59 protein-coding genes (2 of these 59 running past the window's edge) are annotated in these 57671 nt (G+C 43.5%); 16 read left to right on the top strand and 43 right to left on the bottom strand.

The genetic code is table 11. From position 1 onward, the window contains the following. The 4 genes in view from ccoP to ccoN are tightly spaced (at most 11 nt apart) and all read right to left on the bottom strand, a layout consistent with a single transcriptional unit that may run on beyond the window. On the bottom strand, positions 1-701 hold the 5' portion of the coding sequence (gene ccoP, locus QWZ07_RS14235; protein WP_017112094.1) for a cytochrome-c oxidase, cbb3-type subunit III. Its footprint begins 274 nt before the window's first position; 701 of the gene's 975 nt are visible here — the first part of the coding sequence; its start codon is at positions 699-701; the stop codon falls past the left edge of the window. Continuing rightward, positions 701-877: a CcoQ/FixQ family Cbb3-type cytochrome c oxidase assembly chaperone gene (locus QWZ07_RS14240; RefSeq protein WP_017108018.1), complete on the bottom strand. Its 177-nt coding sequence runs from the start codon at positions 875-877 to the stop codon at positions 701-703. Before QWZ07_RS14240 ends, ccoP begins: the two co-directional genes overlap by 1 nt. 9 nt (positions 878-886) lie before the next feature. Then, on the bottom strand, positions 887-1507 hold the full coding sequence (gene ccoO / locus QWZ07_RS14245; RefSeq protein WP_016767204.1) for a cytochrome-c oxidase, cbb3-type subunit II: 621 nt from the start codon (positions 1505-1507) through the stop codon (positions 887-889). A gap of 11 nt (positions 1508-1518) precedes the next feature. Beyond that, positions 1519-2952, bottom strand: a complete 1434-nt coding sequence (gene ccoN, locus QWZ07_RS14250; protein WP_008221953.1) for a cytochrome-c oxidase, cbb3-type subunit I — start codon at positions 2950-2952, stop codon at positions 1519-1521. A 252-nt stretch (positions 2953-3204) separates the two neighbouring features. Between ccoN and QWZ07_RS14255 the strand changes: the two genes are divergently transcribed. The 7 genes from QWZ07_RS14255 (at position 3205) to QWZ07_RS14285 (ending at position 8315) form a co-directional block, all read left to right on the top strand. Then, positions 3205-3570: a hypothetical protein gene (locus QWZ07_RS14255; protein ID WP_192854317.1), complete on the top strand. Its 366-nt coding sequence runs from the start codon at positions 3205-3207 to the stop codon at positions 3568-3570. A gap of 115 nt (positions 3571-3685) precedes the next feature. Next, on the top strand, positions 3686-4870 hold the full coding sequence (locus QWZ07_RS14260) for an FIST signal transduction protein (protein ID WP_192854318.1): 1185 nt from the start codon (positions 3686-3688) through the stop codon (positions 4868-4870). Continuing rightward, positions 4870-6597, top strand: a complete 1728-nt coding sequence (locus QWZ07_RS14265) for an ATP-binding protein (RefSeq protein ID WP_192854319.1) — start codon at positions 4870-4872, stop codon at positions 6595-6597. Before QWZ07_RS14260 ends, QWZ07_RS14265 begins: the two co-directional genes overlap by 1 nt. A 446-nt stretch (positions 6598-7043) precedes the next feature. After that, positions 7044-7466 carry a phage protein gene (locus tag QWZ07_RS14270; protein ID WP_192854320.1) on the top strand — a complete coding sequence of 141 codons (423 nt, stop codon included), beginning with the start codon at positions 7044-7046 and terminating at the stop codon, positions 7464-7466. Between the two features lie 14 nt (positions 7467-7480). Further along, positions 7481-7657, top strand: a complete 177-nt coding sequence (locus QWZ07_RS14275; RefSeq protein WP_192854321.1) for a hypothetical protein — start codon at positions 7481-7483, stop codon at positions 7655-7657. Between the two features lie 113 nt (positions 7658-7770). Continuing rightward, entirely contained in the window at positions 7771-8013 is a 243-nt protein-coding gene (locus QWZ07_RS14280) for a type II toxin-antitoxin system ParD family antitoxin (protein WP_171342103.1), read from the top strand. Next, a complete protein-coding gene (locus QWZ07_RS14285; RefSeq protein ID WP_192854322.1) occupies positions 8010-8315 on the top strand; it encodes a type II toxin-antitoxin system RelE/ParE family toxin in 306 nt (101 codons plus the stop codon). The genes QWZ07_RS14280 and QWZ07_RS14285 overlap by 4 nt, the downstream gene beginning before the upstream one ends. A gap of 83 nt (positions 8316-8398) precedes the next feature. On the opposite strand, the gene QWZ07_RS14290 is transcribed toward QWZ07_RS14285, so the two are convergent. The 21 genes from QWZ07_RS14290 to QWZ07_RS14385 all read right to left on the bottom strand — a co-directional run bounded on the left by QWZ07_RS14290 (position 8399) and on the right by QWZ07_RS14385 (position 20920). Next, a complete protein-coding gene (locus QWZ07_RS14290; protein ID WP_192854323.1) occupies positions 8399-9358 on the bottom strand; it encodes a hypothetical protein in 960 nt (319 codons plus the stop codon). A gap of 153 nt (positions 9359-9511) precedes the next feature. Beyond that, a complete protein-coding gene (locus tag QWZ07_RS14295; protein WP_192854324.1) occupies positions 9512-10552 on the bottom strand; it encodes an AAA family ATPase in 1041 nt (346 codons plus the stop codon). Continuing rightward, positions 10549-10917 carry a hypothetical protein gene (locus tag QWZ07_RS14300; RefSeq protein WP_192854325.1) on the bottom strand — a complete coding sequence of 123 codons (369 nt, stop codon included), beginning with the start codon at positions 10915-10917 and terminating at the stop codon, positions 10549-10551. Before QWZ07_RS14300 ends, QWZ07_RS14295 begins: the two co-directional genes overlap by 4 nt. Before the next feature lie 192 nt (positions 10918-11109). Then, entirely contained in the window at positions 11110-11601 is a 492-nt protein-coding gene (locus QWZ07_RS14305) for a toll/interleukin-1 receptor domain-containing protein (RefSeq protein WP_261890930.1), read from the bottom strand. Between the two features lie 597 nt (positions 11602-12198). Next, positions 12199-12462 carry a hypothetical protein gene (locus QWZ07_RS14310; protein ID WP_192854327.1) on the bottom strand — a complete coding sequence of 88 codons (264 nt, stop codon included), beginning with the start codon at positions 12460-12462 and terminating at the stop codon, positions 12199-12201. 259 nt (positions 12463-12721) lie between these two features. Further along, positions 12722-12916, bottom strand: a complete 195-nt coding sequence (locus QWZ07_RS26400) for a hypothetical protein (protein ID WP_102421148.1) — start codon at positions 12914-12916, stop codon at positions 12722-12724. Then, complete coding sequence (locus QWZ07_RS14315) at positions 12916-13326, bottom strand: hypothetical protein (RefSeq protein ID WP_192854328.1); 411 nt, start codon at positions 13324-13326, stop codon at positions 12916-12918. The genes QWZ07_RS26400 and QWZ07_RS14315 overlap by 1 nt, the downstream gene beginning before the upstream one ends. Beyond that, the gene (locus tag QWZ07_RS14320) at positions 13323-13802 is read right to left on the bottom strand and encodes a M15 family metallopeptidase (protein WP_225998581.1); all 480 of its coding nucleotides are present in this window, start codon (positions 13800-13802) and stop codon (positions 13323-13325) included. The genes QWZ07_RS14315 and QWZ07_RS14320 overlap by 4 nt, the downstream gene beginning before the upstream one ends. After that, positions 13802-14239, bottom strand: coding sequence for a hypothetical protein (locus QWZ07_RS14325; RefSeq protein ID WP_192854329.1), 438 nt, complete (start codon positions 14237-14239; stop codon positions 13802-13804). The genes QWZ07_RS14320 and QWZ07_RS14325 overlap by 1 nt, the downstream gene beginning before the upstream one ends. Further along, positions 14236-15135, bottom strand: coding sequence for a hypothetical protein (locus QWZ07_RS14330; RefSeq protein ID WP_192854330.1), 900 nt, complete (start codon positions 15133-15135; stop codon positions 14236-14238). The genes QWZ07_RS14325 and QWZ07_RS14330 overlap by 4 nt, the downstream gene beginning before the upstream one ends. Beyond that, complete coding sequence (locus tag QWZ07_RS14335; protein ID WP_192854331.1) at positions 15132-16076, bottom strand: hypothetical protein; 945 nt, start codon at positions 16074-16076, stop codon at positions 15132-15134. The genes QWZ07_RS14330 and QWZ07_RS14335 overlap by 4 nt, the downstream gene beginning before the upstream one ends. Further along, positions 16057-16263: a hypothetical protein gene (locus QWZ07_RS14340; protein WP_016787082.1), complete on the bottom strand. Its 207-nt coding sequence runs from the start codon at positions 16261-16263 to the stop codon at positions 16057-16059. Before QWZ07_RS14340 ends, QWZ07_RS14335 begins: the two co-directional genes overlap by 20 nt. A 147-nt stretch (positions 16264-16410) precedes the next feature. Next, positions 16411-16680 carry a hypothetical protein gene (locus QWZ07_RS14345; protein ID WP_016787084.1) on the bottom strand — a complete coding sequence of 90 codons (270 nt, stop codon included), beginning with the start codon at positions 16678-16680 and terminating at the stop codon, positions 16411-16413. A gap of 9 nt (positions 16681-16689) precedes the next feature. After that, a complete protein-coding gene (locus tag QWZ07_RS14350; RefSeq protein WP_192854332.1) occupies positions 16690-17511 on the bottom strand; it encodes a major capsid protein P2 in 822 nt (273 codons plus the stop codon). Between the two features lie 11 nt (positions 17512-17522). Further along, complete coding sequence (locus QWZ07_RS14355) at positions 17523-17654, bottom strand: hypothetical protein (protein ID WP_016787086.1); 132 nt, start codon at positions 17652-17654, stop codon at positions 17523-17525. A 106-nt stretch (positions 17655-17760) separates the two neighbouring features. Beyond that, on the bottom strand, positions 17761-18480 hold the full coding sequence (locus QWZ07_RS14360; RefSeq protein WP_261890931.1) for a P-loop NTPase family protein: 720 nt from the start codon (positions 18478-18480) through the stop codon (positions 17761-17763). Continuing rightward, complete coding sequence (locus tag QWZ07_RS14365; RefSeq protein WP_192854333.1) at positions 18449-18937, bottom strand: hypothetical protein; 489 nt, start codon at positions 18935-18937, stop codon at positions 18449-18451. Before QWZ07_RS14365 ends, QWZ07_RS14360 begins: the two co-directional genes overlap by 32 nt. Continuing rightward, complete coding sequence (locus QWZ07_RS14370; protein WP_192854334.1) at positions 18927-19397, bottom strand: hypothetical protein; 471 nt, start codon at positions 19395-19397, stop codon at positions 18927-18929. Before QWZ07_RS14370 ends, QWZ07_RS14365 begins: the two co-directional genes overlap by 11 nt. Beyond that, on the bottom strand, positions 19387-19626 hold the full coding sequence (locus QWZ07_RS14375; RefSeq protein WP_192854335.1) for a hypothetical protein: 240 nt from the start codon (positions 19624-19626) through the stop codon (positions 19387-19389). The genes QWZ07_RS14370 and QWZ07_RS14375 overlap by 11 nt, the downstream gene beginning before the upstream one ends. Before the next feature lie 531 nt (positions 19627-20157). Further along, positions 20158-20754, bottom strand: coding sequence for a hypothetical protein (locus QWZ07_RS14380; RefSeq protein WP_192854336.1), 597 nt, complete (start codon positions 20752-20754; stop codon positions 20158-20160). Next, positions 20744-20920 (bottom strand): hypothetical protein, encoded by a 177-nt coding sequence (locus tag QWZ07_RS14385; protein ID WP_192854337.1) that lies wholly within the window; start codon positions 20918-20920, stop codon positions 20744-20746. Before QWZ07_RS14385 ends, QWZ07_RS14380 begins: the two co-directional genes overlap by 11 nt. A gap of 131 nt (positions 20921-21051) precedes the next feature. Here QWZ07_RS14385 and QWZ07_RS14390 point away from each other — a divergent pair, with 131 nt between their 5' ends. From QWZ07_RS14390 to QWZ07_RS14405, 4 genes are all read left to right on the top strand, one after another. Further along, a complete protein-coding gene (locus QWZ07_RS14390) occupies positions 21052-21333 on the top strand; it encodes a transcriptional regulator (protein ID WP_192854338.1) in 282 nt (93 codons plus the stop codon). A 140-nt stretch (positions 21334-21473) separates the two neighbouring features. Then, positions 21474-22820, top strand: coding sequence for an ISNCY family transposase (locus QWZ07_RS14395; protein WP_192854754.1), 1347 nt, complete (start codon positions 21474-21476; stop codon positions 22818-22820). A 681-nt stretch (positions 22821-23501) separates the two neighbouring features. Further along, positions 23502-23945, top strand: a complete 444-nt coding sequence (locus QWZ07_RS14400; protein ID WP_261890933.1) for a hypothetical protein — start codon at positions 23502-23504, stop codon at positions 23943-23945. 669 nt (positions 23946-24614) lie between these two features. After that, complete coding sequence (locus QWZ07_RS14405) at positions 24615-25217, top strand: DUF2971 domain-containing protein (protein ID WP_192854197.1); 603 nt, start codon at positions 24615-24617, stop codon at positions 25215-25217. 100 nt (positions 25218-25317) lie between these two features. Here the strand turns inward: QWZ07_RS14405 and QWZ07_RS14410 are convergent, their stop codons facing one another. From QWZ07_RS14410 to matP, 4 genes are all read right to left on the bottom strand, one after another. After that, positions 25318-26538, bottom strand: coding sequence for a hypothetical protein (locus tag QWZ07_RS14410; RefSeq protein ID WP_290255565.1), 1221 nt, complete (start codon positions 26536-26538; stop codon positions 25318-25320). A 176-nt stretch (positions 26539-26714) separates the two neighbouring features. Continuing rightward, positions 26715-27026 (bottom strand): hypothetical protein, encoded by a 312-nt coding sequence (locus QWZ07_RS14415; RefSeq protein ID WP_192854199.1) that lies wholly within the window; start codon positions 27024-27026, stop codon positions 26715-26717. A gap of 104 nt (positions 27027-27130) precedes the next feature. Beyond that, positions 27131-27439, bottom strand: coding sequence for a DUF3634 family protein (locus tag QWZ07_RS14420; RefSeq protein WP_076672107.1), 309 nt, complete (start codon positions 27437-27439; stop codon positions 27131-27133). A gap of 20 nt (positions 27440-27459) precedes the next feature. Further along, positions 27460-27915, bottom strand: coding sequence for a macrodomain Ter protein MatP (gene matP / locus QWZ07_RS14425; RefSeq protein WP_017106977.1), 456 nt, complete (start codon positions 27913-27915; stop codon positions 27460-27462). A 188-nt stretch (positions 27916-28103) separates the two neighbouring features. Between matP and QWZ07_RS14430 the strand changes: the two genes are divergently transcribed. Both QWZ07_RS14430 and fabA read left to right on the top strand, forming a co-directional pair. Then, positions 28104-29756 (top strand): AAA family ATPase, encoded by a 1653-nt coding sequence (locus QWZ07_RS14430; protein ID WP_192854200.1) that lies wholly within the window; start codon positions 28104-28106, stop codon positions 29754-29756. Between the two features lie 70 nt (positions 29757-29826). Then, a complete protein-coding gene (gene fabA / locus QWZ07_RS14435) occupies positions 29827-30342 on the top strand; it encodes a bifunctional 3-hydroxydecanoyl-ACP dehydratase/trans-2-decenoyl-ACP isomerase (RefSeq protein WP_192854201.1) in 516 nt (171 codons plus the stop codon). Between the two features lie 254 nt (positions 30343-30596). On the opposite strand, the gene rmf is transcribed toward fabA, so the two are convergent. The 14 genes from rmf to QWZ07_RS14505 all read right to left on the bottom strand — a co-directional run bounded on the left by rmf (position 30597) and on the right by QWZ07_RS14505 (position 52149). Beyond that, a complete protein-coding gene (gene rmf, locus QWZ07_RS14440) occupies positions 30597-30770 on the bottom strand; it encodes a ribosome modulation factor (RefSeq protein WP_017074275.1) in 174 nt (57 codons plus the stop codon). A 160-nt stretch (positions 30771-30930) separates the two neighbouring features. Continuing rightward, a complete protein-coding gene (locus tag QWZ07_RS14445; protein WP_192854202.1) occupies positions 30931-32649 on the bottom strand; it encodes a DUF3466 family protein in 1719 nt (572 codons plus the stop codon). 9 nt (positions 32650-32658) lie between these two features. Further along, on the bottom strand, positions 32659-34575 hold the full coding sequence (locus tag QWZ07_RS14450) for an ABC transporter ATP-binding protein (RefSeq protein ID WP_065104257.1): 1917 nt from the start codon (positions 34573-34575) through the stop codon (positions 32659-32661). After that, a complete protein-coding gene (locus QWZ07_RS14455; RefSeq protein WP_017106982.1) occupies positions 34553-34813 on the bottom strand; it encodes a glutaredoxin family protein in 261 nt (86 codons plus the stop codon). Before QWZ07_RS14455 ends, QWZ07_RS14450 begins: the two co-directional genes overlap by 23 nt. A 25-nt stretch (positions 34814-34838) precedes the next feature. Further along, positions 34839-36959, bottom strand: coding sequence for a bifunctional 23S rRNA (guanine(2069)-N(7))-methyltransferase RlmK/23S rRNA (guanine(2445)-N(2))-methyltransferase RlmL (rlmKL, locus tag QWZ07_RS14460; protein WP_192854203.1), 2121 nt, complete (start codon positions 36957-36959; stop codon positions 34839-34841). A gap of 540 nt (positions 36960-37499) precedes the next feature. Beyond that, positions 37500-38048: a cell division protein ZapC gene (locus tag QWZ07_RS14465; protein ID WP_017106984.1), complete on the bottom strand. Its 549-nt coding sequence runs from the start codon at positions 38046-38048 to the stop codon at positions 37500-37502. A gap of 239 nt (positions 38049-38287) precedes the next feature. Further along, positions 38288-39298, bottom strand: coding sequence for a quinone-dependent dihydroorotate dehydrogenase (gene pyrD / locus QWZ07_RS14470; RefSeq protein WP_017106985.1), 1011 nt, complete (start codon positions 39296-39298; stop codon positions 38288-38290). 334 nt (positions 39299-39632) lie between these two features. Then, the gene (locus tag QWZ07_RS14475; RefSeq protein WP_102299725.1) at positions 39633-44474 is read right to left on the bottom strand and encodes an NAD-glutamate dehydrogenase; all 4842 of its coding nucleotides are present in this window, start codon (positions 44472-44474) and stop codon (positions 39633-39635) included. A 228-nt stretch (positions 44475-44702) separates the two neighbouring features. Continuing rightward, positions 44703-44921 carry a DUF2835 domain-containing protein gene (locus QWZ07_RS14480; protein WP_004733645.1) on the bottom strand — a complete coding sequence of 73 codons (219 nt, stop codon included), beginning with the start codon at positions 44919-44921 and terminating at the stop codon, positions 44703-44705. 219 nt (positions 44922-45140) lie between these two features. After that, positions 45141-47747 carry an aminopeptidase N gene (pepN, locus tag QWZ07_RS14485; RefSeq protein ID WP_192854204.1) on the bottom strand — a complete coding sequence of 869 codons (2607 nt, stop codon included), beginning with the start codon at positions 47745-47747 and terminating at the stop codon, positions 45141-45143. 218 nt (positions 47748-47965) lie between these two features. After that, complete coding sequence (locus QWZ07_RS14490; protein WP_065104252.1) at positions 47966-48649, bottom strand: hypothetical protein; 684 nt, start codon at positions 48647-48649, stop codon at positions 47966-47968. Positions 48650-48924: 275 nt separating this feature from the next. Beyond that, entirely contained in the window at positions 48925-50919 is a 1995-nt protein-coding gene (gene prc / locus QWZ07_RS14495) for a carboxy terminal-processing peptidase (RefSeq protein WP_192854205.1), read from the bottom strand. 17 nt (positions 50920-50936) lie between these two features. Continuing rightward, positions 50937-51560, bottom strand: a complete 624-nt coding sequence (gene proQ, locus QWZ07_RS14500) for an RNA chaperone ProQ (protein WP_017106990.1) — start codon at positions 51558-51560, stop codon at positions 50937-50939. 97 nt (positions 51561-51657) lie between these two features. Further along, positions 51658-52149 (bottom strand): GAF domain-containing protein, encoded by a 492-nt coding sequence (locus tag QWZ07_RS14505; protein WP_065104250.1) that lies wholly within the window; start codon positions 52147-52149, stop codon positions 51658-51660. Between the two features lie 89 nt (positions 52150-52238). Between QWZ07_RS14505 and QWZ07_RS14510 the strand changes: the two genes are divergently transcribed. The 3 genes in view from QWZ07_RS14510 to QWZ07_RS14520 are tightly spaced (at most 54 nt apart) and all read left to right on the top strand, a layout consistent with a single transcriptional unit that may run on beyond the window. Then, positions 52239-54035: an ABC transporter ATP-binding protein gene (locus QWZ07_RS14510; RefSeq protein ID WP_192854206.1), complete on the top strand. Its 1797-nt coding sequence runs from the start codon at positions 52239-52241 to the stop codon at positions 54033-54035. A 54-nt stretch (positions 54036-54089) separates the two neighbouring features. Beyond that, the gene (locus QWZ07_RS14515; RefSeq protein ID WP_065104248.1) at positions 54090-55412 is read left to right on the top strand and encodes a paraquat-inducible protein A; all 1323 of its coding nucleotides are present in this window, start codon (positions 54090-54092) and stop codon (positions 55410-55412) included. Continuing rightward, positions 55399-57671: the 5' portion of an MlaD family protein gene (locus tag QWZ07_RS14520; protein WP_192854207.1), read on the top strand. It continues 385 nt past the right edge of the window; 2273 of the gene's 2658 nt are visible here — the first part of the coding sequence; it begins with the start codon at positions 55399-55401; its stop codon lies beyond the right edge, outside the window. The genes QWZ07_RS14515 and QWZ07_RS14520 overlap by 14 nt, the downstream gene beginning before the upstream one ends.

A 57671-nucleotide genomic window follows, 5' to 3' on the forward strand; every position in this document is an offset into this window, starting at 1 on the left:
CGACCAGAGAGGCTAAGAGTGTAGCTAACTACTTCTTTAACGCCTTGCTCGCCTAGTGCGTCTTTCCACGCTGGCATTTGACCGACACGACCATGCATGATGGTAGTAACGATAGCTTGTGGTTCACCGCCATATAGCCATGCATCGTCAGTCAAGTTAGGGAAGCCCTTTTGACCACGAGCATCAGAACCATGACACTGAGAACAGTTTTGTAGGAACAAACGTTGACCCACTTTGATTGCTTCAGCATCAGATGCGATGTCAGGAACAGAACGTAGACCGTTCTCATCATGAGCTAGCTTCTTGAATGCTTCACCAAAATAAGTGTTCGCGTCATCAAGTTCTTTTGCGTACTCATCTAACTGTTTGTTAGCTTGAGCTGCAGCGATTGCAGAGCGAGACTCTTCTACGCTACGAACCGTTTGGTTTGAACTCGTCCAACCTAATAGACCTTTAAAGTTGCCAAGGCCTGGGTATAGAGCAAGATAAACAGCTGCAAACACAATTGTGCTTACGAAAAGGTATGTCCACCATTTAGGTAGTGGGTTATTAAGCTCACGAATACCGTCGTATTCGTGGCCCATATCATGACCTGGTTCTACGCCTGTTTTATCTTTAAAACACCAACGAAGTAAGACCGCACAACCAATTAGGGTACCAATCGTAATCGCACTAACCCAGATACTCCAGAATGTACTCATTACTTTGTCACTCCTTGATTTTTAGAACTTGTTGCCGGCTCGTCGTCTGCAAACACTAGGTTCGCATCTTCGTCGAAACGTGTTTTACGATTCTTGCCGTATGCCCACCAAACGATGCCGATGAAACAAGCAAAAACAGTAACAGTCCAAACACTTTGAAATGTAATAATGTCCATAATTATTCCTTATTTCATTGCGTGGCCAAGCGATTGAAGGTAAGCGATGATTGCATCCATCTCTGTTTTTCCTTCAACATCTTGTTTAGCGTTAGCAATTTGTTCGTCTGTGTAAGGAACACCAAATTGATTACGGAAGAGTTCAAGCTTCTGCTTAGTCAATTTGCCATCAAGTACATTCTCAGCAAGCCATGGGAAACCTGGCATGTTTGATTCAGGAACAAGTTCGCGTGGGTCTAGAAGGTGAACACGGTGCCACTCATCAGAGTAACGATCACCAACACGCGCTAGATCTGGACCAGTACGCTTAGAACCCCATAGGAATGGATGTTCCCAAACACTTTCGCCCGCTACAGAGTAGTGGCCGTAACGTTCAGTTTCAGAGCGGAAAGGACGAATCATTTGGCTGTGACATACGTTACAACCTTCACGAATGTAAATATCACGACCTTCCATTTCCAGAGCAGAGTAAACGCGTAGGTTTTCTACAGGTTCAGTCGTCTGCTTTTGGAAAATAAGCGGGGTGATCTCTACTAAAGCACCAAAGCTGATTGCGATAACGATTAAGATCGCTAATAGACCAACGTTTTTCTCGACCAACTCATGGCGATTATTTGAATTTGAGCTCATTCTAAATCTCCTTAAGCCGGTTGAGGGATAGCTTTAAGGCTATCTTTAGGTGCAGAAACAGTTTTGTACGTGTTGTATGCCAGTAAGAACATACCTGATAGGAAGATGAAACCACCTAAGAAACGTACAAAGTAGAACGGGTAAGAAGCTTCTACAGATTCTACGAAGCTGTAAGTCAATGTACCGTCAGAGTTAACTGCACGCCACATCAGACCTTGCATCACACCAGAGATCCACATTGCAACAATGTAGAAAACTGTACCAATCGTTGCTAACCAGAAGTGAACATTGATTAGAGATACAGAGTACATACGCTCTTGACCAAATAGTTTAGGAACTAAGTGGTAAACCGAACCGATTGAAACCATTGCAACCCAACCTAACGCACCAGAGTGAACGTGACCGATAGTCCAGTCCGTGTAGTGAGATAGTGCATTAACCGTTTTGATTGCCATCATTGGGCCTTCGAAAGTCGACATGCCGTAGAATGATAGAGAAACGATTAGGAAACGTAGGATTGGGTCGTAGCGAAGCTTATGCCACGCGCCAGATAGAGTCATAATACCGTTGATCATGCCACCCCAAGAAGGAGCAAACAGAACCAAAGACATAACCATACCTAGAGACTGAGTCCAGTCTGGAAGTGCAGTGTAGTGTAGGTGGTGAGGACCAGCCCATATATACAGAGACACAAGAGCCCAGAAGTGGACAATTGACAAACGGTAAGAGTAAACAGGGCGACCAGCTTGTTTAGGAACGAAGTAATACATCATACCTAGGAAACCAGCTGTCAATAGGAAGCCTACCGCATTGTGTCCGTACCACCATTGCACCATTGCATCGATCGCTCCGGAATAAATCGAGTAAGACTTAAACGCAGATACAGGAACAGCCAGGCTGTTAACGATGTGCAACACGGCAACCGTGATGATGAAGGCTCCGAAGAACCAGTTAGCTACATAAATGTGCGATGTCTTACGCTTAATCATAGTTCCGAAGAACACGACCGCATAAGCTACCCACACAAGAGTAATAGCAATATCGATTGGCCATTCAAGTTCTGCGTATTCTTTACCAGAGGTTAAACCTAACGGTAAAGTAATTGCAGCGGACAGGATAATCGCTTGCCAACCCCAAAAGGTAAAGGCTACGAGAGGGCCACCAAAGAGACGCGTCTGACAGGTACGTTGCACAACATAATATGATGTTGCAAACAGCGCACTTGTACCGAACGCAAAAATAACCGCATTAGTATGCAGGGGACGTAAACGACTGTACGTCAGCCACGGCGTATCAAAGTTTAGCTGTGGCCAAACTAATTGAGCGGCAATCAAAACACCAACGCCCATACCGACAATACCCCACAAAATTGTAACAAGGGTAAATTGACGGACGACCGTATAGTTGTAGTTTTGTTCAAGCTGCTTTTCTTGGCTCATTTGCATGCTTCCAATTTCTTATTTACTACACTTTACTTCCAACACGACTCACGTCGTAATGCCACCCAAATTAGAAAAGGAAATTCAGCCTATTCAGGGCTTTATTTCCACTTGCTGATTTTGAAAAAAAGTGGCATTTTCAACGCGACACTATACTTGAATTAACAAATCAATGACAGAGTAGTAACCTTACGCTTGGTCTGGAATTGGATTTTTATTTAAAAACTTTGAACTTTGTAACAAGGAGTAAAGATTATAATGGCGGCACAAAAGCTAACAAAAGGCAGGCTTGTTCAAATTATCGTCATGTTGGTTATTTTAATAGCGGCATTTACTTGGAGAACAGTGACATACGACCAAAACGAGACGATAAACTGTATAGTTTCAAAACCTTGTCAAATTACTATTGATAAACATAATGTTTTAATTTCGGACAATAACCTAGGCTATTTAATCGAAACATCTAAAACTGGCAAATTTATCATTAGCTATGATGAGAACGGAATTCTTGAGGAAAATAAAGCCTTAAATTGGGCGTTAAAAACGACCGATAAAGCCTCATCAATAACCATCACATTTCCACAACAGAGTGGCACATATTTGGTCAACATTTCCAAAGAATAACAGGGCGTGTAAATCACTCTTACCGCAGTTTGTTGATAGAAATATGTACTAAATCAGTAAAACTTAGTGCATAAAAGTGTTATAAATAGATTATTCATAAAGTATTCAGAAATCTATGAAATTTCTATCAAAAGTCTCTTATTCCTTAGACGATAAAATTGCGGTAGATGAGTTACTCTCTGGAGTTGAGACCCCAGAACAAATAGCTTGTCTCATTTGCTACTGTACAGAAGAGTATTCCACACTCGCTGTTCAGCGATATTTGGTAGACGCTCTTCCGAATACTCCTATCCACGGATGCACCACTTGCCACGGCATCATGACAGAAACTGGATTCCATTCAGGCCCCGTCATTGGCGTTCTTATCATCTATGATTCAGGGATCAATGCCTACGGAACCGGCATTGAGCACTTTTCTGACTCTATAGAAGCAAGTACCTTTCGAGCTATCGACAAAGCACTTAGAAATGCAAATAGAGAAGGTGAGATACCTGACTTGATCTTACTTCATTCCACTCCTGGTAATGAAGAGAAAGTAATGGCGGCTATCGATACGAAATTTGGCACAGAAGTGCCTATTGTTGGTGGTAGCGCGGCAGACAATCAGGTTTCAGGAAATTGGAGCATATTCAACGAAGAATCACTCTCTATTAATGGCGTATCGTTAACCGTCATATTTGCATCGCAATCAATATATTCATCGCTAAGCTCAGGGCATACGCCGACTCAATTTTCAGGTACCGTCACCAAAGTAAGAAATCGAATATTGTTAGAGATCGACCATAGGCCTGCGACCACCGTTTATAATGAATGGACTAATTTTCATTTAGGTGGCAGTGATGATGGGTATATTTTTGAAAAGTCGACAGTTTATCCATTAGGCCGAAAGGTCGGCTCTTCTTACGACTACCCATATTTCAAGCTATCGCATTCGATCAGAGAAACTGAGTGTAACGGTATCGAATTGTTCACTGATATAAATGAAGGTGACACCATCTATTTGATGCAAGGCTCTAAGCAACAACTGATCAGTCGTGCCGCTAACATCATTCCTTCTTCTTATTATAATGACATGGACCTTGAAGAAAAATTAGGGGCTATCAACATATTCTGTGCAGGACCAATGCTGCACCTAAAACAAGATATGGATGAGGTATGTAACCAGATAAATCAGGCGCTTAACGGCCTCCCATACATATGTCCTTTTACTTTTGGCGAGCAAGGAAGGCTCTCTGGTGGGGAAAACGCGCACGGAAATTTGATGGTATCCTCAGCAACGTTTTATAGGTTAAAAAAGTAATGAGTTCCGAAGGTCAAGAAGCGCTGCAAGAAGCTCGCATTGAACTACAAAAACTAAAACTCCGTGAACGAAAACTCGCTGAAGAGAATAGGGTGATCTTGTCAACTATCTCTGCGATCAGTAAAGCGGGTAACATTTCCGAGATATTCTCTAGCTTGGAGTATGTCCTCAAAAAATACATCAAATTCGATGACTTTATTGTGGTTTCAAGGGTAGGGAACGACGGTGCTTTCAAAACCCTGCTAACCAATAACAAAGTCTTTGAACAAATGAACTGGAACGATTGTGGCAAGCTTTCGCGTGTCATCAATGGAGAATGCGCCATCCTTTTTGAACCCAAATCTCTGGGTGAATTCAACTCTTTGCATCCCATTGTTCTCGACCAAATTAACTCTGTTCTGATCACCGGTCTAGATAGTGGACTGACCCAATCCGTCATTATCTTTATCCATTCCAACACCAAGCACTTCAGCATTGAAACCAAAGCAACCTTAAATCGTTTCCGTCCTCTTATTGAACGAGCAGTTTTCGATATTGAGAACAAAGAAAAGCTTGAAGCAACGGTAAGAGAGCGAACCGCAGAGCTAGTAAACGCGAGAAAGGAAGCAGAAGAAGCTAACAAAGCGAAGTCTGAGTTTCTAGCTATGATGAGTCATGAACTCAGAACACCGTTGAACGCCATTATTGGACTTATTGACACGCTAAAATCCACCGAGCTAACTGAAGAACAGCAATCTATACTGCTTAATATGAGTACATCGTCTGAACTTTTGTTGGCAATTATCAGTGACGTGTTGGATTTCTCTAAGATTGAATCTGGATGTTTCTCATTAGCTCCTCAGTGGAATAACGTAAGAGACACTGTAACTTTTGTTTTATCGGAACAAAGAAAAGCCGCAGACAGCAAGGGATTAGCCTTAACAGTGACAACCGATATCCCTGAAGATGAGCTTCATTATATCGACCAGAGCCGCTTAGCGCAGATCCTCTTTAATTTGATTGGCAATGCCATCAAGTTTACCGAGCGTGGACACGTACATGTATCGATCAAGTATCAGCAAAGCTCGTTCAATATAACAGTAGAAGATTCTGGAATTGGAATCAGCGCCCAACAGCTTTCGTCATTATTCAGTCCGTTTGTTCAAGCTGATAGTACGATTACCAGAAGGTTTGGTGGCACAGGTTTAGGATTAGCGATCACCAAACGTCTTGTTGAATTAATGCGAGGTCGAATCTTTGTAAACAGCGAACTAGGACAAGGCTCTAAATTCGAAGTGCAATTACCAGTTTCAACAAGAGTCGTCTGTGACAAGACAAACAGACAAAATGAACTGCAGATTCAAGAAGAACCAAGAAGTCGATACTCAGTATTGGTTGTAGAAGACAATCCAACCAATCAAATGGTCATAAAGTTAATCTTAACGCGACAAGGGCATGACGTATTTATCGCGAGTAATGGAGCAGAAGCCATTGGCTTTATTGAACAAGGCAGCGATGCAATCGACATTATCTTAATGGATGTGTCGATGCCGGTAATGGATGGATTGACCACAACCAAATACATGAGAGATGCAAACATCCAAACACCAATTGTCGCACTAACGGCACACACATCAGTAGAAGATAGATTTTCTTGCTTAGATGTTGGCATGAATGATTTCGTGACCAAGCCAATAAGAACCAAAGAAATTACAGAAGCAATTGATAGGCTCATGCTTGAAGTCTAATAAACATATTCTGAATCGAAGATTAGGATATATGTTTATTAGGTATTTTATGGTAAATAGCCTTACTGTTAAATAGAACACCGGAAAAGCACTAAAAAGAGAGGCAGGGCATCAAATAAAGATACCTGCCTTACAAATACCGAACTTCATTTAACATAATATACATAATACGCACTAATATAGTAATAAATTATAATCTTTTCAAGTTGTTATCTATGGTCGTTTTTTGCTTATCTAGGCGCCTAACTGCATTGTTTTCCTTAATCTTTACCCTGAAATTATCCTATTAATTACTTTTTTGGACGCTCGGCTTCGCTATAGTGTTCCAAATACAATATTTAATTTTCAAGAAAACCCTGCGCCTTGATAGTCACTGACTATCAAAGCGCTAAAGTAAAATAGGAATAAACTATCATTAATCACTAATATTTTATGAGGTCGATCACATGAGAACCCCGCCATTTGCTGAGTTAGTGAACCAACATTTTGATTCTTTGCACGACGCTGCGGCGTTTTTTCATGTGACGGTACCGACCATTCGGCGTTGGTTGTCGGGCCAATACTCGATCAATCCCATCGCCGAGAAGTTGATGAATGTGCATGCGCGTGGCTATTTGCCCTTAGATCACCGTTGGGACGGTTTTAAAATTAACGTCGACCGTGCCACCTTGATCACACCCGAAAGACGCGAATTCAACCCTAAAGAATTGCTCAGTTTTGCCTACTGGCGTGATGAGCATCGTCAACTGGTTGAGCGCCACGGCAAGATTGATTCACCGAAATATTACCCACCTAAGGAGCATCCATTGCCGTTTCGTGGCGGTCGTCGAATGCCTGCCAAACCTTGGGTACCCAGCAAATTCAAATAAAGAAAGGATTAGCGATGAAAGTGAGTGTCTATATCGATCAAGTGCTGTTCAACCAAGCGCTCAAAGCCGCCAAAGGCTCTGGACTGACGCCGTCCCAAAAAATCGCCCACTGGGCAGAAATGGGTCAATTCATGGAAACCAAATCCCTTGGCTCACTAAGGCTCATACAAAGTGGTCGTAAAAAGACGTGACTCACCTACCCACTTTCATCGATTTGGCGCTTGTACGGAGACAAACGTCACGCTTGCGCCAATGGTTATCTGATACCATAATTAGGTATTATTTGGTATTTGGAGAAAAAGTCATGGCGAGAAATACAAGCATTACCTTGGGTGAACACTTTGATGGGTTTATTGCGAGCCAGATCCAAAGCGGTCGTTATGGCTCAGCCAGCGAGGTGATCCGATCGGCGCTGCGTTTACTCGAAACCCAAGAGACGAAAATGAATACGTTACGACAGCTGCTCGTGGAAGGTGAAAACAGTGGGATCGCGGATTACGACCTCGATACTTTCATTAATGAACTCGACAGTGAAGAAAGAAAATGACGCCTTTTCAGCTCACGAACAAGGCAAAGGCCGATCTTAGAGACATTGCCTTGTTTACTGAGCGTCGTTGGGGTCGCAAGCAACGAAATGTCTATATCAGACAGTTCGATACCACATTTGGCCGCTTAGCGGAGAATCCGGAGCTTGGAAAAACCTGTGATGAAATCAGGCCAGGTTACCGAAAATTCCCACAGGCCAGTCATGTCATTTTCTACCAGAAAACGAACAACCAACCTCTCCTAATCATACGAATCTTACACAAAAGTATGGATGTACTTCCCATCTTTGGCGCACAAACTTGAGGGGGTAAACTAAGTTAACACTCTCTTTCTTTGAGCTTAAATGGCCAGTATTTAAAGCGCACTAAATCTAGAGTTATACTGATTTATACAAACAATTTCAAAACAATTGATATAAAAAACACTAAGCTAACGAAGAAAACTATAACTGTCGATTTAACTGTTTCTGTCAATGGTGAGCTTTGATAAGGCTGTCCACTATAACTTTCCCAAACCCAATCAGGAGCCTTGTAGGGTTGATTTTTATATGACTCCAACATTTTTATAACGTCATTATGCTCAATGTCAATGAGAATAGAATCTATATGTTGGTTAAAGCTAGCAGCATAGTTTTTCTTCCATTGTTGCAAGCGTATAAACTCGTATGGCGTATTCCAGACCAAACTCAATATAATACCAATCAAAGAATAAATGGATATAGAAGCAATCAGGTCTGTTGGTACTTCTAGCCAATTTGGAATTTCAAATCGAGGTTTCTTCTTTTTGACTATATAAAAATTATCTGAATTATCAGTTATGACTACAGTGCCATTTATTAGACTTTTAGATTTAGCCTCTAATGTCGGTTCTACATCTTGGGAACTCAATTGTTCCAAGTACATAGTCAGAGTTGCACTTTCGGTCTCAGACCATTGCTCAAACGTTATCTCAACCTCATTGTTATCACTTAGTTTAGGGACAATCCCAACATTGTCAGATTCTGAGCTAATATCTATAACCTTAAATTGCTCATTCATTACAATAGGAATAGAGTCATAAAGTAAGTCACTTTTTAATCCAACTCCAATTAAATTACGATCACTACTATTCGTTAGTCTAACTTTTATCTTCCAGAGCCCTAATACGTCCCTGCCGTCATAGGTAAAGTTGGCTTTAACTCCAGGTACCATTTCAACGTCTGTAACTTTTTCACTCGAAAGTATAGCCATTGAAACAGAGATCGACTCTGATTTAGTCTGATTCCACAAGGTAAAACCACTAACTATTGTTGCTACAATACCAGCAATGATACTTAGCCTTTCCCAAAAGTGCTTCTTGTCAAACATTTATCTTCCAATTTGGTTATTAAACATCACGCCCTGCTTGAGGTATGACACAAAGAACCGCCAGCCCCAAATTATTGCAACTTAAAAACTCAAAACCCAACACGAGAACAAAAATGTCAAGTGTTGGGAATTATCACTAAGTGCTTTATATTCCTATCGTTTTCGTTTAAGTAATAAGTACATAGAAGAAAACACCCCTGAGATGCCGATAACTAATGCAAGGCTTTGGCTTGTACCAAATTCATTCCAAAATAATGACAACCCTTTTGCTCCGAAGATACCATAAGACAAACCAATTACTGTAATTAGTAAGCTATATACGAATATGACTCTATCTTTCAAACTGATAAATTGGAGTCTTTCTTCCAGCCTTTCACTACCGATAAGATTAATTCTATTTTCAGTTACTGGTTTATTAAGTTGAAGTTTGGAAGATAGGTTGTTCCATGCTCGAGCTAAAGCTGACTTGTATAATGTTCGGCTGATATCATCCCAAAAATAGGCCGTACCGAAACTCTCCATTACATCCATATCGAATGGAACTTTACCCAAATAATCAATTCCTCTAGATGAAAGTTCATGTTCAGACTTTATCCCGCGAGCTTTATTTGTGAGTCTAAATATAGGTACATTAGCATCCTGTTCTAGTTGCTTTACCAAGTTATCGGATGTTATTTTTGATATATCATCCTCCTCTTCAACACACAAAGTAATGTCAGATAGAAAATGGGTTGCAGATATCAATTCATCATAGCCAGCACGACTGTCGAATATAATAAAATCATACCCTTTATCGAGGCGTTTTAGCATTGACGATATGATTTTTCTAGCCTCCTTCTTGTCATCTGGCATGATGTCTTTAAAGTTCAGGACCTCATCGACTCGGGTAACTGATGGAATAACGTCAAAGGAACGATAACGCTCATTCGAAAACTTAGACTTGCCTGAAACCTCTACATCACCCTTATCAATAAAATACTCAGCTACCGACATTTTGTCTTCTTGAGTTAACTGAATGGTCTCTTTCCTATGAAAATATAATAGTGATGTTAAACCACGAACAAAAACATCCAGATCAACAACCAAGACAGAGTAGCCTTCATTTCCAAGGATATCAGCCAGTACAGCTGTAAGAAGCGTTTTGCCCGTACCACCTTTACCACTAACTACGTTAATGACTTTTGCACTACTCATGCGCTAACACTCCTCTTTCTATATATAAAAATACCAAAAAAACCAGCTTGAAGAAAAAGACCAATCATAATTACGGATGGCACTATCGCCATGAGCTTCGCATACTCAATACTTATCGAGCCATACTCAAGTACATAAAGTGGAAGTGCGACTACAGCATATAAGAGTGCACCAAGGGAGATTTTACCCAATACGGTATTTAGATAAGTTTCTGTTGCATCTTGGTCACTAAAATAAGTGAAAATCATAAAAAATATGAGATGCCCACTCACGCCACATAACACTGTTAAACCGAAGAGGACTGGGCTCTCTAAGAGATAACTAAACCCCTGTTGAACTAGCTCGTCCGGCACTTCAATATTCAATCTAGGCACCTTTCATTAAAAAAAGTTAATTTTATCATGTAATTGACGGTATGCAACACGAGATACCACCGTCCCATGAGGTACGAACAACGACCTATAAACCCTTTGACTATAAACACGAAACCCAACCCACGACTTAAATGACAAAGGTTGAGAATCAATCATCAAATACTCTTTTTGATCACATTTAAACTAGAACTCAATTTTAACTAGTTCTGCAATTTTTTCGGCTACAACAACCATTGAATCTTCAGACGTATCTAAGCCACTTCTAGAAGCGAGTAATGGACTTATATTACGAAGTTCTTCATATGTAGTGTCATGTATTACAGGAATAAGTTGGTTACCAGCCAATAGAGCAGAGAGCTCCTTGTCAGCGACCCCTTCTTTAGGAAGACGTGCCAACATTGCTGGAGTTACAAGAACAAGTCCAATACGTGAATTAGCTAAACCTTTGTCGATCGCACGCATCATCGGAACACCAAGAGCAAGATCTTTTTCGCTAAACCATACATTCACTCCAGACTCTTCGAGAAGGTCATGCAGCTCTTTAGCTACTGTTTTACGATCATCCCAAGCGTGACATAGGAAAATGTCACGAAGGTCCGGTTGTTCAGTAGCTCTCTTTTCGACAGTTTCTCGAATTGGTGTGAGTGATTGTATCTGGCTCGCGGTATAAGACACTGATGAACCAGGTTTTGACCAACTAGGCCTTTTACTACTTGTACCACTACTGCTGCCTCCAGTATTGCTTCCGTATGATGAAAATGACGGAGGCGAATATGAGGAATAACTCCCATAGTTGCGACTGCGACCACTACAAGCAGGGCATGCCGCTGCTCCACTAGCTGTGCGGTGTCCATTTCTTGGTGCTGTGCATCTTGCCATATTGCAATTATCCTTTTAATAAAGATTATTAGATTTAAAAGGAGCATAACTATTATTGGTATTGATAACAGTGATTTAAATCATCAGATGTGCAACTAGGCTCTAAAAAATCAAGCTCTTAAAAAGAAAGTATAAAAAAGCCTCATCCATCGGAAAACTGCTCTTTTTAGTAGAATGAATTACCGGCGTATCTTGTAACGTTTTCGAATGGGGTTCGCCCTAACCGCGCGCCCATTTTTGAACGTATAACCTTTATGAAACTCCGCTTATCAGTAGTGCAATCAGCAACATGCTTACAAATTTTATCATTTTCCGTTCCATCGCGAGACATACAACTCGACGAGATAACACACTCTGACCAGCTAGTGGAGCGTTACATATGATTCACCCTCGCTAATCTTGCGGAGAGCCAAAAAGGTAATGAGTAGCTTCTATGAGGATGATTTCATTAAAATGAACAGATATCTCAGTATCATTTAACAAGATAAACAAAAGCACATCCCCTTCAGACATGTCGTTCATCAGATACCAGTCAATATCCTCGGTTGCACAGCTCTTTACAGCTTCATATATGAGGGTAAAAAGCTCACGTACGCAGTCATCACAATCAACCAGTGCGCCTATTATAAGTTTCAAAAGTGTATTTTTAGTATTCATGAAATTAGTTTAAGGAAAGACTGAAAAATTAAAGTATGAATAATGGATGAGATTTTACGGCCTTCAACATCCTTTACAAATTGCCCCTCAGCTGAAACACCATAAAAAACTAGCCGAGACGCTTATAACTAAAATTTAAAAGAGCCACTTTCCCTAGAAAATGGCTCTTTTGATTGGTAAGATTCATCGGCGTTTTTTGTAGCGTCTCCGGGTGGTGTTTGCTCTTACCACGCGCCCGTTCTTGAGCGTGTAACCTTTCTTAAGTTGGCCGTTTGGTCGGCGGCCTTTGCACTTGTGTCCTTTCATTCGGTATCTCCAGTTTTCGTATTCGTTGCTCTTGGTCTTGCTGTACTCGCTTTATCCAATTGATGTCCGTTTTCAAAGCCGCAATCGTGCCCAGGCTTGAGACTCCGCCGGTCATGAATGCAATAATCAGAGTATCGAGAAAGCCCATTACTTGCCCTTCCATCGCGAGACGTAAAACTCGAGTAAATAGCGCACCATGGCGCGCATCCCGAGTGTGTCGACGACGACAGCACCCACCACAAACCAATACGGATTGGGGATACGCTGCAGCGCGTCAAAGCCTTGCTCAACATAAGGCGCGTAGTTGGGGATAAACGATAAGATGAGCGGCACAAACACCACTAAGAGGATGAACTCGTCTTTGAGTCCCCGCTCTCGAATGCTGACTTCATCGAGGCTACTGGCCTGCTCTTCACCATTCTGCAGTCGACGCACCCTCGCCTGATGCTTCTCGCTCTCGAGTTCGTCTTTGCGCTTAAGCGCTTCGGCGCGGTTTTGGTTATGCTGCTTGTACGCAGCCACGCCACCGGTCACGAGATTCAGGAGCGCGCCCATCATGTGTACACCCGACGACTTAATTCGATATGCGGACCGTCTTTGAGGCTCTTCCAATCGCCACCCCAAACAATCGCGACATTCAGCTCTCGAGCGGCTTGTTTAAATGCTTTGCTGATGGCAGCGTAATACTTAAAGTCCCACGTGACTTTGTTGTTTTCATCGTACGCTACGAAATCGATCGCATGGCCGGATTGGTGCCGACTGAGACGCTTAACCCCATCAAGCTGGCTCAAGCCCTCCTGATAGAGCTGATATTGGCGTTTCGCCGTGCGTAGGCCTTCCGTGATACCAAAATCATACGGTGACAGCTCTATCGCTCGGCGCACGACTTTCTTTAAGTCGCCATGTACGCCCAACATGCGGGCTTCACTACGGGCAGAGAGCACAAAGTCGCTGACAGTCTCATCAATGGTTCGCTTATTCATAAGGTACACTCCGGCCAGTAAGCCACTGGCGAGTAACATTAGCCATCTCATTAGCCCTCCGATTTCATAAGGAGTCTCGAATGCAGCGTAACACTAGCGTCAACGTTGGAGACGGTGATCTCAAGCTTGGTCGCGACTTTCGGTTTGATAAGAAACAATGGATAGCCATAGAGGGAATTCGAGGCAAAATACAGATACAAGAGACGGGACGACACTGACGTGTTGTTGGCCCTAAGAAATCTAATATAGACGATGCCAGGGTTCGCCAAAATTGAAGAGGCGCTACTGCTCTGATTGTGCGGCGTTGCTTGCGATTGCTTAAAGCGCCTAAGGGTCAAATCGAGCATTTCGACATGGTTGGAAAGTGGGAACGTCGCCTTTCGACGCGAGCCGAAAATGAATTTCATCTGATTGTCGTGTTTTGCTTCCACGTTCAGCAAACCATCATTAGCGCTGGCAAGCTCAGGATTGGTTAATGACAGCATCATAGCGCTTCTCCTACTTTAAGGCGGTCGCTCGCGGTGCCTTTCACGCTTACGGCTTGATTGGTGTTGAGCATCAAATGCCCGCCCGGACGTAACTCCAAGAATCCTTGCACGATGACCGTGCCTTCATTGGTGGCCAGAGCTTGTAAGATGAGCGCCTTTCTCGCGCTTTTCTCTCGAATACTTTGATAGCCTCCCGTCATTAGCAAGGTACCATTGCCAATTCGGGCGAACGTCACGCGCTCTGGATCCGACGTCACTTTCAATTCGGTGTTGGTGATGGTCGCTTGCACGTCCAGTGACGCGTTCCCCACCTCGACATTCACCGGTTGTTGGATCCGCTCAATGGTTAACGGCTGTGTGATCTGGTCGACCGTCACCGGCTCGGCCACTCGTTTAACATTAACCGGCGTTTGAACCTCACTAATCGTGGTAGGTGTTTGTATTTCTGATATTTTAACTGGCGTGACAATGTCACTAACCTTGACGGGGTCACGCACTTTTTGAACCGATACCGGCGTTTCAATCTGCGCCACACTCACTGGCGCTTGCACTTCACTCACCTGCACGGGATCCTGCACTTTTCTCACGTTCACCGGCTTTTCAATTTCACTGACCAACAGCGCGTTATTCACGCTGATTTTCTGCGCCTTGGTCATGATCAATAAATCCGACACTTGATACTCAAAGGTCACCGCCACTGACTGATGATTGTTCAGCTCGAGCTTGTCAAAGGCGGACACATCGACAGTGTCACCACCAAAGATCTCAACGGGACGCATGGTATCGCCCTGCAGCAGTAACGAGTGCGTGGTATCACGCAAGATGAGGTACTTACCGGATTGACCGGCGTTAAACGTCAGCGTGTGATTGGGCTCGAGTGTGTGGGTCTGTTTCATGATGCGCGCCTTGTCATGACCACCCCAATGGTGACCATCGTGCCGATAATCCCAAGGATGAGAGATAATTTTTTCAACGTAGAGTTGTCGGATTCATTCGTGCCCGTTTGCTCTCGCGCTTTCGCGTTGTTGGCTAAGGCAATCGCCGCTTTGGTGGTTTCGGTTTGTTGACCGGCCATCGATTTGATCGAATCAATGGCGTATTGACTGACTTCGGATTGCTCTTCTAGGGCTGACGTCCCAAAGCCAAAGGCTTCATCGACGGTATTATCGACCACACGCAACGAGTTATCGACCATGTTCAAGGAATCTCCGACCACCGATTCATTGACTCTTAACGCTTGGGTACCAAAATCAAACGCTTCTTCCGCGGTACGTCCCGCAATGGCCATCGCGCCATGATCGGTCATGGTCAAATTGATGTCCGAGTCACTGACGCCTGACAGCATTACACCGGTATTGTCGCCACCGACCGCCGCACTGCTGCTGGTGTTTGTAGTCGTCGTAGTGTTGCTTTGACGACTTTTCGAAGAACTTCTTCCACCCATATCCGCTAACCTTATTTGTAAAACCCTTTCATCGCCGTGGCGTTCAATTTCCTGAACCGGTAACTTCAATCGTCTTGCAATGAATCGCTTGGCACCCTCACGATAAAAATGCGCTCGCACCGAATCAAAGCCATGCTGTTTCGCATGCTCGACGGCGGCCAATGTGCCGGTGGCCATGTCGCCCGCTAACCCCACCACAACCAACTCTTTGGTGTTGTTTTTCAGCCTTTCACCACGCAACAACATGACAGTGTCACTTATTTGATACGTTGCCTCTAAGCCTTGTGTGACTTGGGTTTGTGCGTGTTGGTAATAGTCTCTCAGTGCCGGTTTTAGCCGTTGACGGACGTGCGCCCACTTTGCTGGCTGTAAGCTATCGTTTGGATAACGCATACAAGGCAAACAGCGCCATCAACACAATGAACCACCACGGCATGCCGCGTTGCTCACCGAGGCTGATGTGCCCACCTTCAAATCCACTGTTGTTGGTGGTGTTGCCGGAGGTGCCGGACGTAGCGGGTCCTGCTGCGCCGCCTTGAAGGCCACCGCCACCGGTTAATGATGTCAATGATCCGAGCATCAGCGCCCTCCTTTGAGCCACATCAGTGACGCGACAAACAGCACCACAAGCAACACTTTATTGAGTCCTTTGCCAGCGCTAAGCCCAAACAGGCTGCCGACCCCAAATCCACCCAATCCCCAAAACAGTAACGGCATCACCGTCTCCTTATCGTCGAAACGCCAGCGCGCCCAATATCAAGACCAGCAGCACACCAACCCCACCCCCGACGTACAGCATCGTGTTGTCTTTCTGAGGTTGAGCTTGCGGTGTGGTCACCGTATTCCCCTTGTTATCCACTTGAGGATGATTGGGTTGCTGCGTCTTATCCGGGTTCGTGGATTGGTCATTAGTGGGAAACAGCCAGTCGGCGTTTTCCCCGACCGAATCCAATGCGCCCGCGCCAAATTCCAACAGATCATCAAAAAAGCTTTTCATTGGCGCTCCTTAGGCCGCGCCACTCTGCAACATTTCCGGTCGCGTGACTTTCACCGACTCCACCAAGATCGGGATTGAGCCTGGGACATCGGTGGTAGTCACGGAGAATTTCAAGTTGGAGCTGTGCTGTGTCGGAAACAGTTCATCAATGGAGAACCCACGAACGATCGGGTCAAAATGGAAATACCCGTCTTGTGGCGTACGTTCATTGCGTTTGGCATTGGCTTCAGAAATGAAGGTGTTGGCTTCGTACTCTTTGACAAAGTCGCGCTCAATTTCCAATTTGCTGATCTTGTCGTGCATGAAATGCATGCGACGAATGCTGATGAGCGGACTCGCCACCAAGTTGGTGAACTCGTTCTCGCCTTGTGCATTGGCCGGCATGGTTTCGCGTTTGATCATCGGCACCAAGACCCGCATCGCTTGAGAGTTACTTACCCACGCATGCACTTGGATAGACAGTGGCGTCGCGTTGGCCGCCTTGCCTTTGAATTGGATATCGAGGTGGATATTGTCGCCCAACTCAGTGACCAAACCGGTGTAACGCACCCCATTTTTGGTGCGTGCCACGATGTCACTGAACGGGATCACAAAATGCCCCGCGGTGGTGTCTCGTTGCTTGTAACGCTCGAGCATCAACAGCTCTTCACCGGTTAAGACGTAGATCTCTTCGGCGTTCAGCGTAATGGCAATGCGCTGCATGTCTACAGCGCTGGCGTTGGTTTCCAGTACCAACTCGTGGTACGTCGGGCCATTAGGGATAGGCAATGTGCCTTTTTGTCCCCACGACGCGCCAACCATCGAATTCAGTTTGATTGGTTTGACTGACATCGTATTCCCCTTTAAAACCAGCCAGAGCGACCCAGCAACTTATCGAGGCCGCCGACTTTATTGTTCACAGCAAAGACGATCGCACCCGTCGTGACCGCCGCAATTCCGGCGACAATCGCCACATTTTTCACGTTCAATCTCATGGGAGTTCCTTTAGAGTGATTGATTCTGATAACGTGGTGTATAGAGAGGAAAATGACCAGAGCCTTGAACCTGTTAGGTTAAGAGATAAACCTATTAGGTTACCCGTCATCGCTTGGGGTAGATTTTTCCCTGCGCCCACTTGCCCAAACCCGGTGATTTGAGAATGTAATCGGCGAACTTTTTACGCCCTAGATGCTCCCTATCGACGCAGCTTTGCAGCCCCAAAATGGCCTCGATGGGAATATCAAAATAGTCCGCAATGTACTTAGCATTACGCCGTGAGCTGACCGCACCGACGTACACATATTTGGATTCATCGAGCACCGTCTTCGGCACTTCTTGCCCGCGCTGAAACGTCGCATGCATCACCAAGCCAAAACCGCGACCACCCGTCCAGAGTTCACCGGCTAACCCATCAAGTTTTGACGGGGTATTGGTGAACTTGGCGAGCTCTTCAATCACACAGTGGAGCTTTTTCGGATGCTGGCCATCGCCCAATGACCAGACCATATTGGCAAACAACTCGAGGTTTTCGCGGGTACGCTCTTGCTCGACTAGGGCCAACCGAAACGCGGCCTTTTTCTTTCGGGCAAACCACGCCTTATGGTAGAACTCATCAAAGCTGGTGCACGCTTGCACGCGGCCACCTTTGAGCGGCGCCTCGATGTGTTCACTGTACGGATCGAACATCACCACTTGAGACTGACGCTCAATGAAATTGAGCTGACGAATGGCGGTGGTTTTGCAGCTGCCCGTAGTGCCCATGTAACAAACGTGCTCGGCGTTATGAGCGTTATTCTTGTTCACTGGATTCGGGAGCTTCACTGTCCACCTCCTGCGGTGTCTCGGGCTCTTTCGTCTCTTGAGCTTGTTTGAGTTGGCGCACTTGTTTGGCGCAGCCGCCAATCAAGGTCATCGAGGCCATGGCAAACACAAACTCACCTTGGTATTGGCCGAACCATTTCAAACCGGCGGGACCGTACTTCTGCAGCATCGGTGATGCGGCGTCTAACCACTGGTTACCGGCTCGGGTGTCGATTTCAAACGGTACATCAAACACGGTGCCGACGGTCATCTCCACCACACCTAAGCCGTAAGAAAGCATCATGCGCGCGTCTTCTTCCCCGAAACCCAAGGTTTCCGGTGCCGCTTCTTGGGTTTCGCCGGTGTCGGCTTCGTCTTGCTCTCGAGCTTCACGTAAGGTTTCTACCGCTTCAACGGCTTGTTGATCACGTTCATCCAGTTCGTTCTCTACGGGCGTGAATGGGGCTTCATTGCTCATGAGTGACTCCTTTCTTGGTCTTTGTTAAGCCAAACCACAACAAGGCGCAGGTGCTTAACAGCAACAACAATGACCAACCTAATCGGTTAGTAACCGACTCGGGTTGGTTATCGTTGGGTTGGTCGGGGTTGCTTGAGCCCTTATCGAGCTTGGTTTCGTTCGGTTTTGGGGACTTAGTTGGGTCAGGCTTCTTATTGGCACTGGTTTTATAACCAGTACTAGCTTTGTCTGGACTCGAGACCATGTGGTTGTGTAACCAATCTTGAAACGGTTTACCCGCGCTTTGGTTGGTTTTGCAACTGGGGCAAATGGTATAGAGCTGACCGAGACGGCGCTTGTTCTTGGGCGGCTCACCGCCCTCGATGAGCTTATGCTCGCCCACGGCGTGCACGGTGCAGATCTCATCACAGCCATGCGTTGGGCAAGCAATGTAACCTTTAATTGGATTCTTACTGGCCATGCGTCGCCTCCAGTTCGCACAAGCGAAGATGGAAATTGTTCATGAGGGATTTCAGCAAGTGGATGGTCGTCGCCACCTGTTGGCTGGCTTCTTCGGCCGCTTGGATCGCGACAAGGGGTTTCTTGAGGGTGGGCACCGTGCTCCAGTCCGGAGCCGCTTGGGTCAGCGTTTGTTCAACGAGCTCCAGCTCGCTGACCAATTGTTGGTAGCTCTGTTGATGCATTGTCATTGTGTTGTCCTCTGTCTCACGACGTTGGTGTGTCCCTGTCTCTCGACGTTAACCAATAGATTATAACAATTAAAACATAAAACTTAATAGGTTTAAGTAATCAAACTGTGTGCTTCGATTTCGCCTTTGCTTTCCTAATAGACCGTCGCGCAGCGACTCCATGGCCGTTGCAGCACACGCGCATGCCGTGCTTATCGCCATGCTATCGAACGTCTCGCGTCATAAGGCTCCAGCTCGCTGGCGAGCTCGAAGAGCCGCTTCCTTTATCAAGTTATCCCCCGTTTTTCACGGGGTAACAGTAACTGTCCCTTACATCTATCTTTAGATAGATCATTAGTCTTTAGACTATGCGTTGTGATCTCAAAGACTGAGCTCATGGAGTAGTTAAAGCGCTAAAACACCGGTTAGCGAGCGGGTTATCCACAACGGCATAACCACCGCTTTCAATCGATGAAATTTGAGAGGAATAGAGACGAAAAACCCCGATAAATCGGGGTTCAGACGGATCGAGGTACAGTTTGGGCTTTGATCTTAAGGCACAGTGCTGTCATGACGTTGAGTATTACGACGTGCAAACTTACGCAGTAACGTGATCGGTGTGAGTAGATAACGGATGTGTACACCGGTTGAGGCGGCCATTTTCTTGAGGTTCTTAGTCGCGGCTTGTTTGGCGTTCTCGTAGGCCAAGTTCAAACCGAGATCGCGAAAATATTTGTCGGTGATGCGCTTGATGGATGCCAAGCCGTACCAATCGCCATTGATGTTCTCTCTAGGCTGCTTGGACGTGATCCACCCTCGGTCTTTCGCGTAACTCACGCACTGTTTAACGCGCCATTCCGGTAAACCAGTACCTTTGGCTACATTCGCCCAAGTTCTTAGCAAGAAACCTTTCGCTGTCACTACCCCCACTTTACAAGTCCGAAACTCCAACTCACTCACCAAGTAATCCATCACTCGGCCAATATCCGTTAAGTATTGGCGTTGCGTGGACTTGCCCGAATGGGACAACAGGTAGTCATATTGTGAGGGGTTCTCGAGTAACTTTCTCCAGCGATCACGATTAAGTGCAGCCAAAGGGCGTGCACTTCTTTTATAACGGACGTTTGATAATGGAGCCCTAGCACTCATGATTGTTTTTTTTCTCTTTCAGAGTTCGTTTTACTTTGGCGGGCTTAGCCATCAATTTGCGAAGTGACACGATCACTAGTCGTAAGCTATTCGAATACTCACCAGACTTTGCTTCTTTCTCTGCCTCATCAAGTATTCCACCAATTGACGATGTTGAATTCTTCATATGACCTCAACAAACCCGCTACACCACGATAGAGGTCAACTTAATACAATTTTTTTCGTAGTTGCAAATTTGGGAACCGATGATTTTTTATAGAAACCGCCCTAGTATGAACTCAGTTAGGAGGCTGCAGGATGGAAGATTTCACTTACACAAATGCAATATTGAATCGTGTCAAAGCTAAGTACGCTCTGACTAGCGAGTACCAACTTGCGAAAAAACTATCGATTTCTTGTGGAAGTTTGTGTTCGATGAGAAAAGGGAAACGTATGTTAGACTGGTCTACAGCCTTCCTATGCGCTGATCTTTTGGAAGAATCGGATCAAAATGTTGTCCTTGGCCTTTTAATAGACAAGAGTAAAAAACCAAGAATTATCAATGCATTAAGAGAATCTTGGCCTGAGACGAAAGACTAGATTTTGATTTACCCGCATATACATAATACGCAGTGGGATTGTTAGAGCAATTTAGTAATGTCCGGTTTGAGCCATTTTAAAATGTCCTCCTAAGCTTACCTATATTGGTCTGCTTAGGAGTTATCCGGATGCTTATTACTATGAGTGAAAAAGATATTCAGCGATTCAAGGTGCTTACTGACGTACGTGAAAAACGACTACGCCAAGTTGACGCTGCTATCATTTTGAATCTGTCTGCGCGTCATATCCGACGTTTGGTAAACAAACTTGTCTCTCTTGGCGCTCAAAGTCTTACACACGCAGCGCGTGGACGCCCAAGTAATCGACGCTACTCAGAACATTTCAGAATTGAAATACTGAAACTTATCCGTGAGCATTACTCTGACTTCTCACCAACGTTCGCTCTGGAAAAACTGACTGAACGACACAATCTATCCGTCTCTAAAGAAACACTCCGTCAATGGATGATCGCCGACGGACTGTGGCTTCCACATTCACAACGCAAACCTCGAGTCTATCAGCCTCGTTACCGTCGTGATTGCTTGGGCGAACTTATCCAAATTGACGGCTCCCATCATGACTGGTTTGAAGGCCGCAGCGACAAATGTTGCCTATTGGTGTTCATTGATGATGCGACTGGCCGTTTGATGAACCTAAGATTCAGCGAGACAGAATCCGCATTTGACTACATGTTGACCACGCGTGAATACCTCAATGAGCACGGTAAACCCATCGCGTTTTACAGTGACAAGCACTCAATTTTTCGAGTGAATCAGGAGAAACACAAACAAGTTGGCCAAACTCAATACGGGCGTGTGCTGAAAGAACTGGCCATAGAACTCATCTGTGCCAACAGCTCCCAAGCCAAAGGCCGCGTTGAGCGAGCCAACCTCACGCTGCAAGACCGGCTGGTTAAAGAGATGCGCTTACAAGGTATCGACACCATCGAACAAGCCAACGCCTGGCTTCCCTACTTCACCGCCGATTTTAACCATCGCTTTGCTAAGCCCGCTCAATACCCAAAAGACATGCATCGTCCGGTTCGAGAGTCCAAGCAAGAACTCGACGATATTTTCAGTTGGCAAGAAACCCGCAAGCTCTCAAAGTCGCTGACATTTCAATACGATAAAGTGATTTATCTCATTGAACCTACTGAAGAAAACAGCCGACTAGCGCACGAACACGTCAAGATACTCGACTACCCAAACGGTGAAATCGCCATCCAATACGGGCATCGAAAACTCGAATTCAAAACCTTCGACAAACTCGAGCATGTTCAACAAACCCAAATCGTCGACAACAAACGCCTCGGCCAAGTTTTAAAGTTTGCTCAGCAACAACAAGAAGAATTCGAACAACAACAGCAACGAACCCGCAGTAAGAAAGCCCCCAAACGCCGCGCGCAACAAAGAGCCCTTCAAACTGCCCCTCGAACCATCAACCCAGTGCTCACCGAACCATTCAAAGCCTCCAGTCGAAAGACCTAACAACGGGACATTTCTATTTGGGACAAATGAGGACATTTTAAAATGGGATTGACAGGTTGTACGTGAAATCTGAGGAGTTTCAGTGCCTTAGTCCTTGCGGATTTTGCACACCACGCCGGATTAAATCCTTAATGTTGTTGGTTTTATGGATTTTGTCTGCACGTTGAGTTTGATATTGTTGGCTATACTTGGTTTTCGTGTCTCTGTTTGTTGCGCTCACGTGTCGCCGCTTCCAGAGACTGTCTACTACAAACACACTTTATGAGGAGGAAAAAAATTTGCACGCTTGTCTTAATTTTTGAAGGAGATCACCTGCTCACGCCACACTTTGCGGATCTCGTGCATCATCACTTTGATGGTATCCACGACGCCGCAGCCTTTTGTCACGTTCAACCAATCACGGTCCAACGTTGGAGTTGGTATTGGCGTTTGTTCTTAAGTAGTAAAGAACGCGTTCAACTTACCTGAAAGGAAATGTTTGGGGATAGAGTGGTATCATCAGTCACACAGCAAAGTTGAAAAATTACGAACCGAACCCTATCAAAAACACGGTTTATCGATTCAATAAACCAATCAATACCACCAATTAGGCAGTCAAAATAACCATTTTAAATCAATGATATAAAAGTAGTTGCAAGTTTCATCTATACTCCGCCGCTGTATTAAATCGGAGCCAAAATTTTGCAAACAAACAATGACCAAAAGCAAGCAATTATCTTATGCGCACTACTAATCATTGGATCTACTTTCTTTAATGTTGACCTAATGGTGGCGAGTACTGGTGAGCAAGTCATCTCCTTTGTTTCTTCGCTTATCACATACGTTGTCATTACTTGTTTGTTCTTACGATTCACTAATGTGGACGTTATCAGTTCTAATTATCGAATCTTGATCGGTGTTAGTTTTGTTGGCATGACGATCTTAGAGAATGTTTACCCGGTCATCCTGTACAGTGACCAAATATTTATTACTGAGTACTACGTTATCTTTTGCATCGAACTCGTTCTAAGTATCTACGTTACGAACGTCATAATTAATGTATCCAATATATTCGGCATTTGGGGAAGGCTCTCTCTACTCGATTCATTGCAGGCGAAGATAAAAAAGACGAGATTCAAAAGCTGAAGCAACTCGGGTATATAAAAAGCTCTATCCAGTATTGGAGCTCCTTCTTGATCAAGGCTATAGTTTTGATTCACTGGAAGTTAAAGGTATTGTTAAAGTGTTAGGCGACTTGCCAGCATTAGGAAAAAAGCGAAAGAACTTCGCTAAATCTTATCTCAGAGATGAATTCACATTACGTAAGTTACCGCGTGATCCTTCACACTTAGAAGGGCAAACGCTGTGGCATTAATATCTTTAGATAAAACACTGACACCTAAATCAAGTGCCCGTTAGCGCACTTCGGCATTGCATCAACAGACGTGTCAGACCAATCGACTTACGTCGTCGCTAAACAAAACGTTAAACACACTATCGCACTCTCATTGGTAAGGCCGTATGTCATCAATTTTTGGCCTTTCTGGGCTGTAGCTAGTTTCAGACTCAAGAAGGAGTTGGAGTTGTTAAAACTTCCGAGTAATCCACAAGTTACGTTGTCTCTTTCAATTGCAACTATTTTCCTGTCGAATTAACAAACCTCTTAAACAGACTGCTATTTCGTGTTTAAATTTTGATCTATCAAACAGTTATCTGAACAAACAAGGTGACTAAGCAATCAAATGCAGTGCATTCATGCCTGCTTTGTATAGTTAAATGCTAGTATCTGGCAATGTTGTAAACTAGGTGTTTGATATGTTGCCTAAACTTTATAAGTTCAGAACGCTTCATGATAGAAACATACAATCTATCTCTGAGTGTTCATTGTGGTTTGATTACGCTAAAACCTTTAACAATCCTTTTGAATCGAACCACATATTTGACCCAACCCTTCAGAACGAATTCAAGGTGATGTGCTTTTCCCAATCGAGCGACCACCCTATACTTTGGTCTCAGTACGGCGATAGCTTCAAAGGCATGTGTATTGAATACGACCTCAATCATTATGATGGAGAAACAAACCTCAACTGTTTTAAAGTGCAATATGAAGATGACCCGACTCGATTTACTTTGCCGTCTGCTCAGGATTTACAAGGATCGGATTTGGGCACTGCACTATTCAAAATTAAGCATTCGAATTGGCGGTATGAAGAAGAATATCGGTGGGTTTTACATGATGACGAGCTCATTGGGAATAAGCTGTACCTAAATAAAGAGTGCTTAAGTGCTGTTATCCTTTCAGAACACGCTCCTCCAGATCGCAAACTCAAAGTCCTTATGATATGTCAGAGCCTTGGAATACCGGTCAAACACGCAATTGCGAGGCAGAATTCCTGCACTTTTGAAGTAGTCAATTAAATCAGATAGATAGCTAACGTACTGTTTAACAAACTGAAACATCATCACGAGTTACATTGTAACTAAAAAGAGGAGCCGTATTAGATTGTGGCTCCTCTTTTTACATGTTTGTGGTCAACTTACCGGGTATTCTGGTCTGCATTTGCTCCATAGTCGCTACAGACATCTGAACCGTTGAAAACCAATAAGGTCGATGTTTAATATTAAATAATTCGCTATTCTCTAGGGCTTCAAAAATAGAGAACTTTCTGCCCTGCGAAAGCGCTGCACCGTACACGCTTCGTTCAAGGACTGGGATATCGTGAACTTCTTCGAGGATCGCACGTTTAATCAACTGGTTATTTGGGCTCCAATCTATGTAATCGACTAGTTTTTTCAGTAGCTTAGTATCTAAGATTTCTATCATAGATTCGAGAAACTGTGTGTTCGGGATAACCTCTGTACACGCATAGTATTCGTCGTGCTTGTCACTTGCATCCCGATAACCAAGCATAGTTTTTACGAGTGCATCTTCAAACGTCGCTGAAAAATGATTACAAATGACGAATAATGGAAGCGTTCTTAACACTCCAAGCAGAATACCAGCGTCTGGCTCTTTTACTGATGTTTCTTGTAGTCTCATTCTGGTCGAGTTTGCTGTCACGACGAGGTGTTGCCAGACCTTAGGAACAATAGGCTTGATGTTATCATCAGACCATTTAATAAGTTGCTGACTCATAAGTAGTGGAAAAAGTAATTTACAATTTTCTATTCCAATTTGTCTCGCTGCTACTTTTGGATCCAGCACCACTTTCGATTTTTTACCGTATTTTTCTGTAAATTCCGGATTCGACACAAACTCAATAAGACTTGAACTTAGCAGCCTACTTTCAGCTGAAATTTGATGTAACTTGGAAAAGTTCAAAGATGACGAATAAGCGACATTAGCGAAATGGTTAAAATCCGGAAGTTCAGAAAAAAGAGAGCTCATCAATGTTTGTTCAAGCTTCTCTATCATCAACTCGGAAGCTGTATTACACACATCATCTATGACGTAACGTAATGTCTTTTGCTTTGCGACGACTTTTTCACGACGAGCACTGACTCTGTCTTGTTCACATCGCAACAGAATTCGTTGATTGTGAGATATTCGATCATTTTCATCGAAAATAACGCTATCACAATAGCGATTTTCCAAACTTAACAGTGTGTCTACTGTCGTTTGTTTGAGTTTAAACTTTGGAGAGACTAACCACTTATTGAAGTGTTTTTCTACGTTAATTGAAACTTTTCTCGATATTTCAATAACTTCAGGAGTGTAATTTTTGTTTGCTAACAACAACCGTGACTTTCCTTGACCTAATCCTAGCTATTCATCGTATTATATCCCAGCTACATATAATTAAGTCAATATTAATAGATATTTAAGATGTGCTAAGAACCGAGGACATATAATTTATCCTTAAACATTTAGTTATAGTGCACTGAGAATGCATATCGGAAGATCAAGATCGTTGACTAACTTTCAATGTGTAAACGAATGTACTTTTCAGGGAAGCTGTATTTAAACTTTCGATTATCAAGCAAGTGTTTTCGCGCTTGTTTACACACTCGGCTATCACCAGAAGTCCTAACCTTTTTAATTCGGGCATAGCCTTTTGAGTGTCGCATTTCGATCATTAGGTCGCAGTACCCTTCGAGTTCGATCGAACTTTTATCCATCCCTTTGAGGATTGAAGATTTGATTTTCTTCGCAACTGGGTTAATTAATGCATCATCGGCGAGTAAGCTTTGCGACGTAAAGCACAACAAAAATACGAGATATTTCATACTGTTCTCAACTATGTGACGTTGAAAACAGTATGCATATTATTGGAAGAAGTATGAGGTTAAATTAGTACTAGAGATTGGTAAGCAAACCATAGTTTCAAAAGTTATGCCTTCTTTGAGCCTTTAGATTTGAAGCCATTGTGAGGAAATACGTTTCGAATACGTTGTTGAATATTCTTAGGAATATCTTTGGTGAACTTCAGGTTATAACCTGAACGCTTTGCGTAAACCTTAAGCTCTCCTTGAAATGCATTGTTGTGACCGATTTCTTGAAGGTTGTGCTTAAAGCTAGGCGGTAAATGCCCTTTTACTTGTTCAATCGCACCTTCTTTGAACTTTATCTTCAGTACCGGTCTATCAATTGCGACGAGCCAAAAAACCAATACGGCTCCGATTAAGATTACATACATCATAATGCCACCACTATTACTGCTTATTTGTCGTCGGAAAGAAGTTTACTCAAATCTTCTTTGAGACTGGTTACTGTTTTGCTGGCCTGCTCACTTCGAGACGCTTCACTAACCAAATACTCTATCGCGTCAGATAACGTACAACCGAGCTCGTTTGCTCTTTGAGATAGCTTTTCCCAAACGCGATAATCAAGGTCGATAGACTTCTTCTTAGTATGAACTTGTTCGGCGTTGAAGTGACGTTTGCGCTTGGCTCTGATTGCTTGTTTAAGCTTGTTATCAAGCTCTGGCGACATGTTATTTGAGATCCACTCAAGAACGCCTGTAGGTTGGTGTTCTAGCTTCAATAAAGCTTGCACGGCAACATCAGCTTCACTTGAATCAATATGGCAGGTGATCGAATCACCTTCTTTCCATTTTTTTACCAGGTAGTTCCATTTCCAACCACATTCTAAATTTTCAAGCTGCTGATATTTCATGTCTAATCTCGAGAGTTAACCTAGTGACAGCGTAACCCATAATGGGTTATTTAACAATTATTGTCTTGAAAGAATAGACCAAGATCATACTTATATTAGCTTAGTGTTTAGTAACTACAACATAGACCTATATGACTCCCCGCTTTTTCTATATACTCCCTACCTTATTATCATAATCAGACATTTAAATGACTCAAGTAGATTGGCGACATGTAACGCCTCAGTACGATGAATATAGCGCTCAACTAGAGCAATTCCCTGACATCTCTCCTTTCACATTCTCAGATATTCAACATAGATTTAGAGATGCGCTAACCCGTTTTGTACGCCTATCCAATCTTTCACGAATTCTACTTGTTAATGCGCCTGACAATTCGATCTATCGTCAACTCATCGTTGAATCTTTAACGACGGAGTTAAACAACGAAGCTCAGCCTGTTTTAAAAACCGAATCTTTAAATGCAGCCACTTTGTTTGACCAAGTGCAGTCTAAAAATGGTGACATTGTAGCAACAAAGCCAGGCCTACTTTCTAGAGCAAACAATGGCTATCTGGTCGTTTCTGCCAATCTGATCCTGGCAAACCCAGGAAGCTGGCTATTATTGAAATCAGCGCTTCTCGGTGAAGCTGTTGAGCCAATTAGCAGTTTTCCTGAGCATCTAAATCAGGCACCTATCGAAGCACTGACATACAACATTAAGTTGATTGTTGTCGGAGACCGCGCTCAACTTGGTGATCTGGATTATCTAGATGGCGATATTCAAACAGGGTTTTGTCTATTCAGTGAAATAGAACAAGATATTAAGCTCTCCAATGAAAGCCTAATGCAATACCTTGGCTATCTTAAGTGGTTGCAACGTCGCTATAACCTTCCAACGATAACTCAAGAAGCTTTGGTAGGAATCCTAACGGCAGGCGCTAGAGAAACGGAAGATCAGAGCTACATACCGCTATGTCCGATTTGGCATAACGCGCTGTTGAATGAAGCGCTTATCGAAGCAAATGGTGGTCACATTGATATTCACCATATTCAGCAAGCTCAACAACACAAATACAACCGCGAGTCTTACCTTCCTGAACGTGCTCTCGATGATATTCGAGATGGCCAAGTCATCATCGAAACTGAGGGTGAGCAAGTCGGCCAAGTTAACGGTCTGACGGTTATCGACGTTCCTGGACACCCTATTTCTTATGGTGAACCGGCTCGTATTTCCTGTGTTATTCATTTTGGCGATGGTGACATTACCGATGTAGAAAGAAAAGCAGAGCTTGGTGGCAACCTTCACGCTAAAGGCATGATGATCATGCAAGCGTTCGTAAGCAGCGCTCTAAACCTTGAAGATCCGTTGCCATATGCTGCTTCTGTTGTGTTTGAGCAATCATACTGCGAAGTTGATGGCGATAGCGCTTCCCTTGCAGAGCTTTGCTCTCTGGTAAGTGCTTTGTCGGAATACCCTATCAATCAACAAATAGCGGTAACCGGTGCTGTCGACCAATTCGGTCGTGTACAAGCCGTTGGTGGGCTAAACGAGAAAATCGAAGGCTTCTACCATGTGTGTAAACACAACGGGCTAACTGGCGAACAAGGTGTGATCCTTCCAAGATCTAACTTAAGACACCTTGCTCTGAAGCCAGACCTAATTGAAAGCATCAAAAACAAAGAATTCCATATTTGGTCTGTCTCTAATGTAGATGAAGCGATTCCTCTTATTATGAACGCACCATTTAGGGACGAAGAACAAGAAAGCGTTCTGAGTAAAATCGCGGAACGTATTGAAAACTTTGAAAGACATGAACACCCAATTGGAATTGTTGGACGCATTAAAAACTGGTTTGTCTAGTACTGATCGGACTTGTTTAGCGTACACCTGTTCACTAATATGCACCTATCAAAAATCGGAGTAATTGATAATGCAAAACAAACGTGATTCTTACACTCGCGAAGAGCTTCTAGCATCAAGCCAAGGCGAACTATGGCCTGAAGGCCCTCAACTTCCAGCACCAAACATGCTAATGATGGATCGCATCACTAAAATGTCTGAAACTGAAGGTGATTTCGGTAAAGGTTTGATTCTTGCTGAGCTGGATATTACTCCTGACCTATGGTTCTTCGATTGCCACTTCCCTGGTGACCCAGTAATGCCAGGTTGTCTTGGCCTAGATGCAATGTGGCAGCTTGTTGGCTTCTACCTTGGTTGGGTTGGTGGTAAAGGCAAAGGTCGTGCTCTAGGTGTTGGTGAAGTTAAATTCACTGGCCAAATCCTACCTACAGCTCAAAAAGTGACTTACGAAATTCACATGAAACGTGTTGTTAACCGTCGCCTAGTAATGGGCCTTGCAGACGGTCGCGTTCTTGTCGATGGTAAAGAAATCTATGTGGCTAAAGATTTGAAAGTTGGTCTTTTCCAAGATACATCAGCATTCTAGTCTAATAGTTAGATTTTTAATAAAGCAGCCAATGGCTGCTTTATTTTCATTTCAATATATTTAGTTATAGTGCATTAAGGTACAGCTAAGTAACTTTCATCAATGATATGTCCACCAGCGAAACGATCTTAAATCACTTTATAGAGCTGTGAGTTCACGGTTTATAAGGTATTGTATGGCTCTCAGAAACTAACAAGGCTCCAGTTGTTATAATCACAACATGGAGCCTTGACCTTTGAATATGTTCGCCCTATCTACTTATAGAGACCTGAATGCTTATCATCTTTGGCATCACGCCAACCACCTAACCAATACGATTTAGAATCCATTTGGCTATATGGGCAAGCTTCTTGTGACCTGCCATTTAAACCAGCTTTGTAACCTTGAGATTGTGCTCGTTCTAGGCGATCACGCTTTTGTCTCTTCATAGTGCAGTCCTCATACGGGTGTTCGTTTACTAACATACAATGATTACAACTTCGTGGAGTTTTGTTAACTCCAACTTTAAGAGTCGACCACTTTTGAACTTTTCTCAAGGCGAAAAAAAGCCCGAGTTCAGAATTGTGAACTCGGGCTCAAGAGATAAAATTATTTAAATTTTCTACGGAACCCTAACAGACCAAGTACAGTCAAAGCTAACCAACCTAGGCTACCGCCTTGGCGATCGATTTTTTCACTGTCAATACCTCGAGTTTGAATGCTACGTGTATTCTTGTCACTAATTGGAATTAGCTTAACTGCAACAATTTCTTCAGTAGCACCATCTCCCGCATTGCCACAATATGAATTGTGAGAGGTCGTATCATAGGGTTGTGGTACCCCATTGACTGTACACCTAATAGCAGTCCCAGAGATAACCCCTGCATCATTAATGTCTGTAGCATCAATAACTCGGAATTTATTGTTATTACCATCAGCATTACCATCGTTCGTTAGATCATCTAACCACCATGCTTTACTTTCAAACAACTCTATTCGGGAATCTTCAGTGCCCGTTGCTTGGTATGGGTAAATGAATCCTCTATGACGACGCTCACGACCATTACTTTCTCGGATTGTCTCAGAGTCTATCTGACCGACAATTTCGTTGTAATTATTAATCGCTCCAGCTTTACCGCCTGCGCCTTTAAAGAAAATAGACTGAGAGCTATCATTTAGATATTGAGCGCCACTCCAAGTATCATTCCCGTTTCCATCTCCAGTATAAGTCGCTACAAATATCTTGTCAGGGAAAGCTCCGTTATCAGGTACAGCATTATTATAGTGCTTCGCTTCCCCTAAAATGTTTAAGTGACTGTTTATTGAAGTAGCTTTAGAGTTAGCATGGATGTCATCACCACTAATCTCTACTTGCGCCCCTTGAATAACCGCACTTGACCATGTAGTAGGAAGAGTGCCTCCTGATGAATGAAAAACCGTCGCATTCATATGCTGCTCGTCATATGTGTTGAAACCAACAGCATATATTTTTGATGGCGTAACTGTTAAATCTCGAATGCTACCCTGCGCAAGCAACTCATCCTCTTCGTCTTTCGCATTTGTATCCCAATTTAAAAGTTGGGTTTGTGTACCATCCCAAATCGCTCCTTTAGTCGTGTAAGTACTAAAGGGAACTGTACTGTCGTTATCATTGGTATAGCTAGTAGAAACACTTCCGACTATAAATGTTCCTTCACTAGCCCATGCTCTTGATTGAACCGGTGTACTTGATACATCGCCGCCTATAGTGACAGCAGGGAAAGCTTGATTTCGCTGAACAACCGACGTGCTTGTATTTCCTATTGCTTGACCGCTAGAGTCTAGCGAGTTAATTACAGTATTCAGATTAGAAGCTTCAATTTGACCAGCTCCCTCAACAAATGACTTATAGTTAGACTCTCCATTCCGCTCTCTTTGGTAAGCGTTCCAATACTGATCTCCCCAACCACCATCAGTGTCGCAATTGTCAAAACCAAGGTAAGAGCTACAATAGCGACGTAAGTAATCTGAAGAATCATCTATTTGTGCATAGAAAAAACTATTGTCTGAGCCAAATGGAACTTCTTCTCTATGGCTGATTCCTTCAACACCATTTAAAGACTCTCCAGCAAGTAAGTATCCTTCGCACTCAGACGCTGTCGCATTCTCATCAAAGCAACCTAGTGTACCGAGAGTGCTATTGCTAGAACCTTCAATCGCAACACCATGCACTTCATTACCTGATACAGGGCTGTCCACTTCAACAATCGTATAAAGCGCAGCATTCGCATTAGTTGCAGCAAAAACTAATGCTGCAACTGTAGTTAATTTAAATTTAGTACAAGTCATTATTACTTCTTAACTTTCCTGTTGTAGTGCCTCGAGCTCTTCCCAGCGCTCAAAAGCAACTTCAAGCTCCTGCTCTACTGCAGATAGCTTATCTAAAACTGGTTGTGTCTGCTCTACAGATTTTGAGAAGAAGTCTGGATCATTAACTTCTTGCTGCAGAGTTTCAATCTCGGTTTCCAATTCTTCCAAACGCAAAGGTAACGTTTCTAGTTCTCGTTGTAGCTTATACGATAACTTCTTAGGTTTAGCTTTAACTGGCGCAGTTTTGGGAGTTTCCTCAACAACTTTCTCCGCCTTTGCTGGCTTTTCAGCCTGACGGTACTCCAGAGCTTGTGCTCTTTGTTTCTGAGCATCGTGGTAACCACCAACAAACTCTTCAACTACACCGTTACCTTCAAATATCCAACTCGTCATTACCGTGTTATCAACGAACTGACGGTCGTGGCTCACAAGAAGCAACGTACCCTCATAGTTGGCAAGCAAATCTTCTAAAAGTTCCAATGTTTCGATATCTAAATCATTGGTAGGCTCATCGAGAATCAACAAGTTATTCGATTTAAGGAAAATACGAGCCAATAACAAGCGGTTTTTCTCACCACCAGACAGCGCTTTAACCGGTGTACGAGCACGTTTAGGAGAGAACAAGAAATCTTGCAAGTAGCTCAGTGCATGACGCTCACGTCCGCCTACAGTTACTTCTTGTTTACCATCAGCCAGGTTATCAATCACCGACTTCTCAGGATCTAGAATTTCGCGGTATTGGTCGAAGTAAGCCACTTCAAGCTTAGTACCACAATGCAAACGGCCTGAATCGGGTTTAAGTTGATCAAGAAGCAGTTTAAGCACCGTACTCTTACCACAGCCATTTGGCCCGATAAGTGCGATACGATCGCCGCGCATGATGTTGAAACTAAAGTCTGTAACGATCTCTTTGCCTTCGAATGCAAAGTTAAGGTTCTCAGCTTCAAATACGATTTTACCTGAACGTGCAGACGTATCGATTTGGATGTTCGCCTTACCCTGTACTTCACGACGATCTTGACGCTCTTCGCGAAGCTTTTTAAGGGCACGAACACGGCCTTCGTTACGCGTACGACGAGCTTTGATACCTTGACGGATCCAAACTTCTTCTTGTGCTAGCTTTTTGTCGAATTCTGCGTTTTGCATCTCTTCAACACGTAGCGCTTCTTCTTTCTCTAACAAATAGTTGTCGTAATCACCAGGGAAAGAACTTAGCTTACCACGGTCAAGATCAACAATGCGTGTTGCCATTGATTTGATGAAAGCACGGTCATGCGAGATAAAGATGATTGAACCACGGAAATCTTTTAAGAAAGCTTCTAACCATTCGATCGTTGCTACGTCTAAGTGGTTGGTAGGCTCATCAAGCAGTAATACGTCAGGGTCACATACAAGCGCGCGTGCAAGTGCTGCTTTACGTTGCCAACCACCAGACAGTTCCGTCAGTTTGGTATTTGCTGTTAGTTTAAGAGCAGCAAGAACATTACTTACGCGATCTTCAAAACGCCAAGCATTGGCATGATCCAATTTTTCTTGAACGCGAGTAAGACGGTTCAAATTCTTTTCGCTAGGGTCTTCTGCAATAACATCAAGTAAGTTGTGGTATTCCTTAAGCAGCTCACCTATCTCAGCTAAACCACCAGATACGTATTCGTAAACAGAGCCTTGCTCGTTACGAGGAGGATCTTGCTCTAAACGAGATACCACCACGTCTTGTGTGATCTGCATCTTGCCGTCATCCATGATGATGTTGCCAGACAAAATCTTCATCAACGTTGATTTACCTGCACCATTACGGCCAACCAAACACACACGTTCGTTTTCTTGCAGTGCGAAATCCGCACCATCTAATAATGGGTGATCGCCAAATGCTAATTGCCCATTATGAATTGTAAGTAATGCCATTCTTCTTTAACCAATCGTTAAGTTCTAACAAGCCAAATGGCCAGTTAAGCTCTGAGTGTTGAGACAAATCAGAGCTTTCAAATTTGAGCACCGGAATAGTGACCCCGTAACGGGAAAAGAGCTCATCATCCAATGCGATATCCACCACATTGATCTGATGACTTATATTCAACTGTTCCGTGAGTTTGAATGCCATCTCACATAGATGGCATCCTTCTGTACTGTAGAGAGTCAGCACTATATATCCTTATACAATCTCTTAATTACTTGTGAGTAATCAACCAGCAGTTATGAATGTGCTTGTTGCGAGAGAAATCCAGAGGCAATGTCTTAGACGAGATATTCTGAGCTTTAAGACCCAGCTCTTCCAGCCCTTCCATATCCATCTTGAAATGACGCTTGTTGTTAGAGAAAACAATCGTTCCTTCTTCTCTTAGAAGACGCTTTAAATCTTCCATCAACTGGATGTGGTCACGTTGAACGTCAAAAGATTGATCCATACGCTTAGAGTTTGAGAACGTTGGTGGATCAATAAAGATCAAGTCGTAAGATCCTTGCTCTTTCGCCAACCATTGTAAGCAGTCAGCTTGAACGAATTGATGTTGACGACCAACACGGCCGTTCAGTTCCATGTTCTCTTTTGCCCACTCAAGATACGTGTTCGACATGTCAACTGTCGTTGTAGAGCGAGCACCACCTACTGCAGCATGAACAGAAGCACTGCCTGTGTAAGCAAACAGGTTCAAGAAGTCTTTACCACCAGCCATCTCACCAATACGACGACGAGTAATCTTATGATCCAAGAACAAGCCTGTATCTAAGTAGTCATGAAGGTTAACTATCAACTTAACGCCGTATTCGTTTACTTCTAGGTTAGAAGAGTCTTGAGCCATCTTCTGGTATTGAGAACGACCCTTCTGCTTCTGACGAACCTTAAGCACGACGTTGTTTGCTTCAACGCCAGTCACTTGAATCGAAGCTCGAATGATATCGGTTAAACGTCGCTTAGCTTTGTCTTCCGGCACATCTTTAGGCGCTGCGTATTCTTGAATCACAAGGTGACCCGGATATACATCAATCGCTACATTGTATTCAGGTAAGTCAGCATCGTAGATACGGTAGCAATCTAGTTGTTCTTTCTTAGCCCACTTACCGATTTTGCCGATGTTCTTTTTAAGACGGTTCGCGAAATCAGGAGCAATCAGCTGTTCTTGCTCGCCAGTTGGACGCTCAGACATAGGACGGTCTGAAATTGAGTAGTTCTTCTGGTGACACGGTAACGCACCGTTATTCAGTTTGAACTGTTTGTCTGCACGCATACGTAAGCAGCTAAGTAATTCATCAGAACTTGAGAAGATAGAAGCGTTGCAACCGCCAAACTCAGCCTTCAGTTGAGCACCAAATGCCGTGTAGAGTGCAATCAGTCCCGGTTCTGTACCTAGACGCTCGCCGTAAGGCGGGTTAGACACAATCACACCATCAGTAAACTCTGTAGGACGCTTAAGCTTTGCTGCGTCACCTACTTCGAATTCAATCAACTCTTCAACGCCAGCACGACGTGCATTGTCACGCGCCGTTTTGATCATTCGCTCGTCGTTGTCATAACCGAAGAACTTACATTCTACTTTCTTAACGCCACGACGGCCTTGAACGTTAGCTTCTGCTTTAACTTCAGCCCAAAGCTCAGGTTCGAAATCTTCTAGTGATTCAAAACACCATTTCTGACGTTTCACACCAGGTGCCATGTTTGCAGCCATCATTGCTGCTTCAATCACTAACGTACCTGAACCACACATTGGATCTAGGAAAGGTTTGGTTGCATCCCAACCACTACGAAGAAGAATCGCTGCAGCAAGAGTTTCACGTAATGGTGCGCGACCGGATTCTGGACGGTAGCCACGTTGATGAAGACCACTGCCTACCATATCCACACCAAGGATCGCCTTGTTACGATGCAGACGAACGTGAATGCGGATATCTGGATTTTCTTTGCTGATAGATGGACGCGGTAAAGACTTCTTCTCAAAGCAATCTACAACGGCATCTTTTACTTTCATCGCACCGTATTGGCTATTACGGATTTCGTTGTTCGTACCATTGAAATCAACAACGAAACGCTTAGAGCTATGGAATTGATTTACCCAGTTAACCGCAGTGGTCGATAGGTAAAGATCCATGTCATCCATACAAGTGAATTCTGAAAGGACACGTACAAATCGAGAAGCCAAACGGCTCCACAAACAACAACGATAAATTTGCTCATTGGTGGCTTTGAATTTAACACCTGCTTGAACAGGTTTTGCGTTTGTAATCCCTAGTTGGGTTAGTTCTTCAACTAATAAATTCTCAAGGCCATTTGAGGTAACCGCTAGATATTGATTCATAGTGTTCTTTTATTGATAAAAATGAGCTCGATTATACCTGAATTTGTTACCAGAGCATCACACTAAACTCGTCTTTTCATTGAATCTTTCGACTAACTGCTTAGCAAATGGTCAGTCATGAAGCGATCGCTTACCCGCACTCCCTTACAACACAACAACTCTCAATCTCACAGAAATAACACTCATCGATAGGCCTAAACCATGAAGTGCATTTATATTCACCCCCAAATTGGTATATACCAGATGGGAATTTAGGTTGAAATTTAGCAACAAAAGCCCCCAAACAGGGAATAAACAGAGGAAATCCGCTATCGATAGTGAGAGAATCGGTCGAAATTGAGGTTAAAAAAGATACGTTTTTTACAAATTAAATAAGTGAACAACGTCATTCAAATGAATGAACTACGTCGTATTTATTGAGATAGGCTTTTTTAGGCACAAAAAAATCGGCTATTAAGCCGATTATGGGGAAGGTATTACAGGTTTATTCGTAGCGATAGTGGGTCGAAATTGTGCTCTATTAACGCTCGAGGTTAGAGGTTAACCCACCATCGCAATATGCGTTTGATGAAGGATGGCATTTGCATCAGTCATTCTATCGTGCATAACTTTAATCGAGTCTCCAAATCGTAACCCTTTTGAAGGCGTTAGGAGGAACTCTTCTAAGTCTACAAATGCACATAAGCTCGCACACTCTCCTACTTCTAATACAATGAAGTAACCAAGGCTATGCTCGTTATTCATTTGTACAATATCCCCTTCTTGAGGATATTCATGGCCAACGCCTTGTGAGTCGAAGAACCAGCTTTTAGGCTGTACAGGCTTATGAAAACGCTTCGCGGCCACACAATAAAGTGCAAGCTCGGCTTGTCGTGGCTCAGACAATTCTAAGCCAGAAATTTGTTCTTTGAAGGTTTGGTAAGAAGATGCATCATCAACAGTGAATTCATTATCTTTAAAAGCGCAGTCCACCAGCTTATTGCGGACCAGATTCGTTTTAAAAATCATATCCTCTCCGAGGTTTAGCATCAATGAACATTGCTGCTCATCGTAATACCAACTCCATGTATCGCTAGGTTTAAGCATCATTTCGTCTCACACTGTTGAACCATTCCGTTAGGTAAAACGCAAAATTACCTTCAATTACAGTAATTTTACTGCTCAACAGGCAAAAAAAAAGAGGAAATGAATTCCTCTTTCTTATCGCTTTTCTCTACAACTCAGTGAGTTACAGTGTCTCTTTTATCAAGACAATACCGGATTATAGATTTTCAGTGACGACTATTAGTTTTCAACCTATAGATCTTACGAACTACCGATTTTACTAACTATAGATTTTTAACGATGTCACGAACAAGGCCTGGACCTTTGTAGATGAAACCAGAGTAAACTTGTACAAGCTTAGCGCCTGCCATCATTTTCTCTTTTGCAGCAACGTAAGAGTCAACACCACCTACCCCAATGATCGGTAGTTGGTCGCCTAGCTCTTGGTGAAGTTTACGAACAACTTCAGTACTGCGAGATTGAACTGGACGTCCGCTTAGGCCACCCGCTTCGTCACAATGCTTCATGCCTTCAACGATACTGCGATCCAATGTCGTATTGGTTGCGATCACACCATCGATCTTATTTTTGATCAATGATTCGCAAATCTGGCTGATTTCGTCATCACTTAGATCCGGAGCGATCTTAAGAGCAAGCGGGACATATTTGCCATGCTTCGCTTCTAATTCGGATTGCTTGGTTTTTAGTTCAGACAACAGATCATCAAGTGCTTCGCCATATTGTAACGAACGAAGTCCTGGAGTATTTGGTGAAGAGATATTTACCGCAATGTAACCCGCGTATTGGTAAACCTTCTCCATGCAGATAATGTAATCTTCTGCGCCCTTTTCAATTGGCGTGTCTTTGTTCTTACCAATATTGATACCTAAGATGCCGTCATAGTTCGACTTCTTAACATTCTCAATTAGGTTATCTACGCCTAGGTTGTTAAAGCCCATGCGATTGATAATACCTTCGGCTTCAACAAGACGGAACAGACGTGGTTTGTCATTACCTGCTTGTGGACGAGGAGTAACAGTCCCTACTTCTACAAAACCAAAACCCATTGCGCCAAATGCATCAATACATTCGCCGTTTTTGTCTAGGCCGGCAGCAAGGCCAACTGGATTTTTAAAAGTAAGACCCATGCACTCTACAGGTCGATGAGGTAATTGTTGGCGATACAAAAGATCAATAGGTGTGCCGGTGAAGCGTTTGAAATTTTGGATTGCAAGATCATGTGCCTTTTCGGCATCAAGTTGGAAAAAGCCAGTTCTGGCTAGACGGTAAAGCATTGTGCCTCCGATAGAAAAAAGCGCCGTGTAAACGGGGCGATATTATTTACTTATTTACCCAACTATTCAATCTATTACTGTCTGTAAGGGTAAGATAATCGAGTTTGCTAACGAAAGAGGTTTATTATTAAGCAAACGTTACCGTACCCTCCAGTGAATGGTCCATTTGACTATCATTCATGTAACGAACATCGTTTAACTCGGCCAATTAGAAGCTAACTTGATCAAGCATAAGTGACTCAACAAAATAATTGGACATGTCATTTACTATTCAGCCAAACGAAAAAGGCAGACCTAATGGCCTGCCCTTGTTTCTTTTAGTTTTATCTAATCGCTAGTCTGTCGACATGCAGTTTAGATTCAATAGCATCAATTCACGTAGTGCTACTGAGAACTTAGCAAACTCATGAACAGAACCCACTTTGAATTCGTTCAAGATGCTTTCCCAACGATGTAAAGACACAGAATTACTTTCCATCCAGTCATCAAGCGCTTTAATCACATCGATGTCTGAAGCACAACCGCAGTTAAGCACTTGGCCAGTTAGCTGACGTTGCTGCCAATCCAGATCTTCTCTGAATGCTGCACGTGCCAGCGCTTGCCAGTTGTTATCTACAGCTTGACCATTGATTTGCTTCAAGAACCAGTGCAGAGACAAACGATCACCAAGATTGAAATAAAGCTTAGACGCTTGTTGTACTGTTTTACCTGTTTCACGAGCCACTGTGGATATATCCAGTGCTGAGTACAAGCTAGACAAACGCGCAACTGAATTAGCCAACTCAGCGTTTACGCCTTGGTCAATCCATAACTGTGCCATTGCGTTATGCTCTTCTACTTCAGAAGCCACTAGGTTTTCATCCAGTTTCTCTGTGATAGTTAGAACATCGCCTTGGTAAAGTTCAATCAATGCTTTCACTGACTGTTTACCGGTACGGTTTCTTAACAACCAACGAGCCAAGCGACGAAGTGTACGGCGAACATGGTAAATCAATTCATATTGAGCTTCAGAACTTGAAACATTATCCAGTTCACGGATGCTCTTCAGAACATGGCCAAGACCGTAGATTTCACGTGATGCCGCGTAAGCATTTGCAATATCAACGATATTTGCGCCCGTCTCTTCTTGCAGACGAGTAACGAAGTTACAACCCATTTCGTTAACCATTTGGTTAGCCAGTGCCGTCGCAATGATTTCAGAGCGTAGTGGGTGGTTATCCATATGCTGAGAATAGTTACGACGTAACGCTGTTGGGAAGTATTGCATAAGCTGTTGAGCATGGAATTCATCATTAGCGATATCATCACTAACAAGATCTTCTTTAAGCACCATTTTTCCGTAAGCAACAAGTACAGAAAGCTCTGGTCTTGTTAGGCCTTGACCCTGCTTTTCACGCTCAAGCAGTGTTTCGTCATCTGGGATGTATTCCAAACCACGATCCAAGTACCCTGCTTTTTCCATAGTGTGGATGAAGCGGATTTGCTCTTTGACTAAGCCAACACCTTGATGCTCAGTAACCGAAATAGACTCAGCTTGGCAATATGCGTCGTCTAGTACGATTTCGCCCACTTCATCTTCCATCGATTCAAGCACTTGGTTACGTTGCTTAACGGTTAGATCACCATTAGACACCAAACCATTCAAGAAGATCTTAATGTTTACTTCATTATCCGAACAGTCAACACCACCAACGTTATCAACGAAGTCGGTATTAACTCGGCCACCCGTCAGCGCGTATTCAATACGACCCAATTGAGTCATACCCAAGTTACCGCCTTCACCAACAACCTTAGCTTTCAGGTCACGGCCATCGATACGAAGCACGTCATTTGCACGGTCACCAACATCAGTATGAGTCTCGTTTGAAGACTTAACGTATGTACCAATACCGCCATTCCAAAGAAGATCAACCTGCATAGACAAGATCGCTTTGATCAAGTCATTCGGTGCCATTGATGCTTTCTTGGTACCCAGCATTTTCTGAATTTCAGGCGTCAGAGAGATAGACTTCGCTCGACGAGAGAAGATGCCACCACCTTGAGAGATAAGGTCTTTGTTGTAATCTTCCCAGCTTGAGCGAGGTAGATTAAACAAGCGCTCACGCTCTACCCAGCTTGATGCTGATTCTGGATTCGGATCGATGAAGATATGCATGTGGTTAAACGCAGCTTGCATACGAATATGCTTAGACAACAGCATGCCATTACCAAACACATCGCCCGCCATATCACCTACACCAATAGCGGTGAAATCCGTTGTTTGACAGTTGATGCCCATTTCACGGAAGTGACGCTTAACAGATTCCCAACCACCTTTCGCGGTGATACCCATTGCTTTATGGTCGTAACCGTTAGAACCACCAGAGGCAAACGCATCGCCTAACCAGAAGTTGTACTCATCAGATACTGAGTTTGCGAGATCTGAGAACGTTGCTGTACCTTTATCGGCAGCAACGACCAAGTACGGATCATCTTCATCGTGACGAACAACACTCTTCGGTGGGATAACCTCGCCTTCAATAATGTTGTCTGATACGTCTAGTAGTGCACGGATGAAGCGCTTGTAACAACGTTGACCTTCAGCGAAGATCTCATCACGGCCAGACATCATGTGCTGACGCTTACAAACGAAACCACCTTTTGCACCAACCGGTACAATTACTGTGTTCTTAACTTGTTGTGCTTTAACTAGGCCTAAAATCTCAGTACGGAAATCCTCTTGACGGTCTGACCAACGTAAACCACCACGAGCGACTTTACCGCCACGTAGATGCACACCTTCAATGTCTGGTGCGTAAACAAAGATCTCAAACGCAGGAACTGGTGCTGGGATATCTGGGATCTCGCTTGGTCTCATTTTCAGAGCCAACCAAGGTTTAGACTGTTTGTTGTCGTCTAACTGATAGTAGTTAGTACGAAGCGTTGCTGTGATCATTTCCATGTAGCGACGAATGATACGATCATCATCCAAGCTTTCTACATGATCCAACTGTTCAGTGATCTTCTTGATAAGATCTTGCTGGCCTTTCGCGCTGCCCTTTAATTTAGGATCAAAACGCTTGCCGAATAAGCTCACTAACCCTTTCGCTAGATCTGGGTAATGAGACAATGTGTCTTCAATGTATTGTTGACTGAATGGGAAACCAACTTGGCGCATGTAACGCGCATACGCACGTAAGATTGAGATTTCACGGCCAGAAAGACCAGCACCCAATACCAAGCGGTTGAAACCATCGCTGTCTAACTCACCCGCCCAAATCGCAGCAAAGGCTTGTTGGAATAGATCGCGAGCTTCTCGAAGATCAATCGTCTTATCACTCTTATGCAGCATCGAGAAATCAAGGATCCAATAAGTCACCCCATTGGTCTTGCGCACTTCATAAGGTGATTCACCGATAACGCGCAGGCCAAAGTTTTCAAGCATTGGCATAACATCAGACAGGTGAATCGGTTCATCACTGTGGTAGAACAACTTCAAACGAACAGCTTTAGAGTCTACCGCCTCTTCTTGAGGTCGGTAGAAAAGCATGCCAAGTTTGTTGTCTTCACTCAGAGCTTCTAGACGTTCGATATCTGCAACAGCAGAACCTGGCATCATGTCTTCTTTGTACGAACGTGGGAATGCACGCATGTACTCTTTTGATAACGGAAGACCTTTGCTCTCACCGAAGTTAGCAACGATTGATTCAGACAGGCGGTCATCCCACGTAGACGATACTTCCATTAAATTTTGCTCAATTGTTTTCACGTCCACATCCATGTTGTTGTTATCAACACGAACAATATAGTGCGTTCTTGCCAGTGGGCTTTCAGAGAAGTATGTCGTGAATTCGACTTCTTCTTCGCAACCGAAGTATTGCTTCAAGATACGCTGGGTTTGACGACGAAGCTCGGTGTTGTAACGATCTTTTGTTACGTAAACCATACAGCTAAAGAAACGGCCAAAAGGGTCTTTGCGAACGAACAAACGTAGAAGATCGCGATCTTGCATTTGTACAACGCCCGTACCCACTTCAAGTAGCTCTTCTTCTCGAGCTTGAAGCAGTTCATCACGCGGATAGTTTTCTAGAATATTGTGCAGTGCTTTGTAAGAGTATGAACCCTGACGGTAACCGCTTGCATCTAAGATACGCTCTACTTTCTCGCGAACTAGAGGAATGCTTTCAACGGTTTGGTTATAAACAGCAGAAGTGTAAAGACCCGTAAAGCGGTGCTCACCAATGACCTTGCCGTTTTTATCAAACTTCTTGATGCCGATGTAATCATTGTAAGCTGGACGGTGAATGCGTGAAGCCGTGTTGCCCTTGGTTACGATCAATACATACGGTTTTTTCGCTTCTAAGCGTGCCGAGTCAGAAAACTCAGACAGCTTAACGTTACGTACACGATCTGAATTTGCGAACAAACCAAGGCCTTGCTCCTTGGTAGGTTGTAGTTCAGTGTCGCCATTTACAGAAACAAGGTCGTATTCCTTGTAACCCATAAACGTAAAGTTGTGCTCACCTAACCAACGAAGGAACGCAAGCGTTTCATCAAAGCGCTGACCATCAACTGGAATCGTCTCTTTTTGCTGTTCAACTTGATTGGTGACTTCTTCGAGTCTTTCTACCATTTGTAGCCAGTCATTAACCACAAGACCTGTATCGGTAAAGATATCCAACAGCTCTGTTTTAAGCGCTGTCATTTCAGCTTTGCTGCTAAGACGGTCAACCTCAATATGGAAAAGCGATTGGAATGCACCTTCATTGTTGCTGACACCAACAACACTTCCCTTATCAGAACGGGAGATTTGTGTTGGGTTGTGAAGCATAAGGTGAGAAGAGAGATCGAGGCGAGTTAATGCCATTTTTACAGAATCAACGAGGAATGGGCTATCTGGTACCACTATCTCAACGATAGTGTGAGTCGATTGCCAGCCTTGACGACTTACTGTCGGGTTAAAAACACGGACAGATATTTCGTCGGCTTTCTTTTCATTGATGTGATGCCATAAGCTAACTACAGCACCGTATAAATCGGATTCGTTTCTCTGAGTTAGGTCGTCGTGAGAAACGTTACTAAACAAGTGTTGAGCAAGTTGAGTTACGAGAGGTCGATGAGCAAGGTCAAGTTTGTCTTGAATCAGTTTGTACACTTTTTCAAGTAAAACTGGAACCACAGTTTCACGTGCGGTCATAGTCACACTCCACAATTAGAATTATATTTTATTATTAGGGGGCTTACTTAAGCTAGTGTTTGAATTGAGCCGTTGAGCTCTTTTCTACTAACGAGTTAAGCAAAGGTAATGCATTCATTTATTGTAAAAGCATTATTGAGAAATAGTTAATTGTTTTGGAGGTGGTAAGAGGTGAAATGTTTGATTATGTGATTAAGATTCCTTTTAACTCACTAGGCATGCCAAGGTTTACAGAGCTTCCAACTTAATAAACTTATTTTTTTGGTCAGTTGTCAGTCTAAACTGCCCTCTAACCCCTATTTGTGTAAGAAAAGGTCTGAACCGAGTTGCAGGTAACTGTAGACGCAATCCAGTGGTTGTTATCACTTGAACTTTACTTGCTGCACCAGAATAGCTGGCCAAAAACTGCTGATATGAGATGTTAAGTTGGAAAATATAGCGATTCATACAATACCTGTTTAAATATACAGTACCTGTGTTTTTTGGCACTTAACGATGTCTGAATGTGAAACTGAGCTTGAAACTGCTCTAGCTTATCGAAAATTCGATGAACCAGAAACAAAAAATCAGCGGCAGAGATTCTCTACCACTGATGACTTTTCGTTATTAATAAACAGGTTCTAGCAAACCGCTTATTAGCAAATCGTTACGTGAATGATCGCGAGCTTAAGCCTCGAGTGCTTTCGTCACTTTCTCAAACAAGTCTTTCGCTAGGTTATCCATGTTCTTCAACGTCTCAAGTTCTTTCTTGATCAAAGCTTGGCGCTCTTCATCGTATTTACGGAACTTAAGCAAAGGATCAATCAGACGTGACGCAACTTGCGGGTTGCTGCTGTTAAGTTCACGCAAGATTTCGCCTGCAAACTCGTAGCCCTGACCTGACTTGTCGTGGAACTGAACCGGGTTCATGTTTAAGAATGAACCAACCAAGTTACGAGTACGGTTCGGGTTTTTCAAACTAAACGCTTGGTGTGACATAGACGCCTTAATCACTTCGAGTGCGTTTGAACTTGGGTTCGTTCCTTGAAGAGCAAACCACTTGTCCATGACAAGACCATCGTGTTTCCACTTGTCACTGTAATCTGCCATTAAAGTTTCACGACATGGTAATTGCGCACTGTTCGCCGCGCCCATTGCAGCCATTGTATCTGTCATGTTGTTTGCTTGTTGGTACATAGCAACAACCAAGTCATTACCCTTTTCAGTATGCGCTAAGTAACTTAAACAAACTTTACGCAACGTACGCTTACCAATTGAATCATGGTCAATCGTGTATTCTGTTAATGCGTTACTGTGGTAAACCGCAGCAAGTTCATCTTCAAGCTCTTTTGCTAACGTCACTTTCATTGAATGAAGTACTGACGCAACCGCATCGATGTCGACACGCTCGTACCAACCTGATACTTCATTATGGCTTGGTAGAGAAAGCATCTCTGCAATAAACGCAGGTTCTAACGAATCGCTGAGCAATACACCACGGAATGCATCAACCACTTCTGAAGAAAGTGCAAACTTTTGACCTTGTTGAACGTTATCTACATTGCTACGGATGTACTTCGCTAGCAGCATTTGCCCTGCATCCCAACGAGAGAATTCGTTGCGAGCATTCACCATCAGGAAGATCAGCTCTTCGTCTGAATAGTTGTATTCAAGTTTTACTGGCGCAGAAAATTCGCGTAGCAGAGATGGAACTGGTTGCTCGTCTACATTCTCAAACACAAACGTTTGTTCCGCCTCTTTCACATCTAATACATTATGAACTGTCTGACCGTTACATTGTAACTCAATCACTTCACCCGACGCTGTATATAGCTCGATATCTAAAGGGATATGCAGAGCTTGCTTTTCAGTTTGCTCATGAGTTGGCGCTGTTACTTGGCGAGTTGTTAACGTGTACTCTTTTTTCTCTGCGTCGTAATGGCTTTCAACCGAAAGCGTCGGCGTACCAGATTGGCTGTACCATAAACGGAACTGAGACAGGTCAACACCCGATGCATCTTCCATTGCCGCTACAAAATCTTCACATGTTGCAGCCGTACCATCGTGACGTTCAAAGTACAGCTTCATGCCTTTTTGGAAACCTTCCTCACCCAACAATGTGTGGATCATTCGGATCACTTCACTGCCCTTTTCGTATACCGTCAATGTGTAGAAGTTATTCATTTCTATCACTTTTTCAGGGCGAATTGGGTGAGACATTGGGCTTGCATCTTCAGCGAATTGTGGACCGCGGATAATGCGAACATTGTTGATACGGTTAACTGCGCGAGAGCCAAGATCAGATGAGAACTCCTGATCACGGAAAACCGTTAGACCTTCTTTCAAGCTTAACTGGAACCAATCGCGACACGTCACTCGGTTACCCGTCCAGTTATGGAAATATTCGTGACCGATTACTGCTTCGATACCTAGGTAATCGGTATCTGTTGCTGTTTGGTCGTTCGCTAAAACGAACTTAGAGTTGAATACGTTCAGGCCTTTGTTTTCCATCGCACCCATGTTGAAGAAATCAACGGCTACGATCATGTAGATGTCTAAGTCATACTCAAGATTGAAACGCTCTTCGTCCCACTTCATTGAGTTAATCAAAGAAACCATCGCGTGATTTGCGCGGTCGAGGTTGCCTTTGTCGACAAAGATTTCGAGGTCAACATTACGACCTGATTGTGTTGTGTATGCGTCACGAAGTACATCGAAGTCACCCGCAACTAAAGCAAACAAGTACGCTGGTTTTGGATGTGGGTCTTGCCATTTCACCCAGTGACGACCGTTTTCAGCTTCGCCTTCGTCGACACGGTTACCATTACTTAATAAGAATGGGTTTTCAGCTTTGTCTGCGATGACTGTTGTCGTGAATTTCGCCAACACATCTGGGCGATCCATATAGTAAGTAATGCGGCGGAAACCTTCAGCTTCACATTGAGTACAGAACGCACCACCCGATTTGTACAGGCCTTCAAGAGCACTGTTCCCTTCAGGGTCAACTTCCGTCACGATCGTTAATGTAAAATCTTTCGGTAGATCATTCAGAGTAAGTAGAGTTTCAGACTGCTCATACTGCGTCCACTCCTTACCTTCAACCAGAACAGACACCAACTTCAAGCCTTCACCATCAAGTACTAATGTCGAGCTTTCTTTCTCCTGCTTAACACTAGAAACAGCGGTAATAATGGATGCTGAATCGTACAAATCGAAAGTAAGATCGATTTCAGAAATAGTGTGAGATGGTGATTGATAATCTTTACGATACTTGGCTTGAGGTGTATGTGCCATGACGGGTTCCTTTTGATCGTTATACGTAATTATTTTTTAACTGTATATATCTAAAGGTTGAGCGCCAATAAAACAAGGGGAATATTAAAAAAAGGAGGCATTGTAGGAAAATGCCTCCATGTTTTGCTATTTTATCAATCAAATCAGATAGGAACGCCTAATAAACAAGCAACATACCATATTATCAACGAGTTCAATTTTAGGGCTAAAACTCGCACTTATCGAATACGATTAAGCACCGCAAACATGTCTCCTTCTTCACCTTGAAGCGTCAACACATCACTGTTTAATGTGTAACGAGTGCCGTGTTCACCGTTCTCATAAAGCAACACCAACTGGTCACCTTCGGTGTAATACACTCCGCGACGAATAACTTCACCACCTTCTTCATCTGATACTCGGAACATAAATATAAAGTCAGGTTGAAGGACTAAATCCATCTTTTGAATGTTACTCGCACGCAAATCGCTTCCGGACAGTTCGGCGCTTGACCATATTCCCGCCAATGCGTTTGGTAAAGCCTTGGTGAACATAACACCATTAAGGTTAAGCATATTATGGTTACTGCTGTAGGCGTAAACCTGAGGCTCTGAGGTGTTTAAACCCAAAATAATTGTGTCTTCATTGGCATTATACAAACCTTCCCAATGGTCGACACTGTAATCTTTCTTTTGAATATCAATAGAGAATGAGTAGTTTGAGTCAAGAGTCAGCTTGATTGCTCTAAAATTTTCAGTGCCTTGCTCGGGATCTGGATTCATCAAATACCAATCACCAAGCAACAGAGGAAGGTCAAAATGAGATAGATTGCTATCGCTTTTTGATTGTTGACCGTTCGAAGCGACCTCACTCCCGAAAGCAACAAAACTTAAACAAGATAAAAATAGTAGAATCCATTTCATACGCACGCCCTCGTTTTCTTTAAGCTTAGGCACGTAATGAATAGAAAGCGAAAAAATATGATCCAAGTCACTAAATTTTAAATGCAAAGTAACTTAAATGTCATTATTCGACGCAAAATAGAGCTAAATAACCCTGAATATTGAGTGTTCTTTGAGACAATCTCAACGGTTACAATCAGGTATTCCTGTCAAATCATAGACAAAAAAAAAGCGAGCCTAGGCTCGCTTTTTAAATTGTGCATCTTTAAACAATCACCTTTTAACAGGTATTTGCTCTATTTCTTGATCATATCCAGCATGATAGCAACTGATTCATCAAGATAAGCATCCGGGGCTTCGTAGTCTTTGGGAATATCATCCAACGTTTTAAATGCCTCTAACTTAGCGGCTTTTTGACGTTGGTTAATACGCTCTAGACGAAGCGCATCCGCATCATCACTCTCTTGTTGACGAACCTTTTCATTAAGAGAAAGGTCGTTGTCGTCTTTATCTGCCTTATATTTTTCAATATCTTGCGCGATAAAGCCAAATTCCATGTCAGTAGCAATGCGAGCTTGGTGTTGGGCAGTCAAAGCAACTATTTTGTCATCGTTACGCTGTAACACTGAGTAGTTTGCTTTATCAATGCTGTCCCAAGGTAGAGCATTATCTTCAACACTTTCACCAGTATCTTCTGGATCGATTGGAGTTGAATAAGCAATATCAGGTACTACACCTTTGTTTTGCGTACTGCCACCATTGATTCGGTAGAATTTCTGGATTGTGTATTGAACGTAACCCAACTCTTTATCGAACAAATCATAGATATGATTCAAAGAGCGATGTTGTTGCACCGTTCCTTTACCGAAAGAGTTTTCGCCAAGGATAATCGCTCGACCGTAGTCTTGCATCGCTGCAGCAAAAATCTCAGAAGCTGACGCACTGTAGCGATTCACCAATACCGTTAATGGGCCTTGGTAACTGATTTCGCCGTCGGTGTCGCTGTTCACTTTGACACGACCGTAGCTATCACGAACCTGAACAACAGGTCCCTCTTTGATAAATAAACCAGAGAGTTCGGTTGCTTCAGTCAGTGCGCCACCACCGTTGTTTCGAAGATCAACGATAATCCCTTCAACACCTTGCTGTTTAAGCTCAGTGATCAGTTTATCGGTATCTTTAGAAAGGCCAACATAGAAACTTGGTACTTCAAGAACACCAATCTTCTTGCCATCTTTCTCGATAACTTCAGATTTAACAGCGCGGTCTTCTAAACGAATCTTGTCGCGTACAATTGTGACAACGTGACTTTTTGCGTCATTACCTTCCGGCAAGATCTGTAGCTTAACTTTGGTCCCTTTCGGGCCCTTAATCAGTTGTACTACGTCGTCTAAACGCCAGCCGATAACATCAACAACCTCTTCGCCATCTTGACCGACACCAACAATACGGTCACCATCACTCAATTGTTTGCTGTTTGACGCAGGGCCACCAGCAACTAACGAGCGAATAACGGTATAGTCGTCTGTCATCTGAAGCACAGCACCAATACCTTCCAAAGATAGATTCATCTCTGATTGGAATTGTTCTGCATTTCTTGGAGAAAGGTAACTGGTGTGAGGATCAACTTCACGCGCAAATGCGTTCATGTAGATTTGGAAAGCATCTTCATTATGCGATTGCGTAATACGCTTCATCGCATTGTTGTAACGCTTTTCCAAAACCTCTTGAATCTCTGGCCACTCTTTACCAGTAAGTTTTAGATTCAACGCGTCGTATTTAACACGCTTCCTCCAAAGCTCATTCACTTCGGCGATATCTTTCGGCCATTCCGCTTCACTACGATTGAGCTCAATACTTTCATCGGTATCAAACTTAATCTCAGTGTCTAGCAAAGACAGCGCATACTGAAAACGTTCAAAACGCTTCTGCATAGAAAGATTATAAACATCGAAGGCAATCTGGTTATTACCCGCTTTCAGCTGGTCATCAATTTGCAAAGATGAGGAGGAGAAAGAGTCAATATCAGCTTGAGTGAAGATATTACGATTATAATCCAGCATCTCTAAATAACGATTAAAGATAGCTTGAGAGAAATCATCGTTGAGATTGAAGTGTTTATAGTGAGAACGAGTAAATCGAGAAGTAACACGTTTACTAGCAGTTTCGTGTTGGACCTCAGGAGCGAGTAAAGGTAAATCGTCCTGATCTAATTTGGCTTCAAGAGCCTGAGCTGAAGCTGCTAGACAAAAGCTAGCAGCAATCAGTGTCAATTTTGAACGGCATTTCATGCGTAGGAGTATCTCCTTTAAGCGCGCAAGTGCTCCGCTTTAACAACCATTTGTAGGCCGTTTGCTAACTGAACACGTACATCTTCCTTATTGATTTCAACAATGGTCGCAGCCATGTTTCCTGTACCCATGTTCACATTTACTTCTTTGCCAGCGATGAATTCATCGGCGTTCAAAGCGCGTGTTTCTACAGGCTTTTCTACTTTTGGTGCTTTAGGCGCTTGACGACGAGGCTGTTGAGCTTTCTTCGCCTTAGTTTTCGCTTTGCCTTCTTCACGAGCTTTCTGTGCTTGTTCTTTACGACGAGCCTGAACTTTCGCTTTGCTTTCTGCAAGTGTAGCTTTAGCGTGTTCTACGTGCTCTTCTTCTAATGTGCCACACGCGTTGCCGTCTAGGTCAACACGATCTGCGCCAGCTTTTACGCCGTGCAGGTAACGCCATGATGATGTGTACTGTCTTAACGCTGCACGAAGCTGAGTCTTACTTACTTTTTCGTCTTCATTTAGACGTTCAGCAAGATCTTGAAAAATACCAATTTTAAGTGGTTTTGCTTCACCTTCTAGAGTAAAGCATTTAGGGAAACATTCAGCAACATATGCGATAACTTCTTTGCTGTTTTTTAACTTTTCAGTGTTTTCCATGTGGGTTCCTGGTTTTTGCGGTTTTCCGCGAGCATTAAGAAAATATTTTTACGTATTATAGAGAGATGCTTGGGAAAAACCACAGTAAGAGAATAATTTATGCCTTGTTCGCGTGCGAATTAAGCACCTTTTCCACTTCAGCCATAAAAAATGTCAATCCGTCTTCATCAATTTGAGAAAAACGACCAATATTTGGACTATCGATGTCAAGAACACCCACGACTTTACCATCGATAGAGAATGGAATAACGATTTCTGAGTTACTTGCAGCGTCACAAGCGATGTGACCTTCGAATTCATGCACATCATGAATGCGCTGAACTGTATTCGTCGCAACCGCAGTTCCACAGACTCCACGCCCTACTGGAATTCGAACACACGCTGGCTGACCTTGGAATGGACCAAGCACAAGCTCATCTTGTTGCATTTGCTTATCTTGCTTCATTAAGTAAAAACCAGCCCAATTAAGTTCATCTAATTCCATGAACAATAGTGAGCTAATATTTGCAAGATTCGCAATTAGATCGGTTTCTGATTCAATTAATGCAACGGCTTGTTTGGTTAAGCGTTGGTAATGTTCTATTTTCATATTAACTTCCAATTAAATTGAGACTTCCATTATCAAGAGAACGCAGTAAAATGCGGCCATCAAACTAAATAGGACTTATTCTCATTACAATGAACAATTCAGAAGACACTATTAGCCGTTCTTGGTTGATAACTCAAGTAAAAAAATACAAGTCCAAATTACTGTTTGCTAACTTTGTTGCCATTCTTGCAACCTTAATTAGCGTCCCTATCCCTCTGCTTATGCCACTCATGGTTGACGAAGTTTTGCTTGATAAGCCGGCTTCAGGGTTAGAGATGATGAATCATCTACTTCCAGTCTCGCTGCAAACGCCAACTGGCTATATTGCTCTTACTCTCTTGTTAGTTATCCTGATGCGCTCTGCTAGCCAAGCGTTGAATATTCTACAAGGTCGTCAATTCACTTTGGTTTCCAAAACGATCACCTACCAAATGCGTAGCAAGATGATCGATAAACTTGGCCGCATTAGCATCCGACAATACGAAACCAAAGGCAGCGGCGGTATTAATGCTCACCTTATTACAGACATAGAGACTATTGATAAGTTCATTGGCTCGACCCTTTCCAAATTTATCATCAGCTTCTTAACGGTGCTCGGTACCGCTATCGTCTTACTATGGTTAGAGTGGCGTTTAGGGCTGTTCATTCTACTGGTCAATCCTGTTGTTATTTATTTTTCTCGTAAACTCGGTAGCCGTGTTAAACACCTCAAAAAATATGAGAACCAATCTTTTGAGCGTTTTCAGAATCGCTTAGTTGAAACCTTAGATGGCATCTACCAGCTTCGTGCCGCTAATAAAGAGCGTATCTTTCTTGATGAACTGAAAGTTCAAGCAAATCAAGTAAGAATCGATGCCGATAAATACGCGTGGCAATCTGAAGCCGCAGGTCGAGTGTCCTTTTTATTGTTTCTATTAGGTTTTGAACTGTTCCGTGCTGTGGCAATGCTGATGGTGTTATTTAGTGATTTAACCATTGGCCAAATTTTCGCAGTCTTCGGCTACTTATGGTTCATGCTCGGCCCTGTTCAAGAGTTGTTAGGGATTCAGTTTTCGTGGTACAGCGCGAAGGCCGCGCTTCAGCGTATTAACGACCTGCTGCTACTTGAAGAAGAGCACCGACCGGTGAGTAAAGTGAATCCGTTCAATGAACATCAAGAAGTGACCGTCGACATTGAAGATGTTACATTCTCTTACACATTAGAAAACACTGTTTTAAATAGGCTATCCTTACACATACCTGCAGGTAAAAAGGTCGCTCTAGTTGGTGCCAGTGGCGGAGGTAAATCGACATTAATACAGTTGCTGATTGGGGTTTATCAAGCCGACTCTGGTTGTATTCGTTATAACGGTGAAACAACGGACGACATCAGCTTTGATGTAATTCGTAATCAAATTGCCGTTGTTTTACAGCAACCTATACTTTTTAATGACACATTGAGGCATAATCTGACCCTCGGCGCCGAATACGATGAAATGTCGCTATGGCGTGCGCTTGAAGTGTCTCAGATGCAAGATGTGATTAAGCAGCTAAGTAACGGTTTGGATACTCAAATTGGTAGGAATGGCGTTCGACTGTCTGGTGGTCAACGACAACGACTGGCCATCGCCCGTATGGTGTTGAGCAATCCGAAGTTTGTTATTCTTGATGAAGCGACATCAGCACTTGATACCGCGACAGAGTCCGCTCTGCACAAAGCGCTAAGCGAATTTTTGAAAGATCGCACAACTTTGATTGTGGCTCACCGATTATCAGCAGTGAAACAAGCTGATCTGATCTATGTTTTAGAAGATGGGCAAGTCACACAGACGGGAACACATGGTGAATTGGTTGAACAACAAGGACTTTATCAAACACTCTATGGCAGTGTGCAATCGCACGCCTGATGTTTGTCGTTCTAGTAAGTTAAGTCATTTCGATGTTTTGACCAATGCTTCAACTTGGGAGGTCTTGTGACCTCCCCCTCTCATCCTGTCACCGCTGATTCGTTACCAAGCGATCAACCATCGTCCGGACAACCACAAGGTAAGCACTTGTGCGACAGCAGTTCTGTACGACTATGCCAAGGCTGTGAACTTCCAATAGACAAGATGGACATCCCACATGGGAAGTCAGCTTACTGCCCTAGGTGCGGAACTCAATTATACCGCGGAGGCACACCTAGCCTCTCTGGAAACCTTGCCATCGCAGTCACCTGTTTATTGCTATTTATTCCTTCTCATTTCTTTGATTTCATCAGTATCCGCCTGATTGGCGTAATGATACCAGCTACACTGCCATCGGGTGTTTTTACCTTAATGGGAGAAGGCTTCCCACTGCTTGGGTTACTCATTTTATTCTGTAGCTCTATCGCGCCGTTTCTTGTTTGTACTTCTGTGCTCATCACACACGCATCATTGCGTTTTAAGATTTTCACACCATTTCGCTACTCATTAACGATTATCCAAACCTTAAAGCACTGGATGATGTTGGATGTGTTTTTGGTGAGTGTGGCTATCTCGTGTTTCAAACTACAAGACTATTCCGATATTTTTGTTGGCCCCGGTTTAATTGGATTGATTCTACTGCAGTTATTCAGCGTTCTACTGGTGAGCCGCATTAGTGTGCGACGTTACTGGGAAGCTTGGGCGAAAGAATCAGACTACTCTTTTACAGAAAGCAAAAATGTTCACTGTCACAACTGTCATCTATCTCAGCCTGAAGGTGACGCTTGTGTACGTTGTCACCATGACTTGTATCACCGCAAGCCATACTCTATACAAAAGACTTGGGCACTGTTATTTGCGGCTTCCGTTGCCATAATACCAGCGAACGTGATTCCAATTTCGATCGTAATCACTAACGGACAAAGGCTAGAAGACACGATCATTTCGGGTGTCGCCTCACTCATCAATACGGATATGTACGGCATCGCAGCGATTATCTTTATTGCGAGTATCGTGGTTCCAGTGGCCAAGATTCTCGGGCTTACCTACATATTACTTTGTATTCAAATGAAACGAGCACGCTATCACAGGCAAAGAATGACCATCTATTTCATCGTGAAATGGGTAGGTAAATGGTCGGTGATGGATCTCTTCGTTATTTCGATCATGATGACATTGGTCGACCGTGGACAAATTTTAAACTTTACACCAGGTTATGGTGCTGTGGCTTTCGGTGTCGTTGTTGTTATGACAATGCTGGCAGCGGAAAGCTTAGATCCTAGGCTAATTTGGGATAACCACACCTCTAAAGATGAGTCAGTGAATGAACAACAATAACCAATCACAAACGTCATATTCACCAGAAGTTAGAAAAAACAAAGGGATCTCGCCTTTGTGGATTCTGCCGATTCTAACCGTAGCACTTGCTGGTTGGCTGGTTATGAAGTCAGTACACGATGCAGGACAACGTGTGCAGATCTACTTCTCGGATGCCGCGGGGTTAGTCGCAGGACGAACCACGATTCGCTATCAAGGTTTAGAAGTGGGTATGGTTCGAGATATCACGTTGTCCAAAGACCTCTCAAGTATTTATGTTGATGCTGACATCTATCCTGAGGCTCAAAAGCTTCTTTCAAAGGGAACGCGTTTCTGGCTAGTGAAACCAACAGCAAGCCTATCTGGCATTTCTGGTTTAGACGCCCTAGTTTCGGGTAACTATATTGCGATTCACCCTAGTGATACCAAAGAGAAACCAGAAACGGTGTTTCACGCCTTGGAATCGTCACCTTCTGACTTATTGGCTTCCGAAGGTCTCAATATATCGTTGACGACCAAAGACCTTGGCGGCGTATCTGTCGGTTCACAAATTGTTTACCGCAAGATCCCGATTGGTGAAGTTTATAACTATCAACTCAATGAGAATGCTAAGTCGGTAACCATTCAAGCGGCCATCAAAGACGAATACAGCCATATCATTACCGACCAAAGTCGTTTTTGGAATGTAAGCGGTTTGGGGGCGAGTATCGGCTTCTCTGGTGTTGACGTACGTTTAGAGAGCTTAAGTGCCCTACTTGGCGGCTCCATTGCGGTCGACTCTCCGGGAGAAGGCCAGCCAGTTGAGATGAACACCGAATTTAAGCTCTACCCTGACTTAAAAACCGCGGGTCGTGGTATCTCAATCAAGATAGCAGTACCAGACGACAACAAGATCAGCGCAACTGGCGCACCTATCATGTACCGAGGCATCGAAATCGGTCAGGTTACCGATCTATCGTTGAGCAAAGGTCGTGAAAACGTCGTCGCTTCTGCCGCTATTCAACCTGCATTCAGTGACTTTTTGAACAGCGGAAGTAAATTCGTTCTAGAAGAGGCTGAACTATCTCTAACGGGTATGAAAAACCTTGCTAACTTAGTGACAGGTAACTTCCTAACATTAGTACCCGGTGAAGGTGAGAAATCTCGCCGATTTACCGCTATCCGCAAGAACGAATTCAGTCAGGAGCAAGAAAAGTCTGTTGCGATTCGCCTGACCTCCAACAATTCATTTGGTTTGGATGTCGGAACCCAATTGCTTTATAAAGGCATAGCCGTTGGTTCAATCATTGATGTTGGGCTGGTTGAAAGTGTTGGAACCGGTAGCGACAAGCATGAAGTATTCATGGATGCGCTGATCGACAACCAATATGCACACCTTATCAAAAGCAATAACCGCTTCTTCGTGACAGGCAGTGCAACGGCAGAGCTTACAGAGTCAGGGTTAAGCGTCACTGTCCCGCCAGCCAAACAGCTGTTGAGTGGGTCTATTAGCTTTGTAAGTGAAGGCAACAGTAAGTCTCGCTCTAACTATCAATTATTCCAAAGTAAGTCATTAGCAGAGATCGCGAAGTTTAATCAAACTGGTTCTAAAAAGATGTCGTTGTTTGCCAGTGAACTGCCTTCTATCTCGAAAGGAAGTCCTCTGCTCTACCGTAACCTTCAAGTCGGTAGTATTTCTAACTTTCAGCTTGCCGATGGTGGCGTAAGAATCGAAGTAACTATCGAAAACCGTTACACACACTTGATCAACAAGCACACGGTATTCTGGAACCGATCAGGTGTTGAAGTCGATGCTTCTTTATCAGGTATCAGCATTAAAGCTGCGCCGGTTAAAACGCTGATTCAAGGCGGTATTGCCTTTGATTCACTACCAGGAATCGACAATAAGCTTGGCAACGTCTGGAAGCTATACGCCGATTCGAAATCTGCAAGAAAGTTTGGCCGTGCGATTACCATCACCTCTTCTGGCGACCAAGAAGTCAGCAAGGGCATGGCGATCAAGTATCAGGGCGTAACGGTTGGTGAAGTGACTCTCGTGATTCCGAACTTTAACAAAGGTGGTATCGAAATTACCGCTCGCGTTTTACCGGAATACGTGGAGAAAATAGCCGTCGCAAACAGCCACTTTTGGTTAGCAGAACCGGAGATCGGCCTAAACGGTATCAAAAACGTATCGGCACTACTCTCTAAACACATCAATGTAGAACCAGGAAAAGGCGAAAAAACCACGGCATTTAAGCTCAGCCAAGGCCCCGTTCAACCTGAAGGCAAAGTGTTTAC

The sequence above is a fragment of the Vibrio lentus genome, from assembly GCF_030409755.1.
Lineage (GTDB): Bacteria > Pseudomonadota > Gammaproteobacteria > Enterobacterales > Vibrionaceae > Vibrio > Vibrio lentus.

Coding starts and splice junctions, on each gene's coding strand:
- QWZ07_RS14240 (WP_017108018.1), bottom strand. CDS start 877: ATGGACATTATTACATTTCAAAGTGTTTGGACTGTTACTGTTTTTGCT.
- ccoO (WP_016767204.1), bottom strand. CDS start 1,507: ATGAGCTCAAATTCAAATAATCGCCATGAGTTGGTCGAGAAAAACGTT.
- ccoN (WP_008221953.1), bottom strand. CDS start 2,952: ATGCAAATGAGCCAAGAAAAGCAGCTTGAACAAAACTACAACTATACG.
- QWZ07_RS14255 (WP_192854317.1), top strand. CDS start 3,205: ATGGCGGCACAAAAGCTAACAAAAGGCAGGCTTGTTCAAATTATCGTC.
- QWZ07_RS14260 (WP_192854318.1), top strand. CDS start 3,686: ATGAAATTTCTATCAAAAGTCTCTTATTCCTTAGACGATAAAATTGCG.
- QWZ07_RS14265 (WP_192854319.1), top strand. CDS start 4,870: ATGAGTTCCGAAGGTCAAGAAGCGCTGCAAGAAGCTCGCATTGAACTA.
- QWZ07_RS14270 (WP_192854320.1), top strand. CDS start 7,044: ATGAGAACCCCGCCATTTGCTGAGTTAGTGAACCAACATTTTGATTCT.
- QWZ07_RS14275 (WP_192854321.1), top strand. CDS start 7,481: ATGAAAGTGAGTGTCTATATCGATCAAGTGCTGTTCAACCAAGCGCTC.
- QWZ07_RS14280 (WP_171342103.1), top strand. CDS start 7,771: ATGGCGAGAAATACAAGCATTACCTTGGGTGAACACTTTGATGGGTTT.
- QWZ07_RS14285 (WP_192854322.1), top strand. CDS start 8,010: ATGACGCCTTTTCAGCTCACGAACAAGGCAAAGGCCGATCTTAGAGAC.
- QWZ07_RS14290 (WP_192854323.1), bottom strand. CDS start 9,358: ATGTTTGACAAGAAGCACTTTTGGGAAAGGCTAAGTATCATTGCTGGT.
- QWZ07_RS14295 (WP_192854324.1), bottom strand. CDS start 10,552: ATGAGTAGTGCAAAAGTCATTAACGTAGTTAGTGGTAAAGGTGGTACG.
- QWZ07_RS14310 (WP_192854327.1), bottom strand. CDS start 12,462: ATGAATACTAAAAATACACTTTTGAAACTTATAATAGGCGCACTGGTT.
- QWZ07_RS26400 (WP_102421148.1), bottom strand. CDS start 12,916: ATGGGCTTTCTCGATACTCTGATTATTGCATTCATGACCGGCGGAGTC.
- QWZ07_RS14315 (WP_192854328.1), bottom strand. CDS start 13,326: ATGATGGGCGCGCTCCTGAATCTCGTGACCGGTGGCGTGGCTGCGTAC.
- QWZ07_RS14320 (WP_225998581.1), bottom strand. CDS start 13,802: ATGAGATGGCTAATGTTACTCGCCAGTGGCTTACTGGCCGGAGTGTAC.
- QWZ07_RS14325 (WP_192854329.1), bottom strand. CDS start 14,239: ATGATGCTGTCATTAACCAATCCTGAGCTTGCCAGCGCTAATGATGGT.
- QWZ07_RS14330 (WP_192854330.1), bottom strand. CDS start 15,135: ATGAAACAGACCCACACACTCGAGCCCAATCACACGCTGACGTTTAAC.
- QWZ07_RS14335 (WP_192854331.1), bottom strand. CDS start 16,076: ATGCGTTATCCAAACGATAGCTTACAGCCAGCAAAGTGGGCGCACGTC.
- QWZ07_RS14340 (WP_016787082.1), bottom strand. CDS start 16,263: ATGCTCGGATCATTGACATCATTAACCGGTGGCGGTGGCCTTCAAGGC.
- QWZ07_RS14345 (WP_016787084.1), bottom strand. CDS start 16,680: ATGAAAAGCTTTTTTGATGATCTGTTGGAATTTGGCGCGGGCGCATTG.
- QWZ07_RS14350 (WP_192854332.1), bottom strand. CDS start 17,511: ATGTCAGTCAAACCAATCAAACTGAATTCGATGGTTGGCGCGTCGTGG.
- QWZ07_RS14355 (WP_016787086.1), bottom strand. CDS start 17,654: ATGAGATTGAACGTGAAAAATGTGGCGATTGTCGCCGGAATTGCGGCG.
- QWZ07_RS14365 (WP_192854333.1), bottom strand. CDS start 18,937: ATGAGCAATGAAGCCCCATTCACGCCCGTAGAGAACGAACTGGATGAA.
- QWZ07_RS14370 (WP_192854334.1), bottom strand. CDS start 19,397: ATGGCCAGTAAGAATCCAATTAAAGGTTACATTGCTTGCCCAACGCAT.
- QWZ07_RS14375 (WP_192854335.1), bottom strand. CDS start 19,626: ATGACAATGCATCAACAGAGCTACCAACAATTGGTCAGCGAGCTGGAG.
- QWZ07_RS14380 (WP_192854336.1), bottom strand. CDS start 20,754: ATGAGTGCTAGGGCTCCATTATCAAACGTCCGTTATAAAAGAAGTGCA.
- QWZ07_RS14385 (WP_192854337.1), bottom strand. CDS start 20,920: ATGAAGAATTCAACATCGTCAATTGGTGGAATACTTGATGAGGCAGAG.
- QWZ07_RS14390 (WP_192854338.1), top strand. CDS start 21,052: ATGGAAGATTTCACTTACACAAATGCAATATTGAATCGTGTCAAAGCT.
- QWZ07_RS14395 (WP_192854754.1), top strand. CDS start 21,474: ATGAGTGAAAAAGATATTCAGCGATTCAAGGTGCTTACTGACGTACGT.
- QWZ07_RS14405 (WP_192854197.1), top strand. CDS start 24,615: ATGTTGCCTAAACTTTATAAGTTCAGAACGCTTCATGATAGAAACATA.
- QWZ07_RS14415 (WP_192854199.1), bottom strand. CDS start 27,026: ATGAAATATCTCGTATTTTTGTTGTGCTTTACGTCGCAAAGCTTACTC.
- QWZ07_RS14420 (WP_076672107.1), bottom strand. CDS start 27,439: ATGATGTATGTAATCTTAATCGGAGCCGTATTGGTTTTTTGGCTCGTC.
- matP (WP_017106977.1), bottom strand. CDS start 27,915: ATGAAATATCAGCAGCTTGAAAATTTAGAATGTGGTTGGAAATGGAAC.
- QWZ07_RS14430 (WP_192854200.1), top strand. CDS start 28,104: ATGACTCAAGTAGATTGGCGACATGTAACGCCTCAGTACGATGAATAT.
- fabA (WP_192854201.1), top strand. CDS start 29,827: ATGCAAAACAAACGTGATTCTTACACTCGCGAAGAGCTTCTAGCATCA.
- rmf (WP_017074275.1), bottom strand. CDS start 30,770: ATGAAGAGACAAAAGCGTGATCGCCTAGAACGAGCACAATCTCAAGGT.
- QWZ07_RS14445 (WP_192854202.1), bottom strand. CDS start 32,649: ATGACTTGTACTAAATTTAAATTAACTACAGTTGCAGCATTAGTTTTT.
- QWZ07_RS14450 (WP_065104257.1), bottom strand. CDS start 34,575: ATGGCATTACTTACAATTCATAATGGGCAATTAGCATTTGGCGATCAC.
- rlmKL (WP_192854203.1), bottom strand. CDS start 36,959: ATGAATCAATATCTAGCGGTTACCTCAAATGGCCTTGAGAATTTATTA.
- QWZ07_RS14465 (WP_017106984.1), bottom strand. CDS start 38,048: ATGATGCTTAAACCTAGCGATACATGGAGTTGGTATTACGATGAGCAG.
- pyrD (WP_017106985.1), bottom strand. CDS start 39,298: ATGCTTTACCGTCTAGCCAGAACTGGCTTTTTCCAACTTGATGCCGAA.
- QWZ07_RS14475 (WP_102299725.1), bottom strand. CDS start 44,474: ATGACCGCACGTGAAACTGTGGTTCCAGTTTTACTTGAAAAAGTGTAC.
- QWZ07_RS14480 (WP_004733645.1), bottom strand. CDS start 44,921: ATGAATCGCTATATTTTCCAACTTAACATCTCATATCAGCAGTTTTTG.
- pepN (WP_192854204.1), bottom strand. CDS start 47,747: ATGGCACATACACCTCAAGCCAAGTATCGTAAAGATTATCAATCACCA.
- QWZ07_RS14490 (WP_065104252.1), bottom strand. CDS start 48,649: ATGAAATGGATTCTACTATTTTTATCTTGTTTAAGTTTTGTTGCTTTC.
- prc (WP_192854205.1), bottom strand. CDS start 50,919: ATGAAATGCCGTTCAAAATTGACACTGATTGCTGCTAGCTTTTGTCTA.
- proQ (WP_017106990.1), bottom strand. CDS start 51,560: ATGGAAAACACTGAAAAGTTAAAAAACAGCAAAGAAGTTATCGCATAT.
- QWZ07_RS14505 (WP_065104250.1), bottom strand. CDS start 52,149: ATGAAAATAGAACATTACCAACGCTTAACCAAACAAGCCGTTGCATTA.
- QWZ07_RS14510 (WP_192854206.1), top strand. CDS start 52,239: ATGAACAATTCAGAAGACACTATTAGCCGTTCTTGGTTGATAACTCAA.